The organism is Pseudomonas sp. LBUM1649 (genome assembly GCF_059716155.1).
This window is the reverse complement of the sequence record NZ_CP166807.1, coordinates 172672-228488: the sequence shown is the minus strand read 5'-3', so window position 1 is coordinate 228488 and position 55817 is coordinate 172672. Positions and strand designations below refer to the sequence as shown.

Genomic DNA, 55817 nt, shown 5'->3' with positions numbered 1-55817 from the left:
TGATCGCCGCAGCGAAACCCGAAACCTTTATGCCCAAGGCCGGCAAGGCGAAATAGACGAAGAACAGTTGAATCAGCAAGGGTGTGTTGCGCGCCAGTTCGACATACAGGCCAACCAGGCGCTGCAAGTAAGGCGTGCGAAACACCAGAATCATCGCGTTGATCAGCGCTACCAGCAACGAGGTGCCGATGGCAATAAATCCGACCTGCAGCGTCACGCCCACAGCCTTTAGAAACGCCGGCAGGGTGCTGAGGATAAATGTGTAATCGAAGTTCATGGAACATCCTGGACGCCGCTCGGTAAGCGACGGTGGTGCAGTCCGCGGGCCATGGATAACAGCCCGGCAAGCACCAACTTTAAAGGTATTAAAATTAGAATTTAAATACCGTTAAAGCATATAGATATCACGCAAAAAACTATTCGTGGGCACGATCACGCAAAAACGCCGACGCTGTATCAGCCGTCGGCGTTGGCAACCTTGAAGGGGTTTAGCTTGCGAATCAGAACGCTGGCAGAACCGCGCCGCTGTACTTCTTCTCGATGAATGCTTTCACTTCCGGGCTGGTCAATGCCTTGGCCAGTTTCTGGATCGCGACGCTGTCCTTGTTATCAGGACGGGCAACCAGGAAGTTTACGTAAGGCGAATCGGCACCTTCGATCACCAGTGCGTCTTTAGCCGGGTTCAGACCCGCTTCCAGCGCGTAGTTGGTGTTGATCATGTCCAGGTCAACCTGATCCAGCACACGCGGCAACATCGCGGACTCAAGCTCCTTGAACTTGAAATTGTGCGGGTTCTTGGCGATGTCCTTCGGGGTGGCCAGGGCGTTTTTCGGGTCTTTCAACTCGATCAGGCCAGCCTTCTGCAGCAGGATCAGGGCACGGCCGCTGTTGCTGCCTTCGTTAGGAATGGCAATGGTAGCGCCATCTTTCAGCTCGGCCAGAGTTTTGACTTTCTTCGAGTAGCCGCCGAACGGTTCGACGTGAACGCCAATCACGGTTTCCAGGTGAGTGCCTTTGCCTTCGTTGAAGCTTTTCAGGTACGGCAGGGTCTGGAAGTAGTTGGCGTCCAGACGCTTCTGGTCGACCTGCACGTTCGGCTGAACGTAGTCGGTGAAGACTTTGATTTCCAGGTCCACGCCTTCTTTGGCGAGGGTTGGCTTGATCAGTTCAAGAATCTCGGCGTGTGGAATCGGGGTTGCCGCAACCACCAGTTTCTCGCCAGCCTGGGCCAGGCCCGCAGTCAGGGCAGCCGCCAGTGCGGTGAACAACAGAACCTTTTTCATGCAGTGTCCTTATCGAAAATCACGGTCGCTAGTGGCGACGGCTAGATATTTAAGTGCAAGCGAAGTGCTATCGCTGGCGTGACGCGGACAATACCGGGATTTTTTATTCCCGAACAATATCTTTTATTCACTTTCATATTCCATTTTGTTCATAAAGCTGTAGGAGCGAGCATGCTCGCGATGGTCGTGAACGATAACGCGTGTAACCAGATGGCAAGCGGCTACCTCGGGTTTTTCGCGAGCAGGCTCGCTCCTACAGGAGGCCCGCATCCTTAAGTATCTGTTTCAACGCGTCTTTTTCGGCATCGGAAGCGTTGCCCAAAATCCGCTTGAGCTGCTGCCCGATTTGCCCCAGACCCACTTCAGGCAAATTCAAATGCTCCGGCAAAATCTCATCACCGGTACTCACCAACAGCGCAAAGTGAATGACGTTTTCCAGCTCCCGGGTATTGCCCGGCCAGCGGTGTCGCTCCAGCACCGCTTGCGCGGCCTCGCTGATCAGCGGCACTGGCAAATCGAGGCGCTGGCTGTAGATACCGAGGAAGTATTCGGCCAGCGACAGGATGTCGCCCACCCGCTCGCGCAGTGCCGGCAGTTCGAGCTGGCCCTCACTGAGGTAGTGGTAGAGCCGCTCATGGAATTTACCGGCGGCCACGGCTTGGGCCAGGTCGATGCTGGTGGCGGCCACCAGACGCACGTCCACCGGGCTCGGTTGATGCGCACCGACGCGGGTCACTTCGTGGTTTTCCAGGGCGGCGAGCAGTTTGATCTGGATCGGCAGCGGCAGATCGCCGATTTCATCCAGGTACAGCGTGCCGCCGTTGGCCGAACCGAACCAACCGGCGCGACTGCTGGCAGAACCGCTGTAACTGCCGGCGGCATAGCCGAACAATTCAGCGTCGGCGTAGGTTGGGCTGATCGCCCCGCAATTGACCGAGACGAACAATCCGCCGCGATCACTGGCGCGATGGATGTGCCGGGCCAGCAGCTCCTTGCCACTGCCGGTTTCACCACGGATCAGCACCGAGATCGAGCGCGGCGCCAGCTGTTCCAGCTCCTGGCGCAATTGCCGCGAGCGCGGGTCGACGAATACCAGCGCCTTGGCGCGGATGCTCAGGGGACTTTTTTCAGCGTCGGGAAAGGTCAGCAGCGGCTGACCGAAGGTTTCAAAGCTCATGGCAGACTCCCGCCCAAAACCGCCAAAGGACGGGGGCGTTGAAAAAAACAAAAGGTTCAGGCTCGGCGCAGGGCGTGATGTTCCATGCGGTTTTGCAGACGATAGAGATAGGCAAAACCCTGCTCCCAACGCTGATGACCCGACTTCACATTGATGTGCCCGGCACCCGCCAGGATCCCCGCTTCCGCGCCCCAGTTACGCGCCAGCTCCAGAGCCCGCGGCGCGCTGACGGCGGCGTCGTTGTCGGAGCTGACGACCTGGCTGGGAAACGGCAACAGATCGGTTGGAATCGGTGCGAAATTGCGCAGGGCCGGCACGCAGGCCGGGCGCTCGACGTCCGCCGGCGCGACCAGCAAGGCGCCACGTACCTGACGCAGAAACTGTACAGGCGCGGAAGCCGCCCAATGCGCGACGGTGATGCAGCCAAGGCTATGGGCGATCAGGATGACGGGGGTACTGTCGGCGGCAATGGCCTCGGCCAGTGCCGCCACCCAGTCTTCACGACGCGGCGTCAGCCAGTCGGCCTGCTCCACCCGTGCGCTGTTCGGCAAGCTGTTCTGCCAATGGCTTTGCCAATGATCGTCTGGCGATCCTTGCCAGCCCGGCACAATCAGATAGCGAATTGATTCGTTGCGCATGGGGGGAGCTCTCCTGCTGCGTGTCTGTTCCTGATCGAGTATAGGGACGGGATATATATTCGTTAAGGAATAAGAAGCTATTTATTAATACTCATATCGAATATACAACACAGGTTTGCCTGATCGTTCCCACGCTCTGCGTGGGAATGCAGCCCGGGACGCTCCGCGTCCCTGCCGAAGCGGACGCGGAGCGTCCATAGAGGCATTCCTTTGCTGCGCGTGGGAACGATCTTTGTGTGAAGCAGAGGAATAAAAAAAGGGCCGCACCCTGCCAAGGAGACGGCCCCGGAAAATCGAAAAACTGTCAGCGCGCGGTGATCACCGACAATTTGGTAATCCCTGCCCGCTCGATCGACGCCATGGCCCGTGCCACTTCGCCATAATTCACCCCGTCGTCCGCCTGCAATTGCACCCGCACTTCGGGGTCCTTGGCCTTGGCCGCCTGGAGCTTGAACTCCAGCAAACCGGGCTGGATTTCATCCTTGTTGATAAACAGCTTGCCCGCCCCGTCGATGCTCACCACCAGCGGGTCCTTCTGCTCCACCGGCGCCACGGCTTCGGTCTTGGGCAGGTTGATCGGGATCGCGTTGGTCAGCAGCGGTGCGGTGACAATGAACACCACCAGCAGCACCAGCATCACGTCCACCAACGGTGTCACGTTGATCTCGCTCAGCACCTCATCGCTGTCTTGCGTGGAGAAGGCCATATCAGGATGCCTCCTTCACTTTTTGTGCATTACCCGAGGTCGCAACTTTATGCGCCGTCGGGTGGATCAACACGCGGAACGAACTCTTCTGCGCCAGGCTGTAGAAGTCGTGGGCGAAGTCGTCCAGGTCCGCCGCCGTCAGCTTCAAGCGACGCAAAAAGTAGTTGTAAACCAGTACCGCCGGCACCGCGACGGCGATCCCCACACCGGTGGCAACCAACGCGGCACCGATGGGTCCGGCGACTGTTTCCAGGCTCGCCGAGCCCGCTGCGCTAATGCCCTTCAACGCCTCCATGATTCCCCACACCGTGCCGAACAAACCAATGAACGGCGACGTGCTACCAATACTCGCGACCACTGCCAGCCCGGTTTCCAGCGAACGGCGTTCGCGCACGATCTGCTGACGCAATGCCCGTTCAAGACAATCCTGATGATTGATCGCCTGGCTTAAATCCGCCGCCTGTGGCGCCTCGCCCACCTGAATCGCCGCATAACCAGCCTGGGCCACCCGCGCCGCAGCGCCGGGTTGGGTTTCGGCCAACTCTGCCGCCGAATCCAGACTCGAAGCGGCCCAAAACCGCTTATGAAATTTTCGGTCCTGGGCTTTCAGGCGACCGAACTGCACGCCCTTGAGCAACGCCAGCCCCCAAGTGGCAACAGAAAAAACCACCAGCAGCCAGATCACCGCGCTTTCAATGGATTGGAGTGGAGAGGCCAATAACGTCATGGTGAATTCCTCGTGTAAAGGTTTCGCGCTAAATAGGTGTCGGTTTAATGAATCTTGAAATCAATGGGCACGCTGACCCAGCCGTCCTGAGCCACATCACCCTGCTTGGCGGGCACGAAACTCCAGCGTTTCACGGCGCTTAATGCCGCCTCGTCGAGGGCCTCGCGGCCGCTGCTTTTCTGAATCTGGATCTCGCCGGGCTTGCCGTTAGCGAGAACATGTACACGTAACAACACCGTGCCTTCCCAACCGCGACGCTGGGCCAGCGACGGGTATTCCGGCGCCGGGTTATTCAGGTACGCGGCGTTGGCCGAGGCTGGCGTAACCGGCGCAGGCGCGGGCGGAGCAGGTGGCGCCGGAGCCGCGACCGGAGCAGCCGGTTGTGGTGGCGCGGGCGGTTGCTCGACTGCTTTGGGCGCAGGTTTGGGCACCGGTTTAGCGATCGGCTTTGGCTTGGGAATCGGTTTTGGCGGCGCCGGTTTTGCGGCCAATTCGTCCACCACGGGCGGGGGAGGCTCGACCACAGGTGGTGGTGGCGGAGGTGGCGGTGTTTCGACCACTGGCGGCGCCGGGCGCGAAAACTCGATTGTCATCGGCGGAATTTCCGGCGGCACGATCGGCAACTCTTTGGTCGGCTGCTGATTGACCCAGTAGATCACCGCGCCATGCACCAGCAACGCCAGCACACCGAGCAGGATCGCTTCGCGTCGGCTCAGGATGCCCTTGGGCGCACGCTGCAAACGCAGCTGGCCCAAGGGCACGCGGTGTACCCGCCCGAGGTCGACCAACTCGCCACCTGGCGCCTGGCGCCAAAGCACCTCGTGTGCGCCGGCGGCGGTCTGGACATTGCCCATTGATTTACTCCCTGCGGTCTCTTTGCGAATTACCCGATACGCCGAACCCGTCATCCCCCGAACGACGTATCGATGGGTTAATCATTGAGTTAGACGCTTATCTCTGAAAGTAATCTTTAACGTTAAACCTAGATCTAAAACGAATATCAAAAACGTTCGATTCGCTGCAGGCCTTGTCCCGTAAGGGCTCCGGCCTGGTAACCGAAAACACATGCTTTTGAGGCATCGAAAATATTCCCCCAAGGCATGGTTTTCGGCGCAATCGCCGCGCTATCAGAAGTCGTATCGACCGGTCACACCCAGGGTCCGTGGTGTCCCGAGCAAGCCTTCGTAACCGCCATTGGCGCCGGTCCAGAGGGTGGTGTAATAGGTTTTGTCGAAGGCGTTCTTCAGCCACAGCGAGACGTCCCACTGCCCCTGCTTGAAGTCGCCGCGCAGGCCGGTGGACAGGTTGACCACGGCGTAGCTCGGGATCTGGCCGAAGTCGGAATCCTCCACCGTGCCCACCGCTTTGGAGCGGAACGCGTAGCTGGCGGTGACGTACTCTTCGAAGCCGTTACTCAGGTTCCATTTGTATTCACCGTTGGCGTTGCCGATCCATTTCGAAGCACCGACCACCTGATGGCCGCTGAGATCGCAAGAGGCAGGAGCGCCCGGCGCCAGGCTGACTTCCGGTGGGCACGGCGCATCTTTGTAGGAGAGGTAGCTGACGTCGTTGTAGGAGCCGTTGATGTTCAGCGTCAGGCCTCGCAACGGGACCAGCGTACTGTCGAATTCCACGCCACGGGAGCGCACGGAACCTGCGTTGGTCAGGTATTGCACGCGGTTGACGTCGTCGTAGGCGTTGGTTTGATAGCCGTTGACCTGGGTCCAGAACACGTTGGCGTTGAGCTGCAGGCGACGGTCCCAGAGTGTGCTCTTGAAACCGAGTTCGGCGTTGTTGGCGCGTTCGGTGCCGATCAGCAGCGAGTCGGCGCCGGCAACTGGGGCCGTGCCGACGGCCAGGTTGACCCCACCGGATTTCTCGCCGTGGGACAGCGTGGCGTAGCCGAGCAGGTTCTCAGTGAAGTGATAGCTGAGGTTCAGCAGACCCGAAGGGCTGGAGCTGTATTGATTCAAATCACCGGAGTCGTAAGCCCCGGCGCGACCTTGTCTTACCGCCGCTGCCGCCCCGGCCACCGCCGCACCACCCACTGGCGCGTTGCGGTTGACCCAGGCGCTTTTCTCTTCATAAGTGCCACGCACACCGGCGGTGAAGTCCAGCCGTTCGGTGAGGTGCCAGGTGCCTTGGGCAAACAGGGCGAAGCTGTCGGTTTCGATGTGGCCTTTGCCGATGCTGGTAACGTTGGCCAGTGCGCCCGCGGGAGTACCGTTCCAGATGTCCGCTTGCGGGCCGTAAAAGGAGAACGATTTGTTGTCCAGGTCGGAGCCGAAGTAATAGGCGCCGAGCACGTAATCGAAGAATCCGCCGGTGGGCGACGCCAGTCGAAACTCCTGGGAGTACTGCTTATCCTCGACCGAAACGCCAGCGTTGTAGAAGGCGGATACGTTCAGGCCGTCATCATTGCGCGGGGTGAAATTCCACCAGCGGTAGGAACTGATCGACGTCAGAGTGAAGTCACTCGGCAGCGTCCAATTGGCCTCGACCGACGTACCGCCCTGGTGCACGGTGACGTGCTGTTCATTGTTCAGGTTGACCTTGCGATGCGTGCCATCGACCAGTGTGGCGCCCGCCGCATTGGCCCGGGCCTGGTAGAGATTGACGCCATTGATGGTCGGCCCGGTGTTGTACAACACGCGGGTGCCGGCGCTGGAATCCTCTTCGTTGTAATCGCCTATCCAGCGCAGGTTGAACGACTCGTTCGGCTTGAACAGCAACTGGCCACGGAAGCCATCGCGTGAGCCACCGTTCAAGTCATGGCCATCGTATTCGTTTTTTATGTCGCCATCGCTGCGGGTGCGATAAGCGGAAAATCGTCCCGCGAGTTCGTCATTCAACGGGCCGGAAATGGTGCCCTTGGTCTGGAAGTAACCGTCCTCGCCCACCGAGGTTTCGATGCTGCGTTCCGGGGTAAATGACGGCGCCCGCGTGCTGATGTTGATCACGCCAGCCGTAGTGTTCTTGCCGAACAACGTGCCTTGCGGGCCGCGCAGCACTTCGAGTTGCTCGATGTCCATCAAGTCGAACACCGCCATGCCCGGTCGGCCGAGATATACGTTGTCGATGTACAGCCCTACGCTGCCTTCCAGGCCATCGCTGGCCGGGTTGTTGCCCAGGCCACGGATCGACACGCTGGACTGGCGCGCATGCATGTAGGCGACGTTGACGCTGGGCACCAGTTGCTGCAGATCCTGAATGCGATAGACCCGCTGGGTTTCCAGCACCTGGCCGCTGACCACGCTCATGGGGGTCGGCACATCCTGCGAACTTTCCTCGCGACGGCGGGTGGTCACGGTCACGGTTTCCAGCTGAGCGCCATCGGCCTTGGCTTGGCCCGATACGGTTTTCGCCGGGACCTCATCCGGAGTTGTTGTCTCGGCCGCGTAGCCTTGGGTCCAACTGGCGCTCCCCGCCAGCAGCAGGGCCAGGGGCAGGCGTTTGAGCCGTCGGGGTGTGATGGGTGACGCAAGGTTCAACGGACTCATTAAGCGGCTCCTGGTCAAAAAACACACAGCGACTTTTCAGCAGTGCATATTCTTTAAAGTTATTTATTTATGTTTTTACAAGTATTTACTGCATAAGAGATTGCCTTTATAAGGAGTCGACCTAATGCATATCCAATGCATTTCCCCGATATTTTTAATGTGAAAAATGCATATCGACTTGCGCCAGCTTCGCCACTTCATCGCCCTCGCCGACCAGCGCAGCTTCGTCGCGGGCGCCATGGCCGTGAACCTGTCGCAGTCGGCGTTCAGCCGCAGCATCCAGGCGCTGGAACACAGCGTCGGTTGTCTGTTGGTGGATCGCGGGCGCAAGGACCTGGCGCCGACCAAACAGGGCCAGGTGTTGCTCGAACATGCGCGACGGCTGGTTAGCGGCGCGCAGCAGATGGCCAACGAGATCAGCCAGTTCAATGGCCTGGAGGCCGGCGAGTTGCGCTTCGGTTGCGGCCCGGCGCCAGCGGCGGGATTGATCCCACGGGCGATCGGCAGTTTCATCGGTCGCTATCCCAAGGCGCGGGTGCAATTTCAGGTGGATGACTGGCAAAGCCTGAGCAAGCGCCTGCTGAGCGAAGAGTTCGAATTTTTCGTCGCCGACACTCGGCAGTTCGAGGCCGACCCGGACTTCCTGACCCAACGTCTGCGCCCGCGCAAATGGCATTTCTGCTGCCGCGCCGGGCATCCACTAGCCGCTCGCGAAAGCGTCGGCGCCGCAGAGTTGATGAGCTATCCAATGGCGGTGACCATCCGCCCGCCGAACCTGCGAAAAGTCATTGTCGACCTGAGCGGCCGGCCAGATTTCACGCCCAATGTGGAATGCGAAAACAGCTACAGCCTGCTCGGTGTGGTGCTGCGTTCGGATGCGATTGGCATCATCGGCGACTATTCGGATGCGCTGCATAACGCCAAGGGTGAGTTGGTCCGCTTGAAAATCGATGGCCTGGCCGATGACCTGGAAGAGCTCTACACCCGCTACGGGATTGTCAGTCGCGCGGGGTATCGGCTGTCGCCGTTGGCCGAGGCGATGATTGAGCAGATCAAGGAGGTTGATGCGCAGGATGACGAGGTGTGTTCGCTGGAAAATCTCGCCGTCTGATCGACCGCTTTCGCGAGCAGGCTCGCTCCCACAGAGGCTGGTGTGCACCGATCCATTGTGGGAGCGAGCCTGCTCGCGAAGGCGTCGGCCCAGCCAATGATGCACCCACTGCATAAAAACCATTCCCCAAACGCACTTGCCTCAACCCCACCCCAGCAGCGAAAAACCTCGCCTGTCTTATTGATCGGTGAACCCATGCCCAACACTCCAAACCCCGTGCGCAACGTGCTGTACATCATGTGCGATCAACTGCGCCGCGATTACCTGTCGTGCTACGGCCACCCGCACTTGCACACCCCTAACATCGATCGCCTGGCCGCCGCCGGCGTGCGTTTCAGCCGTGCCTACACCCAGGGCACGATCTGCGGCCCGTCGCGGATGTCGGCCTACACCGGGCGCTATGTCAGCAGTCATCAAGTCGCCTGGAACGCCGTACCCTTGCCGCTGGAAGAACTGACTATCGGTGACTACCTGCGACCCCACGGTATTCGCACCGCACTGGTGGGCAAGACCCACGCCACACCTAATCTCGATGCTTTGCAGCGGCTGGCCATCGACCCTGGCAGCGAGCAGGCCGAGCGCCTGAACGAAGTCGGATTCGAGGCGTACTTTCGCCATGACGGCATCTTTCCCGACGACCCGTTGTTCGATGACAAACGCGAATCCGCGCCCTACACCCACTACCTGCGCGACCTCGGTTATGCCGGGCGCAACCCGTGGCACGACTGGGCCAACGCTGCCGAAGGCGAGCAGGGTGAAATCCTCAGCGGTTGGAAAATGCGCAACGCCCATTTGCCGGCACGCGTTCCGGAGCAGCATTCGGAAACCGTCTTCACCACCGACCGCGCCCTCGACTTCATCGCCGAGCAGGGCGAGCAGCCGTGGTGCCTGCATCTGTCGTACATCAAACCCCACTGGCCCTATATCGCCCCGGCGCCGTATCACGCGCTGTATGGCGCAGACCAGGTGATCGAGCCGGTGCGTGCAGCCGAGGGCAAGGCCAGTGATCACCCGGTGTACAACGCGTTTCGCCAGCACGAGGAGAGCCTGAATTTTTCCCGGGATGAAGTACGGCTGAACGTGATCCCGACGTACATGGGCCTGATCAAACAGGTCGATGACCAGCTAGGGCGGTTGTTCGACTTCCTGCAGAGCAGCGGTCGTTGGGATGACACCCTGATCGTGTTCACCAGCGACCACGGCGATTTCCTCGGCGACCACTACCTGGGGGAAAAAGAGTTCCTGCTGGAGCCGGCGGTGGGCCTTCCGCTGATCGTTCGCGACCCGCGCCCCGCGGCGGATACGACGCGCGGTTCGGTGGATGAGCGATTGGTAGAAACCATCGACGCACTGCCGACGTTCATTGAGGCGCTGGGGTTGCCAGGTGCCGAGCATCGCCTTGAAGGACGCTCGCTGATTCCCCTGCTGCACGACGTGGAAACCGACTGGCGCCGCTTCGCGATCAGCGAATACGACTACGCCTTTCAGGCGCCGGCGCGGGAGCGGTTGCAACAGCCGATTGACCGCTGCCGCATGACCATGGTGCGCAGCGAGCGCTGGAAATACTTGGCGTATGACGGCTTTCGGCCTCAGCTGTTCGATCTGCTGAATGATCCGCAGGAGCTACGGGACCTGGGTACTGACCCGGCGTATGCCTCGGTTCGAGAAGAGCATGCGGGGTATTTGTTTGAGTGGGTGCGGGGGTTGAAGCGACGGACCACTATCAGTCATCAGGAGATTGATTTGCGTGGGCAGCGGTTTCGCTATGGCGAGCCGGAAACCGAGAAAATGGTGCAGATCGGAGTGTGGTAGAAAAAGCATCGCGAGCAAGCTCGCTCCCACATTGGATTTGCGTCGATCACAATCCCTGTGACCGGACACAAACCCTGTGGGAGTGAGCCTGCTCGCGATGACGTCAGATCAAACGCCACCGATATCCGGCCCCTTCACGGTCTGACTGCGCTGCCCCGAAACCCCGATCGCCACTTCACCCTTGAGCGTTACGCGCCGTACCACACGGTCCTGGGTGCCATAGTCATCCACCGCGTAATGCTGGGTGGAGCGGTTGTCCCAGATCGCCACATCACCGGCCTGCCAGCGCCAGCGCACAGTGTTTTCCTGGCGGATGACGTGGCTTTGCAACAGGCCGAACAGGTGCGCCGAATCCCCTTGGGAGTAACCCTTGATGCGCTTGACGAAATGCCCCAGCAGCAAGCTTTTCTCGCCGCTGATCGGGTGCACGCGCACCACCGGATGCTCCGTCTCGTAGACGGTCGAGGTGAAGATCTTGCGGTAGCGCTCCAGCTTCTCCTCCGACACGTCTGGCTTGGCGCCTGCGTAGTCGTATTCGTTGCTGTGTACCGCCACCAGTTTGTCCGCCAGTTCGCGCAGCTCCGGTGCCAGTTCGTTATAGGCCGTAGCGGTATTTGCCCATAGGGTGTCGCCACCGAAGGCCGGCACAACCACCGAGCGCAGGATCGAGGCTTTCGGGTAGGCGTCGACGAAGGTCACGTCGGTGTGCCAGGAGTTGGCGCGCTGGCCTTGGGCACCGTCCAGCTCCAGCAGAAAACGGGTGCCGTCACGGACCGGTACGGTCGGGTGCGCCACGGGTTCGCCGAGTAGATGGGCGAAGGCTTCCTGACTCTGATCGTCGAGGTGGGCCTGCTCGCGGAAGAAGATCACTTTGTATTGCACCAGCGCCTGCTGGATCGCTTCGACGGTGTTGGCGTCCAGTTCACCAGAGAGCTTCACGCCACGGATTTCGGCACCAATCCGACCGGCCACCGGATGTATTTCAAGCGCGTGCACAGCGGGTTTTACAGCTAAAGCGGCATTGCTCATGGGTAGACCCTCGATCGGACTGCTGACGGTTGAACGGCAGCGAAACAACGCTCTATCTATATTCTATTTAGGTCTAATAGATATTCATATGCTTCGTTGACGGAATAAGAGCTTGCATTTAAAACCTCAACCAACCCTCGTCGCAAATGCCTTCGAGCTATTTTTAGGATGCCGGGAAAGCATATGGATCTTCGCCAGTTGCGTTACTTCATCGCCCTCAACGAACACCGCAGTTTCGTCCGCGCAGCGGATGCCATGGGCATTACTCAACCGGCGTTCAGCCGCAGTATCCAAGGGCTTGAGCAAGAGTTCGGCTGCGTACTGGTGGACCGTGGCAACAAGGATTTGCGCCCTACGCCCGAAGGCTTGGTGGTGTTGCAACATGCGCGCAGCCTGGTACAAGGCGCGGCCCTGCTCAGCGCCGAAGTGACGCAGATGACCAAACTCGATGCCGGTGAATTGCGCTTCGGTTGCGGACCCGCCCCGGCGGTGAAACTGGTGCCGGATGCGGTAGCGCAATTCATCAACGCGCACCCGAAAGTTCGCACCTGTTTCGAAGTGGATAACTGGGAAAAACTCAGCCGTGCCCTGAGCCGCGAAGAGATCGAATTCTTCATCGCCGATATCCGCCACTTCGAAGCCGACCCGAACTTCCAGACCCAGGCCCTGACACCCAAGCGCGGGGTGTTTTTCTGCCGTCCCGGGCATCCGCTGCTGGCCAAGGAAAGCCTGTCGACCAACGACATGTTCGACTACCCGCTGGCCACCACGCTGATTCCGCCGGGCATCCGCAAACTGCTGGCGAACCTCAGTGGGCGCATGGACTTTTCCCCGACCATCGAGACCGAGCATTTCCCGGCGCTGGTGAAAATCGTGCTGCAATCGAATGCCATTGGCGTGGGCACAGAGGAAGCGTTCGTCGAGGACATTGCCCAGGGTTCGCTGGTGCTGCTGCACTGGCGCAATCTGCCGCAGAACATCGAAAGCATGAATGCCCGGTGCGGGATTGTCAGTCGCACAGGGTTCAGGTTGTCGCCGGCGGCGCGGGCGATGATTGAGTTGTTGGTGGCGGTGGACAAACAGGAGATCGCTGTCGCGGTTTAGGGCCTCTTCGCGAGCAAGCCCGCTCCCACAGTTGATCTTCGGTGTGACGAAAATCCAATGTGGGAGCGGGCTTGCTCGCGAAGGCGCCAGTAGAGGCACCAATAATCTTAAAGTTTCGCCGCCGCCAACTCAGGCGCCACCCAGTCGCTCACCTTGAACGACTTGCGAATCAACTTCTGCTGCGAAGCCAGGTCCACCGCATCCTGCAATTTACCCAGGAACACCGGGTCCAGTGTCGACGGGAAAACCTCGCTCAATTTCTGATCCTTCAGATCCTGGGTCAGAATCACCGGTGGATAACTCGCCAGCCCCGACACCAACTGAATGTACGCTTCCTTGTTGCTGTCCTGGGTCAGCCATTGCACCGCCTGCTGCTGGGCCTTGAGCAATTTCGCCACCACCTCCGGGTGCTCGTCGACGAACTTTCCATTACCCACCAAAACAGCCTGGACACTGCCTGCGCCCCCCAGGTCCTTGGTGGTCAACGGCAACTCGGCCAGGCCTTTGGCTTGCAACGCTGTCAAATTGGAACCGCCCCACGATGCATCGATCTGCTTGGCGGCGAGCGCTGCCACTGCACCGTTGAAATCCAGGTTGATGACCTTCAGATCCTTCTCGCTCAAACCCTGGCTGGCCAGCGCTGCATCGAACGACAACTGGCTGGCAGTGCCGCGAAAGATCGCCACGCGTTTGCCCTTGAGGTCCTGCAGGGTCTTGATCCCCGAGCCCGGCACTACGCCGAGGTAATGCTTCACCCCGCGCGCAGAGGCACTCAGCACCCGCGTATCCAGGCCATTGGACTTGCCGATGATCGCAGCAAGGTCGCCGAGGTACGCCAGATCGACCTGATCGTTGGCAAAGGCTTCGTTGATCACCGGGCCTGCGCCTTTGAAGAAATTCCACTGAATCTTGATGCCCTGATCGGCAAAGGCCTTTTCGTAGATCTGCTGATCGCGCAACACATCCACCACGCCGCCTGCGCTGTGTTGAGTGCCGGCGCTGAGGTCGGGTACGGCGATGCGGATTTCCTTGAGTTCGGCGGCCTGGGCGGTGAACGCCAGCAAGCCCGCCAGAGCCGGTACGGCGAACAGGCTGATGACACGTTTGAAGGGGATGCTCATAGGTGCGGCTCCTGGGGACGACGGCGTTGAGGAGCAGAAAGTAGGCTGAATCGTGACCAGCACTTAAATACTATAAATTCACATTTTTATATCTTTTAGAACTAAGCGAGCAAGTACGAGGCCCGTGGAGCGTTATGCATAACCAGCATCGAAAATATTCTTCGAATGCATTGGATGCGTATTGGCTGGAGGCCTTAAATGGTCTCGCTTATCTCTCAATAGCATTGATGTAAGTTTTTATAGATCAATTTCGCATACACCCTAAACCCTGTGGGAGCGAGCTTGCTCGCGATGGCGATTGTTCAGTCGCCATTCTTATTCGCCTGTGACGCCGCCATCGCGAGCAAGCTCGCTCCCACAAAAGGCAGGCCTGTATTGCAACCCGACAACGGAGAACGTATGGCCCGTGTTTCCCTGCTCAGCCTGCCGCTGGACGCGCCACCGCTCGACATTCGGCGGCTTTTGCCAACACTGAGCCAGCGGCTTTTGCCCTGGCTGCTGCCACTCAGCCTGTTTGCGCTGTGGTGGCTGGCCAGCCGCAATCAGTGGATGAGTGAACAAATCCTGCCGGCGCCATCGCTGGTCTGGAACAGTGCGCTAGAGCTGGCACAGGGCGAGTTGTGGAGCCATTTGTGGATCAGCCTGCAACGCCTGTTCTGGGGGCTGCTTGCCGGGATCACCGCGGGTGCGGTATTGGGCCCCGCGCTGGGTTTCAGCCGCACGCTTGAACGACTGGTGTTCCCGACATTCGCCGGTTTGGCGCAAGTCCCGACGCTGGCGTGGATTCCACTGTTCATGGTGTTTTTCGGTATCGGCGAAGTGTTGAAGCTGGTGGTGCTGATCAAGGCCATCGTGGTGCCGGTAACCCTGCACACGTTGGTGGGCGTGCGTGATGCACAACCCAAGCTGCGTGAAGCCGCTGCGGTGCTGCGCCTGCCGCCACGATTGCTGATCCGCCGACTGGTGCTGCCCGCTGCATTGCCGGCCTTCATGGCCGGCGTTCGCCTGGCACTGGCCGCTGGCTGGACCTCACTGCTCGCCGTCGAACTGCTCGCCTCCAGCGAAGGCATCGGTTACTTGATGGTCTGGGCGCGACAGTTGTTCATGCTCGACATTGTGTTCGTCTGCATCGTCGTGATTGGCTTGATCGGTGTGGTCATGGATCGCAGCATCGGCCTGCTGGACAAAAAACTGGTGCACTGGCCGCATCCGGCCACGGCCGAAATCCGCCGTGGCCCGAGATATCAGGGCTGGCAGCGCCTGCAACCCTGGTTGCTGCCATTGGCGTTGCTGTTGTTGTGGCAACTGGCGACGAATCAGCAATGGGTCGACGCCAACATTCTGGTCAGCCCGCTGGCGGTGCTGGAAACCACCTGGAACGGTTTGCTCGACGGCACGCTGATCAGCGGCATGGCCCTGAGCCTGGGCCGCACCCTCGGCGGTCTGTTGCTCGGAGGCGGCCTCGGCTTTGCCGTGGGCTTGTTGCTGGGACTGTCGCGCACCAGCGAACGAGTACTCGGCCCGAGCCTCGCCGCACTGCGTCAGATCGCGATTTTCGCCTGGGTGCCGCTGCTCACCGCATGGTTCGGCCTGGGGGAATTGGCCAAATGGGTATTCGTCGCCCTCGCCGCGTTTTTTCCGCTGTTCATCGCCACCCAACGCAGCGTCGCCAACCTCTCGCCGCAACTGAACGAGGCCGCCCGAGTGCTGCGCCTGAATCTGCGGCAACGCCTCGGCCGACTGGTGCTGCCGGGGGCCGCGCCAGGAATTTTCGCCGGGCTCAGGTTGAGCCTGATCTACGCCTGGTTGGGCACCATCGGCGCCGAATATTTCATGCCGTCCAACGGCGGCATCGGCAGCCAGATGATCGGCGCCCAACAACTGCTGCGCATGGACCTGATCATGGCCGGCATGTTGCTGGTCGGCCTGACCGGCGCCCTGCTCAACCTCATCGGCCAACGCCTCGAAACTCGCGCCACCCGCTGGAGACACGCATGAACGCACCCATAGTCAGCTTCAACCACGTGGGCAAAACCTTCGACGTCGGCGGTTTTGAACTGGAGGCCATTCGCGAATTCAACCTGGACATTGCCGAGGGTGAATTCGTCGCGATTGTCGGCTCCAGCGGCTGTGGAAAATCCACTTTGCTGCGCCTGCTGGTGGGCTTGGATACGCAGTTTCGCGGGCAGATCAGTGTCGATGGCAAAGCCGTCACCGGCATCGGCGGCGAGCGCGGCATCGTCTTTCAGGAACACCGTTTGTTTCCCTGGCTGACGGTGACTGAGAACATCGGCCTGGGCTTGGTCAACGAGCCATTGAGCACTGATGAAAAGCAAAAGCGCATCAGTGATTTCATTGATCTGGTGGGCCTGCGCGACTTCAGCCGCGCCTATCCACATCAGCTCTCCGGTGGCATGGCGCAACGGGTGGCGATCGCTCGCGGCCTGGTGGCCAGCCCACGGATCTTGCTGCTGGACGAACCCTTCGGCGCCCTCGATGCCCTGACCCGTCAACAGATGCAGGACGAACTGCTGGCGATCCGCGCGCGGGCAAAAATCACCACGATTCTGGTCACCCACGATGTCGAGGAAGCGATCTTCCTCGCCGACCGCGTCGTGGTGATGGAGCCGCGTCCCGGACGCATCAAGCAAGTGGTCGACATCGCCCTGCCCCATCCTCGCCTGCGCAGCAGTTTCGACTTCCACCAACTGCGCGAAGAACTGCTGCACGAACTCACCAGCGACGACCACTACCAACCACCGGTACCGGTGCAGGTGCGCGATCTGCCGCTGTCCTTCATTGCCTGCTGAACAGGAGATTCTTGATGCCGCAACGTCCCAACTTTCTGGTGATCCTGGCCGATGACCTGGGCTTTTCCGATATCGGCGCATTCGGCGGCGAGATCGCCACGCCGAACCTCGATGCCCTGGCCAACAACGGCCTGCGCCTGACCGATTTCCACACCGCGCCCACCTGCTCGCCGACCCGCTCGATGCTGCTGACCGGCACCGATCACCATATCGCCGGCATCGGCACCATGGCAGAAGCATTGACGCCGGACCTGATCGGCAAACCCGGTTACGAGGGGTATCTGAACGACCGCGTCGTCGCCTTGCCCGAGTTGCTGCGCGAGGCGGGTTACCAGACGTTGATGAGCGGCAAATGGCATCTGGGCCTGACCGCTGAACTGGCGCCCCATGCCCGGGGTTTCGAGCGTTCGTTCTCGCTGCTGCCGGGCGCCGCCAACCATTACGGGTTCGAGCCGACCTACGACGAACACACGCCGGGCCTGCTGAAATCCACCCCGGCGCTGTACATCGAAGACGATCAATTCATCGATGAATTGCCGAAGGATTTCTATTCCTCCGATGCCTTCGGCGACAAGCTGCTGCAATACCTCAAGGAGCGCGATCAGACCCGGCCGTTCTTCGCTTATCTGCCGTTTTCCGCGCCGCACTGGCCGTTGCAAGCACCTGCCGATGTGGTCGAGAAATATCACGGCCGCTATGACGCAGGTCCAGAAGTGCTGCGCCTGGAACGCCTGGAAAAACTCAAGACCCTGGGGCTGATCGACGCCGATGTAGAACCGCATCCGCTGATCCAGCTCAGCGCCCAATGGGACGCCTTGAGCGACGAACAACGACAGATTTCCGCACGGGCCATGGAGGTGTATGCGGCGATGGTCGAGCGCATGGACTGGAACATCGGTCGCGTCGTCGACTACCTGCGCAACCAGGGGCAACTGGACAACACGTTCATCCTGTTCATGTCCGATAACGGCGCCGAAGGTGCGCTGCTGGAGGCGTTCCCGAAATTCGGCCCGGAGCTGCTGACCTACCTCAACCAGCATTACGACAACAGCCTGGACAACATTGGCCGCGCCAACTCGTACGTCTGGTACGGGCCGAACTGGGCGCAAGTGGCGACCGCGCCTTCGCGGCTGTTCAAGGCGTTCACTACCGAAGGTGGCATTCGGGTGCCGGCGCTGGTGCATTACCCGCAACTGCTGCTCAAGGGGCAGATCAGCCATGGGTTCGGCACGGTGATGGACATCACGCCGACCATTCTCGACCTCGCCGGGGTGCGTCATCCGGGCAAACAATGGCGCGGCAAGCCAGTGGCGCAGTTGCGTGGAAAGTCGTGGCTGGGGTTTCTGTCGGGCGAAACGGCGCAGGTGCATGACGAGCACACCGTGACAGGTTGGGAGTTGTTTGGGCGGCGGGCGATTCGCCAGGGGCAATGGAAAGCGGTTTACATCCCGGGGCCGGTGGGGCCGGCGACTTGGCAGCTATATGATTTGGGCAGCGATCCGGGGGAGATTCATGATCTGGCGCTGAGCCAGCCCGAGAAGCTCGACTTGCTGATTGAGCATTGGCAGAAATATGTGGAGGAGACTGGGGTGATTTTGAGTGAGTCGCCGTTTCAGCCGGATTAGTAGTGACTGAACTACAGCTATCGCGAGCAGGCTCGCTCCCACAGTAGATCTTGGTTGTTCACAGATTTGTGTTCACTGAAGATCAAATTGTGGGAGCGAGCCTGCTCGCGATGAGGCCATCAGACGCGCACACCCTCTACGGTTTCACCCTGAACTTCCTCCCCGCGCACAAACCGGTTCGCCCGCGCAAACGTCCCGAAATCATTGAACCGCACCCCCATCTCACGCATCACCTTATGCGCCACCGGCACGGTCATCTGGCGGATGTAGAACGGTTCCTTCACCACAAAGTGATGAATGCCATGGCTGCTACCGAAGTTGAAGCAGAACGCCTGCAACGGCCACAGCCACCAAGCGTTCAGCACCTGGCACTGCTGCATCACGTTCCCCTGCTCGATGTCACCGTAGTAGTGCATGTTCGAGCTGATGAAGTGCAGGCAAAAGGTGCGCAGCACGTTCGGGCCGATGATCACCACCGCGGCGATATCGATCACGCTCATCACCGATAACGTGGTCGCCGACCACTCAATCGGCGCACCCAGCAAGTGGGCGATGCCGTTGGCGGCATGAAAGCCGAGAAACACATACCAAGCGCCCCAATGCACCAGCGCCAGCGGTGCGTAGACCTTCAGGGTGCGCTGGATGATGCTGAACTTCATCGCCCAGGTCTTGGCCCGCAGCATGCGGATGAACGACGACATGATGTTGTCGCCAATCATCAACAACCGCGCGAAACCCCAAGGCTCGCCGTTGGTGATGGCGCGCTCTTCCATGTCGGTCTCGGAGCCGGAGACCTTGTGGTGATTGAGGTGCAGGTGACGACGAATCCATGGATTGATCGTGCTCGGACGCGCCAGCCAGACCAGGCCCATCATCAGGTTGTGCGGAACCCGCTGCTTGCGGAAGTACATGCTGTGAATCAGGTCGTGCTCAAGTTCGTGGGTCAAGGAAGCGAAAAAAGCATTGAGCAGCAAGCACACCCACCAGGCCATGTGGCCCTCGATGTAGAGCGCCGCCGAACCGATCATCCCGGCCAGCGCGAAGGCCAGAATGCCCGCGCCCAAGGCGTCCTGATGCTTGAGAACCGGGTAACGCTGGCGCAGTTCGACGCCCTTGGCCAGCACCACTTCGCGAATATGCGCTGATCGCGCAGCTGCATTCAGTCGCTGGGGACTTGCAGAAGTACCTTGCATGCTTCCATCCTCTGGTTATTGATGTTCGCATCCTGCCCGCTTCACACGCCTGGAGCGGTAGCCGAGAACGCCAACCTGTTGACCGGAAGCGCCAATCAGCATGACTGAACCGACCTCCCTCGCCAGCTGGACCCGCGCCCTGCGCAAGCAACTTGACGCCCTGGGCCTCGACAGCACAGCCCTGTGCCAGCAAGCTGGGCTCGACCCGCAACTGATGGACGACCCGAACGCCCGTTATCCGTTGTCCGGCACCACGCGCCTGTGGGAAATCGCGGTGCAGGTCAGCGGCGACCCGGCGATTGGCCTGCGCGTCTCGCGCTTCGTCAGCCCTACTACCTTCCACGCGCTCGGTTATGCACTGGTGGCCAGCGGCAGCTTGCGGGAAGTCTTCGAGCGCATCGTGCGCTATCACCAGGTGGTCAGTGACGCCCTGGAACTGGAACTGACCCGCTGCGATGACCGCTACTGTTTCCATCTGAAAATTCCGCCAGGCAATCCGGCCCCGGCCTTCGAAGCCATCGATGCCTTCGTGGCGATTTATGTGCGCACTTGTCGCAATCGCCTCGGCCGCGACTATGCACCGCTGGCGGTGTACTTGCGTCGCCCTGAGCCGGCGGACCCGCACCAATGGCACAAGGTATTTCGCTCACCGGTGTATTTCGCCACCGGGGAGGATCGGCTGGAATTCGCGCTGTCTGATTTCGACAGTCACCTGGACGACGCCAATCCGGAACTGGCCGAACACAACGAAACCGTGCTCAACCGCACCCTGGCGCAACTTAAACCACTGACGTGGGAGCGCAAGGTCCGCGATGCCATTGAAGAGCAATTGCCGGAAGGCGAACCCAGCGCCGAACACATCGCCAAGGCTCTGCACCTGAGCCTGCGCAGCCTGCAACGGCACCTGGCGGATGAGGGTTGTCGGTTCGATACGCTGCTCAACGAAAGCCGCGAAAACCTGGCGTTGCTGCACCTGCGTGATCCGCAATGCTCATTGAGTGAGATCAGCTATTTGCTGGGGTTTGCCGATACCAGCAGTTTCAGCCGCGCGTTCAAGCGCTGGACCGGGATGACGCCGGGGCAGTTTCGGGATGGGTTGCGGTGATTGATCCGGGAGGTGGGTTGTCTTGTCTGGCCTCTTCGCGAGCAGGCTCGCTCCCACAGTTGACCGAGTTGTTCAGGCTGACACGGTCTAATGTGGGAGCGAGCCTGCTCGCGAAGAGGCCCGGACAGGCACCAGAGAAACCGCTCAGCGCCCCTGACCCCGCCGCAGCAATTTGCGCACCCGCGCCACCAGCTCACTCACGGCAAACGGCTTGAGCAGGTAATCCTCCTCATGCAACTCCAACCCACGCAGGCGATCCTCGATGCCGTCCGTGGTGGTGAGGAACAGCACAGGGGTTTCGCCGAGCTTGCGGATCTGTTGCAGCAACTGCCAACCATTGAGCCCCGGCAGCATGACGTCGAGAATGATCAGCTCATATTGGCCATCCTCGATAAAGCGCCGGCCGTCCATACCGTTGACCGCCACATCCACCGCAAAGCTCGCCTCACTCAAGCCATTGGCCAGGAGTTTGGCGGTCTCGGGTTCATCTTCCACTAGCAGTACACGCATGGCACACCTCGATTGTCGTTCGGACAGGCTAGGCGTGTTCGCGGGTAAAGCCCACCATTAAACGACAACCAACGCTCGCAACCGTTGCGCATCGAGGATTTCGATCTCGCCATAACCGAGACTCAATATCCCCTGCCCCTGCAAATCCTTGAGGATCTGGTTGGTGGTCTGCCGTGACAGCGACAACATTGAAGCAAGCTGCTCTTGCGGCAGTTGCAGGACGCGGCGCGGCTCGTCGATTTCGCCATAACCTTCGGCGATCATCAGCAAGCGATGCGCCAGCCGCGTCGGGGCCGGCATCAGGCTCATCTGTTCGAGATTGATGAAGGTCAGGCGCAGTTTCTGGCTCATCAGCAACGCCAGTTGCCGCCAGTGCACCGGCTGTTCGTCCAGCATCGCCAGCAGCGCGGTTTGCGGGATGTGCAACAGCGTACACGGGCCCAGGCCGAACGCATCGTGGGTACGTGGCTGGCCATCGAACAGGCAGATTTCGCCGAACCAGTGTGGCGCCTCCACCAGGCTCAGCAACGCCTCTTTGCCCTGCTCGTTCACAGCGCCGATACGCACCGCGCCTTCGAGTACCGCGTACAGGCCACAGGGCTGATCGCCGCGCTGGAACAAGCGCTGACCGGCTGATAACCGCCGCAACTTGGCGGCTGCCAGCAGACTATCCTGTAGGGAAACAGGCAAATGACTGAACCACTGACCGCGCAACAGGCGTGGACGCCAGTCCTGGATATCCATGAAAACTCCTAGAGATTGTCGCCTGGCTGACAGAGCGAGAAACGGCCCCGAGGCATGATCGTTCACCCTACAGGAGGAACAACAATGAAAAAAAGCCTCGTTGACCATCTCAGTCAATACGCCGCCTACCACCGTGATCCGCGCAACATCGCCACCCATTTCGTTGGGATCCCGCTGATTGTGGTTGCGGTGGCGGTGTTGCTGTCTCGTCCGCAATGGGCCGGGGGCTGGCTTTCACCGGCGGTGCTGGTAGCGCTGGCATCGGCGTGGTTCTACCTGCGCCTGGAGTTGCGCCTGGGGGTGCTGATGACGGTGTTGCTCGGTCTGTGTGTCTGGGCGGGTCATGTATTGGCGCAGCAAAGCACAATCGTCTGGCTGGCCAGCGGCATCGGTATGTTTGTGGTGGGCTGGGCGATTCAGTTTGTCGGCCATCACTATGAAGGGCGCAAACCGGCGTTTGTCGATGATGTGACGGGGTTGATTGTCGGGCCGTTGTTTGTGGTGGTTGAGCTGGCGTTTTTGCTGGGATTGCGGCATGCGCTGAAAGAGCAGATCGAGGCGCGGGCGGGGGGTGTGCGGGTCAATCCGAAGCGTGCCGCTATATAGATCGCAATCGCGAGCAAGCTCGCTCCCACAGGGATCTGCGTCATTCACAAATCCAATGTGGGAGTGAGCTTGCTCCGGGCGGCGCTCCGACGATGCTTTTGATTTAAATATTCGCGACTTTCTGCCAGACCTTCGGCTTGAAGAACAACGTCTCGCCCTTGGCCAATCCGATCAGGCTGTCGTGATCCTTCACCACTTCGGCCTCGATCAAATCAGTCTGTCCTTCAACCTTCAGCGTCACCCGCGTCGTCGCGCCCAACGGACGGATATCCCGCACCTCAGCCGCGTGGTGATCCTCAAGCTCATGCCGCGACAGCGACACCTCGTGCGGACGGAACAGCACGTGATTGTCTTCGCCCAGATGCAGACGATTCGAGTCCCCCAAGAAGTGATAAACGAAATCGCTCGCCGGGTTTTCGTAGACGTCGCCCGGTGAGCCGATCTGCTCGATCACGCCCTTGTTCATCACCACGATACGGTCGGCGACTTCCATCGCCTCTTCCTGGTCGTGGGTCACGAACACCGACGTCAGGTTGATGTCTTCATGCAGGCGCGCCAGCCAGCGACGCAGCTCTTTACGGACCTTGGCATCGAGAGCGCCGAAGGGTTCATCGAGCAGCAGCACTTTCGGTTCCACCGCCAGTGCACGGGCCAAGGCAATACGCTGACGCTGGCCACCGGAGAGTTGTTCCGGATAGCGATCCGACAACCAATCCAGCTGCACCATGTTTAGTAGTTCGTGCACCTTGGTCGCGATCTGGCTTTCGCTCGGGCGCTGGTTTTTCGGCTTCATGCGCAGGCCGAACGCGACGTTGTCGAACACCGTCATGTGGCGGAACAAGGCGTAGTGCTGGAACACGAAACCGACGTTGCGATCACGCACGTCGTGACCGGAAACGTCTTCGCCGTGGAACACGATGTTGCCCTTATCAGGGGTTTCCAGGCCGGCGATGATCCGCAGCAGCGTGGTCTTGCCGCAACCGGACGGGCCGAGCAGCGCCACCAGCTCACCGCTATGAATGTCCAGGCTGATGTCATTCAGCGCCTTGAACGCATTGAAATTCTTGCTGACGTTACGCACTTCGATCGACATGAATTCATTCCTCCGCGGCGCTGGCGCGCAGGCGGTTAATACGGTTTTCGCTCCACTGCTTGGCCAGCAGGATGAAGAGCGCCAGGATCAGCAACAGGCTCGCCACAGCGAACGCGGCCACGTGGTTGTATTCGTTGTAGAGGATCTCGACGTGCAGCGGCAAGGTGTTGGTCACCCCGCGAATGTGCCCGGAAACCACCGACACCGCACCGAATTCACCCATGGCCCGGGCGGTACAGAGCACCATGCCGTAGATCAGGCCCCATTTGATGTTGGGTACGGTGACGTGCCAGAACATCTGCCAGCCATTGGCCCCGAGCAAACGCGCGGCCTCCTCTTCCTGAGTGCCCTGTTCCTGCATCAGTGGGATCAGTTCACGGGCCACGAACGGCACGGTGACGAAAATCGTCGCCAGCACGATGCCCGGCAAGGCGAAGACGATCTGGATGTCGTGATCCTGCAGCCATGGCCCGAAGATCCCTTGGGCGCCGAACATCAGCACGTAGACCAGGCCGGCGATGACTGGCGACACCGAGAACGGCAGGTCGATCAGGGTCACCAGCATACTCTTGCCGCGGAACGAATATTTGCTCACGCACCAGGCGGCGCTGACACCGAACACCAGGTTCAGCGGCACCGAAATCGCCACGGCGATCACCGTGAGCTTCAGTGCCGACAGCGCGTCCGGTTCAAAGATCGCAGTGAAGAATGCGCCGAGGCCATTTTTCAAACCCTGGGACACCACGATAAACAGCGGCAGCAACAGGAACAGCGCAAAAATCAGCCAGCCAAGGCCGATCAGGATTCGCCGCGAAGTTGCACTGCCACGGCGGGCAGCGTTGGCCGAAGAGGCGGCAGCAATAGACGATTGGGACATTGTTCGCGCCTCCTTAAGGGGTTTCGATGCGCCGCTGCAGCAAGTTGATCAGCAGCAACAGAATGAAGGAAACCACCAGCATCAGTACACCAATGGAGGTAGCGCCGGTGTAATCGTATTGGTCGAGCTTGACCATGATCAGCAGCGGCAGGATCTCGGTTTTCATCGGCATGTTGCCGGCGATGAAAATCACTGAACCGTACTCGCCGACCCCGCGGGCAAAGGCCAGGGCGAAACCGGTCAACCAGGCTGGCAGCAGCGCCGGCACCAGGATATGACGGAAAACCTGCAAAGGTTTTGCACCCAGACACGCCGCCGCTTCTTCCACTTCACGGGGAATATCGGCCAGTACCGGCTGTACCGTACGTACCACGAATGGAAGTGTCACAAAAGTGAGGGCGAGGGTGATGCCCAGGGGGGTGTAGGCGATCTTGAAACCCAGATCCGCTGCAAACTGACCCACCAGACCGGTGGGGGTGTACAACGCGGTCAGCGCAATACCGGCCACGGCGGTGGGTAATGCGAAAGGCAAGTCGATCATTGCATCGATGACTTTGCGTCCAGGGAAGGTATAGCGCACCAGCACCCAGGCCAGCAGCGTGCCGATGATGCCGTTGATGATCGCGGCGTACAGGGCGGTGCCGAAGCTCAGCTTCAACGCCGCCAGCACCCGTGGCGCCGAGATGATTGCCCAGAACTGATCCCAGGTGAGTTGAGCGGCATGCACGAACATCGCCGCCAGTGGTATGAGCACAATCAGGCTGAGGTACACCAAGGTGTAGCCCAGCGTCAGCCCGAAGCCGGGTATGACGGGGGAGATACGACGCGACATAAAAGTCCTTGGTTGAGAATGCACAAAGCCTCGAATCGCGATCCGAGGCTCCTTGATGGCTATTTAAGATTACTGCGCCTGGTAGATCTGGTCGAATACGCCGCCGTCGTTGAAGAATTTCGGCTGCGCGGTTTTCCAGCCGCCGAAGTCTTTGTCGATGGTTACCAGGTCCAGTTTCGGGAACTGCTGGGCGTATTTGGAAGCGATATCCTTGTCACGTGGACGATAGAAGTTTTTCGCCGCGATTTCCTGGCCGGCCGGGCTGTACAGGTGCTTGAGGTAGGCTTCGGCGATCTGCTCGTTGCCCTTTTTCTCGGCGTTCTTGTCGACCACGGCCACTGGAGGCTCGGCAAGGATCGACAGCGAAGGCACGACGATCTCGAACTTGTCGGCGCCGCCATCTTCTTTCAGGGCCAGGAACGCTTCATTTTCCCAGGCCAGCAACACGTCACCCTGACCGTTGTTGACGAAGGTAATGGTCGAACCACGAGCACCGGTGTCCAGCACAGGCACGTGCTTGAACAGGGTTTGCACGTATTCCTTGGCCTTGGCTTCGTCACCACCGTTGGCTTTCAGGCCATAAGCCCAGGCGGCGAGGAAGTTCCAGCGCGCACCGCCGGAGGTTTTCGGGTTCGGGGTGATCACCGATACGTCATTCTTGACCAGGTCGCCCCAGTCCTTGATGCCTTTAGGGTTGCCCTTGCGCACCAGGAACACGATGGTCGAGGTGTATGGCGTGCTGGCTTCCGGCAGACGCTTCTGCCAGTCGGCCGGCAAGGTCTTGCCGAGCTTGGCGATTTCATCGATGTCGCCGGCCAGAGCCAAGGTCACCACGTCGGCGCGCAGGCCATCGATCACCGCCCGACCCTGTTTGCCCGAGCCACCGTGAGACTGCTGGATTTTCACGCTGTCGCCGGCGTGGTCCTTCTGCCAGAACTTGATGAACTCGGCGTTGTAGTCCTGGTACAGCTCGCGGGTCGGATCGTACGACACGTTGAGCAATTCGTAATCCTTGGCAACGGCGGAACCGGCAAACAGGGCACTGGCCAGGGCGGCCAAAGCGAAATGGCGAATCGACGACATGGTGAAAGCTCCTGGAATTCTATTTGTGTTGGCTAGTTCTTATGGATTTCTGGAATCGGGGTGTCGGTTCAAGGATCTTTCGCTTCAGCCCGGTTTATTGCCCGGTTGCTGCAAGCGGAATTTTTCCTTGCGTTCGATCTGGACCACCTGGGCGTTGTGCACGGTGATTTCCACCGCGCCAAACCGCAGATCGCGCAGGGCGCTCTGGATTTCGCGCAGGATGGTCGCTTCGTCCTGGCCGTCAACGCTACGTAGAGATGCGCTCATGGTGCTGCTCCTTCGACTGAGAGGTCGCCTGGCAGTGGCGGCACTGCTTGCGGCGTGAGACCAATAGTAGAGAGGCGCGGATATTCTTAAAAAGACTATTTAAGAATGTTTATATAACTAGAAGACTGATCGTTCCCATGCTCCGCGTGGGAATGCCGCCCGGGACGCTCTGCGTCCCTGATCGCAGGGTGCCGGGGAGCGTCACTGGATGCATTCCACGCGGAGCGTGAGAACGATCAGCGCGGGAAAATAACTGGCGCCCGAGCCCAATCCAATGAAGCCGCCGGCACCGGCCGCCCAAACCAATACCCCTGCCCCAGGTGACTGCCGTGTTCGAGCAGGAACGCCGCCTGCTCGACCTGCTCGATGCCTTCGGCTTGCACCTGCATGCCCATGCTCTGCGCCAAGGCGATGATGATCCGCACAATGGCCGCGTCGTCCTCGTCCCACGGCAACCCGGCGACAAAGCCCTGATCGATCTTGAGTTTCTGTACCGGTAAGCGCTTGAGCCGCAACAGCGACGAATAACCGGTGCCGAAATCATCGATGGCCAGTTGCACACCCAATTCACGTAGTCGGTGCATTTGCTCAAGCGCGACCTCTGGATCTTCCATCACCGCGCTCTCGGTGACTTCCAGCTCCAGGCAGGCCGGGTCCAAGCCGGTTTCGCGCAGTACCTGCGCAACCTGTTGGTACAACTCGCGGCCGGCGAACAGACGCGATGAAACATTCACCGCGACAAACGACAACTCCACGCCAGCCTGCTGCCACTGGCACATCTGCTCGCAGGCCTGGCGCATCACCCAGGCGTCGATCCGGGCGATCAGCCCGGTGCGCTCGGCAACAGGAATAAATTGCGCAGGCGACACCAGGCCGCGCTGCGGATGCTCCCAGCGCACCAACGCCTCGACGCCGACCAGGCGACAGGTCTTGAGATCGTGAACAGGCTGGTAAAACACGCGCAGTTCGTTTTGCTCAAGGGCCCGGCGCAGTTCAGAGGCGGTCTCGACCCGCTGCCGGGCATGGGCCGTCAACTCTTCGGTGTACAGGGCATAGCCATTGCGCCCGCCGCTCTTGGCCTTGAACAGCGCCGAGTCGGCGTTGCGCAACAACTGCTCGGCAGTCAATGCATCACTGGGGAACAGGCTGATACCGATACTGGCGTTGATGAACAGCCGATGCCCGTGAATGTCGAAAGCCTCCTTGAGGCCCTCCATGATCCGCTGGGCCAGCGGCGCGGCCTGCATCAGTTGCGGACAGCTTTCGGCCAGCACGGCGAACTCATCGCCACCCAGGCGCGCCAAGGTGACTCCAGGGTCGAACATGGCACGCAAGCGTTCGGCCACCGCCTTGAGCAACTGGTCACCCATCGTATGCCCGAGGCTGTCGTTGATCATCACGAAGTGATCCAGATCGATCATCAGCAATGCGCACCCACGCTTGTGGATCTGCGCCGATGCCAGGGCTTGCGTGGCGCGGTCGGTGAACAGCAGGCGATTGGGCAGGCCGGTGAGCGGATCGTGATGAGCCAGGTGCCTCAACTCATGTTCCGAGTCCTTGATCGCGCTGATATCTGAAAACACCGCCACGAAATGACTACGACGACCCTGGTCGTCGTGAATGATGCGGATGGTCTGCCATTGCGGGTAGATTTCGCCGCTTTTGCGGCGGTTCCAGATTTCCCCACTCCATTCACCGACGCTGTCGAGCGTGGCGAACATCGCTTGATAGAAAGCGGGTGGATGATGCCCTGACTTGAACAGACTGGGTTGGCGCCCCAGCACTTCTTCACGCAGATAGCCGGTGATCGACATGAAGGCGCGGTTCACATGCACGATCAGCCCTTGAGGATCGGTGACCAACACGCCTTCACGGGTGCAATCGAACACGGCGGCCGCCTGGCGCAGACGCTCGCGGTCTTCGTTTCGCTCACGCAATTTCGCGCCGCCACCCAGGCAACGCAACAGTCGCGTCCGGGCAACGAAGATCAAGCCGGCGCTAAACACCATCCATGCATAACCGTTGATCAGTTGCCAGCGTAAGCGCTCGGCCGAGTTATCGAATAAACTGCTCAATAAATGGTCACTGAGCTGCGTCCAGGCCACGGAAATCAGCAGGTAGAGCAGCGCTGTACGCACAGCATCGAGATAGCTAGCAGACATAAGGCTGTCCATATCCCTACGAAAAGGTCGGGATTATAGTTGAAAGACACATCCAGCCACTCTTATCTGAAAGGGCGACTGGTTTTATCTGTGGGCTTAGTGATAATGCTACGGCTGTTTTTTCCTTTATCGAGGGCCCTATAGTCTATGTGGTACGAAGGTTTTCTCGGCTTGTCGCCCTGGTCACTGGTGGCAGTCACCCTGCTGATGACCCATGTCACGATCATCGGCGTCACGGTCTATCTGCACCGTTACTCAGCCCATCGCTCGCTTGAGTTGAATGCTGGCCTGAAACATTTCTTCCGCTTCTGGCTGTGGTTGACCACGGCGCAGAACACCCGCGAGTGGACCGCCATCCACCGCAAGCATCACGCCAAATGCGAAACCGTCGATGACCCGCACAGCCCGGTGATCAAGGGTTTGTCGACCGTTTTGCGCAAAGGCGCCGAGCTGTACCGCGCTGAAGCGGAAAACCCCGAGACCTTGCGCATCTACGGCAAGAACTGCCCCGATGACTGGATCGAACGCAACGTCTACACCCGTTTTCCACTGCTGGGTGTGGCGATCATGGGCGTTATCGACCTGCTGCTGTTCGGCACCATCGGCATCACCATCTGGGCCATCCAGATGATGTGGATCCCGGTGTGGGCCGCCGGTGTGGTCAATGGCCTGGGCCATGCCGTCGGCTACCGCAACTTCGAGTGCCGCGATGCGGCGACCAACCTGGTGCCCTGGGGCATCCTGATCGGTGGTGAAGAGCTGCATAACAACCATCACACCTACCCTAACTCGGCAAAACTGTCGGTGAAGAAGTGGGAGTTCGATCTGGGCTGGGCCTGGATTCAAGTGTTCAGCTTCCTGCGCCTGGCCAAGGTCCAGCGGGTCGCGCCGATTGCCCACCGTGTCGAAGGCAAGGGCAACCTGGACATGGACACCGCCATGGCGATCCTCAACAACCGCTTCCAGATCATGGCCCAGTACCGCAAGCTGGTGATCGGGCCGCTGGTCAAGCAAGAGCTGGAAAAGGTCGATCACTCGGTCCGCCACCAGTTCCACCGCGCCAAGCGTTTGCTCTCGCGGGAAACCAGCCTGCTGGACGACAAGCACCATGTACGCATCCAGACCATGCTCGAGCACAGCCACGCGCTGAAGGTAATCTACGAGAAACGCCTGGCCTTGCAGCAGATCTGGGTCAAGACCAGCTCAAATGGCCACGACATGCTGGCCGCTATCAAGGATTGGATACACGAAGCCGAAGCCAGCGGGATTCAATCGCTGCGTGACTTCGCCGATCAGTTGAAAACCTATTCCCTGCGTCCAAGCGCTGCCTGATACCGTTGATCGGTGCGCCCTTTGCCCGGGCGCACCCTTCGGAACTTCGCTGCAAATCCCTTATCTCAAAGACACTTCGCCATCCAGGCGGGCTTCGCTGTGGCCGCTTCGAACCTTGAGCGGTGCACGCCCTTTGAGATTTGTGCCGATGGTCAATAACCAACAAGACTCATCCCCTGTGCAGTGGCCCGAGGCCGCGCAAACCCTGATGGCGCTGATGCACGCCCAAGGCGAGGTGGCGCGCCTGAGCGAGCGCGAACAGCTGTTCAGTACCTTGCTGGTGAGCGTCAACGCGGTGCTGTGGGCATTCAATTGGGAAACCCGCCAGGTGCTGTATGTCAGCCCCGCCTATGTACGGATTTTCGGCCGCAGTGCCGACCTGCTGTTGTCCGACTACAACCAATGGCGCGACAGCATTTACCCCGACGATCTCGAGTACGCCGAGCGCAGCCTGGCGGACGTGCTGGTCAAAGGTGCCGTTGAAGACCGCGAATATCGAATCATTACCGCCGACGGCCAACTGCGCTGGCTCAGTGACAAGTGCTTCATCAACCGTCAGGCCGAGCCTGGGCAGCCGGTGATCATTGTCGGCATCGCTGAAGACATCACCGACAAGAAACAGCTGGAGTCCGAACTGCAACGGCTGGCGACCACCGACGCCCTGACCCAGAGCAGCAACCGCCGGCATTTTTTCGAAGGCGCTCACCACGAATTCGAACAGGCGCGACAACAGGGCACGCCGCTATCGTTTCTCATGCTGGATATCGATGACTTCAAGGTCATCAACGACACCTACGGCCACCAGCAAGGCGATAACGTGCTGCAGCACATTGCCGACAGCGGTCGCGCGGCGCTGCGGCGCGGCGATCTGTTCGGGCGCATTGGCGGCGAGGAGTTCGCCGCGGTGTTCCCCGGTTGCACGCCACAGATGGCCCTGCAAGTGGCTGAGCGTGTGCAACGGGAGATTCAGAGCTTGAGCTTCAGCCACGACGGCCAGACATTTGGCATCACCGTCAGTCAGGGGCTTACCAGCCTCACGGCCGAGGATGAAAGTGTGGAAAGCCTGTTTGCTCGCGCGGATGCCGCGATGTATGAGGCCAAGCGCCAGGGCAAGAACCGGATTGTGACCGGTTGAGTTGAATTGTAGGGGTTTTGCGCGTTGTTTATTTCTTGCGCATCCGCAACAGCTCCGGCAAGCCGATCTTCAGCAGCCGCGCCGTCCGGCTATTGGCCAACGCCTCCACGCCCTCATGCTCGGTCAGGCGCGCCAGTTGCGCCGCCATGTTCATCACCAGGGCCTCACGGGAGTAAACCCCGCCACCGAGCTGGTAAGCCGCCGCAATCAGCTGCCGCAGCTCCAGCGGCAGGCGCCAGCGGGTGCGCAACGCCGAACCGTAGGCGGCACCGAACTCGGCCAACGCCTCGCCCACTTGCTCCTGCTCGTCCAGTTCGCCACCGGCCTGTTTCCATTCCTGCAAACAGCGCAACAACGCCAGGTCGCCCAGTCGATGCAGCATACCGGCGCAGTAGCAACGTGCCTGATCCAGATCCAGCAAGCGCGCCAGCGTTCGCGCGTACTCAGCCGTGTGCAACGACAAATCCCAGTAACGCTCGGCATAGTCCGCCAGCTGCGGATCGCTGAGCCGCGCACTGCGCTTGAGTGTCAGGCCCAGAATCAAGTTCATGCTCTGCCCGGTGCCCAAACGGTGCAGCGCCTGGGACAGCGTCTGCACGGCGGTGCCATGGTGCTTGGCGGCGCTGTTGGCGGCGGCGATCAGCACGGCGATGACCTGTGGATCGGTGCGGATCTCATCTTCCAGCACCGTCAAATCCAGACCATTTGGATTGAGGCCTCGCTTGACCGCCACTTGCACGTCGGTCATCAGCGGCGCGCCTTCCGCCAGTTCGCGACGGCGCTCAAGGAACACGGACAAAGTCATGCCCGGCGCCAGCGCCGGCACCTCGCACGATACCTCTTCCCCGGCGTTCAGCAGCAAAACCTGCAGGCGCTGGGTCAGGCTTGCCATGTTCAGGGGTCTGGTCAGGTACGCGGCGGGGGCCAGCGGCAAGGCCTCACGCACGCTCGCACTGTCGTTGCGGCTGCTCATCAGAATGAAGGGCAACGGTGAATTGCGCTTGCGCTGACGCACACTGCGCAACACATTCAAGCCATCGACGCCTGGCAACTCCCCGTCGGCGATGACCAGGTCGTAAGGGTTTGACGCCAGCAACTCCAGCGCCTGCTGACCATCGGCACACAAATCCAGCCGCGCATCGCAGCGAACGTTCAACAACACTTCCTTGAGCAGATCGCGGGACCATGGGTCGGCCTCGGCAATCAACACTCTCGGAATCGCGGGTAAAATGACAACTGTCATACAGCTCTCCCTGGCAAGGGGCGAACCTTAGCCAAAGCCGGCCATTGGATACAGCGCTAATACGCGGGTCGTGTTTTAGAGGACATGAAAAAACCCGCCGAAGCGGGTTTTTTGTGAAGCAGGTCACACTCGGTGATCAGAGCTCGGAGAAGCACTCTTCGATGATCGCCAGGCCTTTGTCCAGTTGCTCGTCCGGCGAAGTCAGCGGTACCAGGACGCGCAGAACGTTGCCGTAGGTGCCGCAGGACAGCAGGATCAGACCCTTGTCGCGAGCCTTGGCAACCACGGTCGCTACTGCTGCAGCGTTCGGCTTGTGGCTGTCGCCGTTTTCGAACAGCTCGACCGCGATCATCGCGCCCAGGGCACGGACTTCGCCGATCACCGGGTACTTGGCCTGGATAGCTTTCAGGCCAGTCACCAGACGCTCGCCGACAGCCTTGCAGCGGTCCAGCAGGTGCTCTTCTTCGAAGACTTCCATCACGGCCAGGGCCGCGGCGCAAGCGATCGGGCTACCGGCGTAGGTGCCGCCCAGGCCGCCTGGAGCGATGGCGTCCATGTATTCGGCCTTACCGCACACACCGGCCAACGGGAAGCCGCCAGCGATGGATTTGGCGAAGGTGGTCAGGTCGGCAGCAACGCCCATCTGCTCCATGGCGAAGAAGGTGCCGGTACGGCCAGCGCCGGTCTGTACTTCGTCAGCGATCAGCAGAATGCCGTGCTGGTCGCACAGGGCACGCAGACGCTTCATGAATTCTTTAGGAGCGACGTAGAAACCACCTTCGCCCTGAACCGGCTCGATGATGATGGCAGCGATGTCACGCGGCTCGGCGTCGTTCTTGAAGATGCGCTCGATGCTGGCGATCGAATCGTCGATGCTCACACCGTGCAGTTCGTTCGGGTACAGCGCGCGGAACACGCCACCTGGCATCAGGCCCATACCGGCCGAGTAAGGCACGACTTTACCGGTCAGGCCCAGGGTCATCATGGTGCGACCGTGGTAAGCGCCGGTGAACGCGATCACGCCGGCACGGCCAGTGGCGGCACGGGCGATTTTCACGGCGTTTTCTACGGCTTCGGAACCGGTGGTGACCAGCAGGGTTTTCTTCTCGAAATCACCTGGCACCTTGGCGTTGATTTTTTCGCACACTTCAACGTACGGCTCGTAAGCCAGTACCTGGAAGCAGGTGTGAGTCAGCTTGTTCAGTTGCTCGGTCACGGCGGCGATGATTTTCGGGTGCACGTGGCCGGTGTTCAGCACGGCGATACCGCCGGCGAAGTCGATGAACTCGCGACCTTCAACGTCGGTCACGGTAGCGTTCTTCGCGGACTCGGCGAAAATCGGGTGAATCTGGCCAACACCACGTGGAACTGCAGCGGTACGGCGGGCCATCAAAGAAGCGTTAGTCTTGCTCATTACATTCCTCATTCGCCGCTCATCGGTCGGCGTGGTTCAAGGATTAAGCGGCGGGGAGGTAACGACGGCAGCATGCGATGATCGACTGCCGCAGCGTTCCCGGCCACAGAGAAAATTCCGTTTGTTGCACGCAAAGGGTCAGCGCTCTCGTGCCCTTTGCGTTTGAAGCCATGCCCTGCGAGCTTAGATGCCCAGGCAGAGGTATTTGATTTCCAGGTAATCTTCGATGCCGTACTTGGAGCCTTCACGGCCCAGGCCCGAGGCCTTGATGCCACCGAATGGCGCGACTTCGTTGGAGATCAGCCCGGTGTTGACGCCGACCATGCCGTATTCAAGGGCTTCTGCCACACGGAACACGCGACCCAGGTCGCGAGCATAGAAGTACGAGGCCAGACCGAACTCGGTGTCGTTGGACATCGCGATCACATCGGCTTCGTCTTTGAAGCGGAACAGCGGCGCCAATGGACCGAAGGTTTCTTCCTTGGCCACGGCAGCGTTGTTTGGCACGTTGGTCAGGATGGTCGGCTCGAAGAAGTTGCCTTCCATCGATTTGCCACCAGACAGTACGGTGGCGCCTTTGGATACGGCGTCAGCAATGTGCTCTTGCACCTTGGCCACGGCTTTTTCGTCGATCAGCGGGCCAGTGGTGGTGCCGTCTTCCAGACCGTTGCCGATCTTGAGTTTGGCCACGGCCACCTTGAGCTTCTCGGCGAACGCGTCGTAGACCGAATCCTGAATGTACAGACGGTTGGCGCAGACGCAGGTCTGGCCATTGTTGCGGTACTTGGAAATGATCGCGCCTTCGACGGCCTTATCCAGGTCCGCGTCGTCGAACACGATGAACGGCGCGTTGCCGCCCAGTTCCAGGGACACTTTCTTGATGTCCTTGGCGCATTCCGACATCAGCTGACGACCGATTTCGGTCGAACCGGTGAAGGACAGCTTGCGCACGATCGGGTTGCTGGTCAGCTCGCTGCCGATGTCGCCGGCGCTGCCGGACACAACGCTGAACACGCCAGCCGGGATGCCGGCACGCTGGGCCAGTTCAGCCAGGGCGAACGCCGAGAACGGGGTTTGCGAAGCAGGCTTGAGCACCATGGTGCAACCGGCGGCGAGGGCCGGGCCGGCTTTACGGGTGATCATGGCAGCCGGGAAGTTCCACGGGGTGATTGCCGCGGTCACGCCGATTGGCTGCTTGATCACAATCAGGCGCTTGTCTGGCTGGTGGCCCGGAATCACGTCACCGTAGATGCGTTTGGCTTCTTCGGCGAACCACTCGATGAAGGAAGCGGCGTAAACGATTTCGCCCTTGGCTTCGGCCAATGGCTTGCCTTGTTCCAGGGTCATCAGGCGAGCCAGGTCGTCCTGGTTCTCGATGATCAGTTCGTACCAGCGACGCAGTTTGTTCGCACGTTCTTTGGCGGTCAGTGCACGCCAGGCCGGCAGCGCTTTGTCAGCGGCTTCGATCGCACGGCGGGTTTCGGCAGCGCCCATTTTTGGCACGGTGCCCAGAATTTCGCCGGTTGCCGGGTTGTTGACCTTGATCGTCTGACCATTGTCCGCGTCTACCCAAGCGCCATCGATGAAGGCTTGCTGGCGGAACAACTGGCTGTCTTTAAGCTGCATGTCGGCTTTCCTTAACAGCACCGCGACAGGCGCGGAGCAAATTATGATTGTAGAAAGGCGCCTCAGTAGGCTGCCGTCAGGAAATCATTCACCGGGCTGAAGCACATAAATAGCGCACTGATTCAAATCGTGCGGTTCAGCACCCAGACAAGAGCGTTTGAAATCTCAAACGAATCCTAGGATCAAAGGGGGTAAAGGACAATAGGCTGTTCGAAAAAAAGAACGAAAACGCCGCATTTGCTGCTTTTTTCTGATCAACGTAGCAAACACCTGTTACAGCTTCAAAAAACACAGACGATTCAGCAGCATGGACGCCCGCAATGCATATGAGTATCATGGCGCCCGCTGCACCAGTAGCTCAGCTGGATAGAGTACTGCCCTCCGAAGGCAGGGGTCGTGGGTTCGAATCCCGCCTGGTGCACCACACAGTAGAAACGAGAAAGCCTCAGACCCGTTGGGTCTGGGGCTTTTTTGTATCTTTCAAAATGCTCCTGCACACTCTTGGAGCAGCTGGAATCACCAGTTCGCACCACCAGATTGCGTTGCTTGCTTCTCGAATTTGGCGCAGGCGTTGTAGGTGGTCACGTCATCAACCACATTGGAGACGCATCGGCCATAAGCGATCAACTCGTATACCTGCAGGCCATGGCGCTTGGTCAGGTAGTACTCCACAGGTAATAGCTGTGCCATGTAACCCACCTCCAGGTGCGAGTCTTCGATGGCCTTCGATACCTGCTTGCGATCACCACTGCGGTCGACCTGCTTGAATAGCATGTTGAATGTCCAAGCAGTGCGCCCAGTACTCTGAAGGCTTGTGCGCAAATAGGATGCCGCACGCGCTGAGTCGCCGGCGATGGAGTAAGCCATGGCCAGTTTGTTGGTGACTGCGACATTGCCTTGCAGGGTCGCAGGCAAGGGTTGTGCCTCAATGCGAGCCAAATTCGCCTTGAGCTGCTCGCGATTACTGGAAACCAAATCGTTTAGCCGGAACAGGTAGTCAACCGAAGAGAAGTCCGGCATCGGCCCAGCCGGCCGACGACGGCGCTGCTCTGGCGGCAGGCTGGCGGCGAACTTCACGATCGGTTCCAGTCGCTGTTCGGACGATTGGTAAATACTGTCGTCCACATGGCTTAACTCCTTGCTACAACCCTTCAGATTGAGCTGGTAGTTACCGCCCTTGCCCGTCAAGCAACGGGCCGTTTGTGGAGCGTGCGCTAACAGCGCGCCTTCACCGTACTTGCCGAGACGGCGAACAGCCATTTTAAGGCCATCAAGCGAATATCCAGCTTTCACCAGCAACTGCGCGGCGAAGCGATCTGCCGCTATTTCCTGTTCCTGGTTCCAGTGCCGGTAGACGAGGCCTATAGTCATATCATCGACAGCCTCGCCAAAGAGTAGGCTGTAACCGCCGGCTCCAGCCGCCCAAGCACCAAGCTTGGTCATATCCAATGCAGTCTGTTGTAAGCCGCCCTTGGTGGTATCGCCCTGATAGACATGTCCTAGTTCGTGGGCGATGACTGCTGCAACCTCATCTTCGGAACTAGTCTGAGCTATCAAGCCAGCCGACACCACGATGGTTGTATTAGAGAGCGAATAGGCTTCATACCCGCTGAACGAGTCCACAACCACTACGCAGTTGCACGGCGCTCCCCAGGCACCTTCAAGGCGCTGGCGGACACGCTGCACATATTCAATCAGCGCCGGGTCCAGGACCGGGGTGCGATCCATCTGCCGCAATTGCCTCACGTCGTCGATATTGACCTTGCGATCGGCTCCCTCCAACGGCTTGAACGCGCTGTACTTCGGGTCGACAGCGCAACCGGACAGCGCCGCAAGTGCGAGTGCAAACACGCTCAGCCTGATCATTTGCATCCCTCGCCCGCTCCTTTGACGCTTGCAGATTTAGCATCGCCAGCCAGGGTCACAGGTATGGTGCTACAGGCGTCGACCACCAGTTTTTCGTTCACCAACTCCACATCGGCACGCGAAACCCTCCAGGCAGCGGCGCCCTGGCGGAACTCCAAGCGGCTGCCTTCCACAGCCTTGGCCGGTAGCGGGAAGGACAATTTGCCCAGCTGCGATATCGTCCGATATTCACCACCATTCGTGGCCTGAGCCTCGACTTCCTCGGGATGGGGAATTCTCTGGATCTGTAGCGTATCGGCCGAAACCGGAACAATGTTCAAACTAGCAAGCAGGAGCAAGGGGATCGGGAAACGCTTTTTCATTGGGTAGATCCTTGTGATAGTTCGGCTCACTCGCCGCGATCGCCTCCCACAGAAATGGGACGAAGGCAGATAACGACATCCAACCTTCGGGAGCCACGCTCAGGCGGTAGCACAGGTAGAAACTTGACGTGACCAGCAGCATGGAGAGCACGGTTAAACCCAATGCTTTGATCACCTTTACGACAATCAAATCGTTCTTGGCATCAGCAGCGATCCTCTTCTGAACCTTCCAACCAAGAGTGCCGTGTCGCCACATCCAGAACAGAATCGCCAGAAACAAACAGAGAAAGATGAATATTTCAGAGTCGCTTTGGCGTATGTAGTCCTGGCCCTTTTCGCTTAAGTTCACCAACGCATTGGCATGCAGGTATACGCCCGCCACCTGCCCATAAAGTGGCGATGCAACGTAGTCATTCAGGCTGGGCATAACGTTCCCCACCAACACCACGAATGGTTCGTCGGGCTTGAGGTGGGGCGGCCTGAGGCTGACCGGATGGTCTCCATACAACTGTGACAGCCGCACCTGATGGACGGGCATGCATTCAGCTGGCGGGTTTTTGGCCGCTGTAGCGAGACCAGCAAGGCGGTAGAAAATTGCTACGACATCTCGCCACGCGCTCTGCGAGCTGGCCGGGCAATCGTCCCTGGCTGTGATACTCCACTGAATGGCTAGATCTGGCTGGTTTGGGGAGTCGATCCAGTGACAATCATCACCGCGTGCTTTGCACAGCTCCTGGTAGAGTGCACTTGCTGCCGTCGCTACAGGTTTATCTCCCTCCGCATCTCCCAGCGGTGCCTGCAACGGGTAAAGGTCGCCAGCACCCTCCCAGGCCGAGACAGCCAGCGAAGCGGGCTGCAACTGCTCAAGGGACTGTGGAGACATCGGCACAAACCTTCCCCCACCAGCCAGATGAATCCTCGATGCAGCTGGATTAGCGTCCAGTCGCTTCAAATTACGACCGAGTTGCCCCAAGTGTTCGCTCGTCGCACGTGGGCGCTCAAAGAAGATGTCGTAGAAAATAGCTGCGGGCGCAGCCTCACCGCCTCTAGGTAGAGCGAGGTCTCGCAAAATTCGGCCATGATCTGCGTATGTCAGAGGCCAGTCATTGGCCTCCATCCAGCCCTTTCCTTCATTGTTCAACCCAGCGATGCTGGGGTAATCGATGGCTACTACCGTTACTGGTGCAGGGGCGACGGGAAAAGCGAATGCTCGAAATCGTCCGATCTGATCCGACAATGCCTTGTCAGCAGCAGAAGACAGGCCAAACGGGTCACTGAACAAGACCCAGGATGCAAAGCCTAGATAAAGCAATACACGAACCAGCGGGCACCGACGCAACCGCTCAATTGCGCAGTCCATCGCCTTGGTGACGCGCTCAAACCCTGAGCAAATAAACGACCAGAAAGATAACAAGGTACACAAAATCTTCACGCCATCACTCCGTGATGTCACTTGGCCATTCCCAGGCGAAGAATATCCAAAGGTTTCATGCTGTGTAAATTCAAATAAAAAATATGCCGCCAATACGCCAGCGCAATGCCACGAAAGGTTTTCAGGACGACCCCGGGATCAAATTCGACTTCGCTAGTTTCTTTTTTGTCGTCGCTGGCTGTCGTCCTGGATCTTTGTGCGCGTCGGATCGTGGGTTGGGCGCTGTCGGAAAAGCCAGACGCTGAACTGGTGATCAAGGCGCTGGATATGGCCTACGAACAACGTGGTAGACCTTCGGGCCTCCTGTTCCACTCGGATCAAGGGTCACAATATGCAAGCCGATTATTTCGCCAGCGGTTGTGGCGATACCGCATGCGCCAGAGCATGAGTCGACGAGGAAACTGCTGGGATAACGCGCCGATGGAGCGTGTATTCCGCAGCTTGAAAACAGAATGGATACCGACCTTGGGCTATCGAACTGCGCAGGAAGCACAGCGCGATATCAGCCATTTTTTGATGCATCGGTACAACTGGATTCGGCCTCACCAATTCAACGATGGGTTGGCGCCAGCTCGGGCTGAGGAAAAACTTAAGGTCGTGTCCGGGATTAGTTGACCACTACAGCTTCAAGCAACTCAAATTGAGTTCACAGCGCTTTAGTTGTTCGGTTTATCCGAACAACTGCCACTAATAAAAACCCGCCTAAGCGGTTTTTTCACTCCGTCGTCCAGTCAAACTCATCGTATTCATCATCTTCATCGTCCTCAAATTCTTCCTCTTCAAGAACGTCTTCTTCCTCAGCGTCACCCTCTTCCTGCTGATTCAGCAGAAAATCCTTACGACTCTCGATAATTGCCCGCCGTAATTCCTCGCCCTTTTCCGGGCAGTTGAGCATTTGGGCGATGCGGTCGATTTTTTTTGTCACGGCATCCTCCAACGCATCGACTATGGCCCGATAGTGCGCGCTTTCGGGCCTTGATGCCAAATCGTCGAGCGTTAGGCCGGTCAGTTTTTCTGCAGGTCCTTGAGTCGGGCGCTGAAGTTTTCGTCGGGAAAGCGTTTGTGCAGGTCAGCCAGTAGTTTATCGGCGGCTTGCTTGTGCCCGGTTTTTTTCAGGCGAATCACTTCGCGCAATTGCTCATCCACGGATTTCACCGGGGCCGCGACACGCTTGCTGGCTTTGGCTTCGTCCGCCATGTCGGCACTGAAGGACTCTTCTTGCGCCGGGGCTGCCGATTCCGCCGTGGGTGCGGCGGGTGCAGGTGCGGAGAGCGCGCCAGCTGGGGCCTTCAGGGAACGGGTTAGTGCTGGCGGCGCTGCTTCGGCTTCCTGTTTGGCGACCGGTGCCGAGGTTTTGGGCGCTGGCGCGAAGTCGTAGCTTGGCACTTGCTCAGGTGTGCGCTGCACCAGCGAGAGCATCAGCGCGACGCCGACAAGGCTGGCGAATGCCACTTGCCAGCGGGGTTGCTGGCAGGCGCGAATCCAGCGTTGCCACAGGCCTGGCTTCGGCGCGGGCACTGCGCTGCGTGCCGCGGCCAGGATCAAGGTGTCGAGATGCGCCGGTGGTTCGCCGGTTGACTGCTCGCGGTAATGTTCGAGTGCTTGGTGATCCGTTGTGTGCTTGGCGTCAGTCATGTCAGTACCTCCTCGGCCAGCAGCCGACGCAGTTTTTGCTGGGCGTAACGCAAGCGGCTCTTGACGGTTTCCAGCGGCGTTTCGGTGAGGGTGGCGATCTGCGGCAAATCGAGATCGCTGTAGGCGCGCAGAAGGAACACTTCGCGCTGGTCGGCGGGCAAGGCTTGCAGGGCGGCTTCAAGGCGCTGGCTGTCGCGGCTCAGGCTCAGCAGCTGCTCAGGATCGGCCGCCTCGTCCGCCATGCCATGGGCCTGTTCGTCGTAGCTGTCGTGCAGCGGTTGGTGAATACCGTGCTTGCGCCAGTGATCGATCAAGCGGTTGCGGGCAATCTGGTAGAGCCAGGTACGAAAAGTCGCCCGGCCTTGTGGCTGACTGGCGCTGCGGATCAGGCTCAGCCAGGTTTCCTGATAGACCTCCTCGGCGAGTTCAGCCCTGCCGCTCAACCCTAGCAGGAATCGGTACAAGCCTTGACGATGGCGCGCGTACAGAATCTCGAACGCCGCACCGTCGCCCTCGCGATAACGGGCCAGCAGCGCTTCGTCGCTGCTGGCCTCGGTGCTGTTTGCGGGTGCAAACAGCTGGCTGATGAACCCCTTCAATCGGCTCACTATTCAATCCGTCGTTCAGTGGCAGTTGGATTCGACGCCGTGGTGGTGCGCAAGCTCTGCGCCAGTTCTACCAATTGTATGAACTCGCTGCGCAGGCCGAAGCGGTCATCGCCCCGAGCGCCACGGGCCAGCGCTTCGGTGTCTTTAAGGCTGAACTCGCCGGTGTAGCGTCCGTCCTTGAGTTGTTGGGAAAACGCCGCCACGGCCGCTGCAAAGCGTAGGTCATCGCTGGCTTTGCCAGTCAGGGAGTCAACGATCGGGCGCTCGATCAAGCGACTGTTGCCACCTTCCGGCAATTGATAACGCACACGCAGCATCGCCAATTCGCCATGCTTTTCGGAAACAGCGGCGCCCGGTTGAGCGTAGCGCAGGGGCTCCAGCCAGCCCTTCTCACCCTTGGAGACAATTTCGTACAACGCAGTCACAGTGTGTCCTGCACCGATTTCACCGGCATCGACCTTGTCATTGCTGAAATCCTCACGTTTCAACGCACGGTTTTCATAACCCAGCAGGCGATATTCACTGACTTGCGCGGGGTTGAATTCCACTTGCAACTTGACGTTTTTCGCCACGACGGCAAGGGTCGAGCCGAGTTGATCCACCAGCACCTTGCGCGCCTCACGCAGGTTGTCGATGTAGGCGTAATTGCCATCGCCGGCATCGGCCAGTTGTTCCATCAGGTGTTCATTGTAGTTATCCACACCGAAACCCAGGGTGGTCAGGGATATGCCCGTCTTGCGTTTATCCACAGCCATTTGCTTGAGGCTGTCGAAGTCGCTGACGCCGACATTGAAGTCACCGTCAGTGGCCAGCAGAACGCGATTGATGCCCTTGGGGATAAATGCCTGTTGCGCCTGTTGATAAGCCAGTTCGATGCCCGACGCTCCGGCGGTGGACCCGCCCGCGGTCAATTGGTCGATGGCTGTACGAATCTTCGTCTTTTCCCCTCCGGAAGTGGGCTCCAGTACCACGCGCGATTCCCCGGCGTAGACCACCAACGAAACCCGATCCTGTTCACGCAGTTGATCGACCAGCAACTTCAGCGTGCTCTTGACCAGCGGCAGGCCCTCGCGGCGATCCATCGAGCCGGACACGTCCACCAGGAACACCAGGTTCGCCGGGGCCAGTTCCGCGACCGCGCGGTCCGACGCCTTGATGCCGATGCGCAACAAGCGCGTGTGCGGGTTCCAGGGCGACGCTGCCAGTTCCGTGGTCACGCCGAAGGGCGAGCCATCGGTGGGCAAGGCGTAGTCGTATGGGAAGTAATTGACCATCTCTTCCAGCCGCACCGCCCCTTCCGGTGGCAGTCGCCCTTGGTTGAGCAATCGGCGGACATTGGCGTAAGCGCCGGTGTCGACGTCGGCGCTGAAGGTCGAGACCGGCACTTGGGCGACGCTTTGGATCGGGTTGTCTGCCAGGGCCTGATATTGCTCGCGTTGTTCATCGCGATAGCCCTGTGGATAAGCCTCTCCGGCTGGCATAGGCGCGAAATTGGTCATGGGTGCCGCGCGTACGCTGCGTTTGGCCACCGCAGCATCAGCCATGACAGTTTCATGTTGCACCAAGGCTTCGGTTTTCAGCTCAGCCTGGGCCGGTGGCGGTACCGCTGCGGACTCAGGTTTCGAAGAAACGCCGCAACCGGCAATCGCCAGCAACAGCCCGGCGGCAAAACCCTGGGCGGCCGGGCGGAGAAAATGCAGAGGGAAGGGTTGCAGAGGAAGGAGCATGGGGCTGACCTCAGGAGGAAATTGATCCATTCATCCTGTGAGACGGACAACCCGAACGGTTCGGGTTAACCCCCGTGAAAAAATCTTCAGCGGTGGTAGCGCCGTACCACGCTGCTGTTTCTCAGCACATGACCTTTGATTTTTTCCAGCAGCTGGGTGCGACTCAGGCCGGCTGGCAGGGCATCCGGGGCCAGGTCCAAGGCGTAGAGCTGGATGATGTAATGATGCGCGCTGTCGCCAACGGGTGGGCAAGGTCCGACGTACCCCGCCGTGCCTTTGCTGTTGGTGCCACCGACACCCTCGAGCGCGGATTTTGCGCCGACACCCGCCGGGATCTGGTGAGTGCCGGCCTTGATACCGTAATGCACCCAATGATCGACGCCCTGCCCTTTCTGGCCATCCGGGTCGTGCATGACGATGGCGTAGCTGAGCGTGCCTGCAGGGCCGGCGTTCCAGTTCAGCGCCGGCGACACATTGTGCCCGCCGCAACCTTGGGCATCGCTGGCGGCGGCCGAGGTGAACAGTCGGTCATCCGATACGCCTGGGATGTTCAGGGTGAAACGCTCCTGGGCCGCCTGTGCCGGAAATTGCACGCAAAGGGCGACTGCTACGGCCGCTAGCCAAGGGGTCAGAGAGGTCAATCGGGTCATACCGGGAGCACCTTGTGCGGGTGGGGCCGAGGTCGGCGAGCAAACTATAGCCGGACCGTTCGCGCGGTGGCAGTGGCAATTGGATGAACCTCGAGATAAGGGCCAGACTCTTAATTGAAACGCCTGCCTGGAGAGCGATCATGATCCTGCATCGCGTTGCCCGTCTCGCCGATATACCCGAAGACCGCGGCCTGGAAGTCAGCGTCCAGGACAGCAAGATCCTCCTGCTGAAAGTCGGCGATCAAGTGCGCGCCTATCAAGGTGAATGCCCACATGCCGGGGCGCCTTTGGCCGAAGGCGCGCTCTGCAATGGGCGGCTGACGTGTCCGTGGCACAAGGCGCAGTTTCGGATCGAGGATGGTGGGTTGTGTGAACCTCCTGCCCTGGACAGCCTCAAGCGCTACCCCCTCGAAGTGCGTGGGGACGAAGTCTGGGTTGGCGATCAGCCGCTGCAAGACGCCCACACCCCACCGGCCGATGACGAGCGCACCTTTGTGATTGTCGGTGCGGGTGCCGCGGGCACGGCGGCGGCATCGGCCCTGCGCGAAAAAGGCTTTGGTGGGCGGGTGCTGCTGATCGACCGCGAAGCCGGCGCCGGGTACGACCGCACGGTGCTGAGCAAATTTGTTATTGCCGGAGAGATGCCGCCGGAAGAAGTCCCGCCCCTGCGCGACGAGGACTTTTACCGCGAGCAAAGAATCGAGCGAATGAACGCTGAAGTGGCGAGCCTGGATGTCGCCAACAAAACGCTGCAACTGGTCGACGGCCAAGCGCTGAAGTACGACGCCGCATTGCTGGCGACAGGCGGCACCCCCGATCAACTGGAATTGCCCGGTGCGGACCTGCCGCAGGTGTTCGTCTTGCGCTCCAAAACGGATGCGCAACAGATTCTGCAAGCCGCCAAGGCTGGTCAGCGGGCGGTGATCATCGGCGACAGTTTTATCGCCATGGAATCCGCTTCGTCCCTGCGCCAATACGGCCTGGAGGTCACCGTTCTGGCCCGCCATCCGGTACCTTTTGCCAAACAGTTCGGCGATAGCGTCGGTAAGGCGATTCTGGCCCTGCACGAGGCCAACGGCGTGGTGTACCGAACGGAGGGTCAGGCAGCGCAGATCGAAGGAACGACGCGAGTCGAAGCGGTGCGCCTGGATAATGATCAGCGTCTACCGGCGGACCTGGTGCTGGTCGGGATTGGCGTCACGCCGGCAACCGCACCCTTTGCCGATCTGCCGAAGGAAAAGGACCAGTCGCTGCTGGTCGACGGCGGGATGCGCGTAGCCGATGGACTCTGGGCGGCTGGCGATATCGCGACGTTTGCACTTAACGGCCAGCCGCAGCGCATCGAACACTGGCGCCTGGCGCAACAACAGGCGCGGATCGCGGCGGCAAACATGCTCGGTGGTGATGAACATTATCTCGACGTGCCGTATTTCTGGACCTGGCACTTTGGCAAAAACTACGACTACCTTGGCCACGCGCAAGCCTGGGACGAAGTCGAGTTCAAGGGTGACCCTTGCAACCCGCCTTTTATCGGTCTGTTCGGCAAAAATGGTGTGGTAACGGCGGCAGTGGCCTGCGATGAAGAGCGCACGATGGCGATGCTCGCCGAACGAATGAAGCAGCCGTTGTCCGTGGACGAGGCGTGGCGGTTGATCCGCGATTAAAGGACTTGTAGGAGCTGGCTTGCCGGCGAACAAGGCGACGCGGTGTGTCAGGCACGCCGCCTTCGCTGGCAAGCCAGCTCCTACAAGGTTTAGGGCTCCTGGACTACGCCAGGACCACTGAACTTGCTCATCACGAAGCCGACAAACTCCTCGACGGTCATTTTCTGGCCGTTGAATTCCACCTGGTTATTGGCGTAGTGCAGTTGGGTGACGACGTTGTTGCTGTCCAGTTTCGCCAATTGCGAGCCGACCGCCATGCTGCTGAACATATCGGCGGTAGCGGTGGCCTGATCGGCGATGAGCTTCGCGTCGGTCTGGCCGTCGATTTGCGACTGCACGCTGAGTATGTCGACGAGCATCGGCTTGGACACTTTCAGGTTGACGTCCAGCAGCGCGATCATCTGGCGGACCAACTGGTCGGCCGGCAGGTCGATCGATTGTGGCTTGGTCAGGTCAAGCACCAGGTTGGCACGGCTTTCGCCATTGGCGGTGTTGAACGACAGGTTCTCCAAGGCCACCTGCGGGCCGGCCGCCAGCAATTGTTCCAGGCCGGTTTTAAGCTGCGCTTCTTCTGCTTCGGTCAATTTCAGCTCGGGGGCCGGTTGACCGGCCTCGGCAGCCTCGGCGGCGGCCTGCTCATAGGGCTGCAATTTAGTCTGGTAGATCTGAATCAGCGACAACGTCGCCGGGATGTCGAGGTTCTTCAGGCTCATGGCCAGCTGGGCAGAACCCACGGCCTTGCCGTTCAGGGACACTTCAGCAATCTTGTAATCGGCGCGCCCGGAAGCACTGGTGCCTGATTCCTCGGTGTGGTTCTTCATTTCGAAATTCTTCAAGCCCAGGACCGACTGCTTGGGGCCAAAGGTGGTTTTACTGTTGCTCAGCTCGACGGTGTTATCGCCGGTGTAATAACCGTAGGTGCTTTTTGTCAGGTTGCTGGCCAGGGTAAGACCACTCAACTCGACCTGCACCGGTGCCTGGTCTTCGGAAACAGTGGTCAGCTTCAGGCTGTCCATGTAGCCGTCGGCCTTGACATTCTGCGCCTGGGCGCTGGCCGCGACATCAACCTTCAGACCGGAAAATTTCAGGCTGGACTTGTCATCCAGTGCAGTTTCCAGCGGCAGCAATTCAAGCGTGCCGTTGGTGGAATTGTCGTAGCCAATATTGACCACGCCCTTGAGCGGCGAAGCGTCCTTGGTGGCGGCGAACCATTTTTCCGTGAGCGGGGTCTTTTCCAGTTCATAGTGACTGGTGGCCATGACCGGCAACCACTTCAGCGACACCAGGCGCGAGAACGGCAGTGGACCGTGTTCGATGTGGTCGGCAAACAGCAACTCGACCGGTGCCTCGCCGAACATTTCACCTTCACCCTTGAGGCGGTAATGCGCAGTGCTGCTGAATACATGGCGTTCCAGGGACACCAGCTCCAGCGAGGCCGTGCCTTTGTAACCGACCATTGCAGCCTGCAATTGCTTGTTGGCATCCGCCAGGGAGGTGTTGAGCACACCTTCGATTTTGGTGCCGGTGAACCAGGCTCCGCCGGCGCTGATTGCACCAATGGCGACAACAATTCCCAGGAGCACGCCTGCTGATTTATTCATGAATGACCCGTTCAATGTCCGTTGTTGAGTGTGGTCGTCTTCCCTGAACCCCTGACGGGTTGCGGTCACGACTGCGCTGAAAGTAGGGGGCAGATTAGCATCAGGCGCGACGGGAGGCCCAATCGTTAACGGTGAAAAAGTGTCTATGGGAATTCAGGGGTGGGAGTTTTAGCGCTCAATCGATCGCCTTCGCGAGCAGGCTCGCTCCCACAGGACAAATGCATTCCAATGTGGGAGCGAGCCTGCTCGCGAAGGCGTCAGTCCTGCCAGACAAAATCAGGAATACTGAACCTCAATCTCATCGAGCTGGTGATCAAAGGTTTTCAGCCGCGCCGTCCAGGTGTAGATCAGCACTTCGAAATCCCGGTTGATCACCGCCCCACCCGTCACTTCCTCGCGCGGGTCGCAGAAGTCCAGTTGATAGCGCTCGCGGGCCATGGCGTTGGCCACGTCAGCCAGCTCGCGGGCATTGTTGAGCCAGTGCCGACCGTCGTCGGCCACTTGTTTGTCCAGCTCAAGGCATTGTTTTTTCAAGGTTTCGAGGCTTTTTTCCAGCGGCGTGCCCGTGAGTTCCCCCATGACTTCCTGGAAGGTCCTGCCCGGTTGCCAGTAGCTGCCCCAGAAATACCGGTCGAAGACCGATTCGACACGCCGTAGCGCCACCTTGGTGTCCCAGATCATCACCAGGGTCTTGCCTTGTTCAAGCTGTCTTTTTTTGATTCGCTGCCCCTGGACCGAAGCCCAGGCCACCACCGCGATGGACATCACGGCAATCAACAGTGCGGCGCTGTCGAGGAACGTCAGCGCCGTGTCGATCTGGTGAGCCAGCATGATGCCGTAGAAATAGGTCGCCGTGAGCAGCACCAACGCCACAACGGCGCACCAGAAGCCGAGAGCATAAGGGTTTTTCATTATTGGTTTCCCCATGACCTGCGCATGCCTTGTGCGAATCCAGGGCGCTTTTGCGCGAACGCCCTTTCAACACTTCAAAGCATAGCAACGGCCTCAGGGTTTGCCGGAGTTCGACGCTTGCGTTCGTCCGCTTTCCCAACCGCCGCCCAAGGCGAGGAACAAATCGATCTGGCTGATGGCAACCTGAGTGTTGGCAGCGGCCAGTTGCGCGGTGACGTCGATGTAGGTGCGGGTAGCCTGCAGGTCCGCCAGGAACGATGCGCGACCGGCCTGGAAGAAGCGATGGGTCTGGTCGGCGGCCAGCTTCGCCGACTGTTCGGCGTCCGCCAGGGCCTCACGGCGTTGCAGCAAGGCGGAGTACTGGGCCAGGCCGGTCTGGGTTTCACGAATAGCGTTAAGTACCACGCCATCGAAATGCGCCAGCGTGGCCTGGGACACTGCTTGAGCCTCGCGAATTCGTGCCCGGGCGCCGTTGGTCGGCACGTTCCAGGTCAGCGACGGGCCGAAGCCCCAACGGTTGGTAGAGGGTTCGCCCAGGTTTTCCAGGATACCGACCGTGCCGATGGTCGCACCGATGCGGATGTCCGGGTACAGCTCACCGGTGGCGATGCCGATACCCGCGGTCGAGGCTGCGAGTCGACGTTCGGCCTGGCGGATGTCGGGGCGGCGCTTGAGCAGCGATGCACCGTCACCCACCGGCACCAGTTGCGTGATTTTTGGCAGTTCGGCGCAGCTGTCGGTACCGACCGGTAGTTGATCCAGCGGTTTGGCCAGCAGCATCGACAAGCGGAACAGCCCGGCCTGACGCGCCGCCTCATAGCGCGGCATGTCGGCGCGCAAGGATTTGAATTGGGTTTGCGAGCGGGTGACCTGGGTTTCGTCGCCACGCCCGGCATCGCGCAAACGCTGGATGAGCGTGGTGCTCTGGGCTTGCAGGTCGAGGGAATGCTGGGCGATTTCCCGCTCCTCGTTGGCCGCGCACACCTGGGTGTAGGCCCGGACCACATCGGCCACCAAGGTGATGCGCGCCGTATCGGCGGCCGCCTGGGTCGCATCGGCATTGGCCTTGGCCGCTTCGATGCCACGCTGCAAGGTGCCGAACAGGTCGAATTGGTAGGACGCGCTGATGCCGATATCGCCGATGTTGGCGACCGGCACCTTTTCCGGCAGCAAGAACGCTTCACCGGATTCCTGCAAGCGTTGGGCGCCCATCTTCACCCCACCGCTCCAGCCGCCCGCTGCCTCGGCCGCGTCAACCTGAGCGCGAGCCCGCAGCAGGCTGGCGGCCGCTACACGCAAATCCGTGTTGGATGCCATGGCCTGCTGCACCAACTGGTCGAGCTGCGGGTCCTGATACAGGCGCCACCAATCGGCAGGCATCGGCGCCGAGACCACCGGCTTGCCGCTCACCGCCAGTTCGCCCTGCAAGTCTTCACGGTGGATGGCGGCTTCGTCCGGCAAGTGATAATCCGGACCGACCACCTGACACGCCGACAACAGCAAGCCTAATCCGGCGATCGCCAAACCCGAAGCCTTGCTCATTGCACGGGCTCCCGGTTCTGGTCGTCGATGATCGATACCGTGGCGGTGCGCCCGGCGATCATGCGGAAATCCTCAGGAACCTCATCGAACGCGATACGCACCGGAATCCGCTGGGCCAACCGCACCCAACTAAAGGCAGGATTCACGTTGGGCAACAGGTTGTTGCCACTGGTGCGGTCGCGATCTTCGATACCGGCAACGATGCTTTCCACATGGCCGCGCAGGCGCGCGTTGTCGCCGATCACCCGGATGTCGACGCTTTGGCCGATATGGATGCCGTTGAGTTTGGTTTCTTCGAAATAGCCGTCGATATGGAAAGAATTGCTGTCCACGACGGACAACACCGGCCGCCCGGCGCTGACGAATTCCTGGGTTCGCGGCGCGCGGTCGTTGACGTAACCGTCCACCGGACTGCGGATCACCGAGCGGTCGAGGTTCAGTTGCGCGCTGTCTACCGCGACCTGGGCTTCCATCAACGCCACTTGTGCGCGGGCCACCCGTGACTGGCTTTCTTCCAGTTGCTCGCCCGGCACCAGATTGCCAAGGCCCTTGTTGCGCTTGGCTTCACGCTGGGCCTGGGCCAGGGTTTCCTCGCGATCTGCGACCGCCGCTTTCGCCTGGCGCAGGGCCAGTTTGAAACGGCCCTGGTCGATGCTGAACAGCACCTGGCCGCGCTTGACCAATTGGTTGTCGCGCACTTGCACTTGCTGGATCAGCCCGGACACGTCCGGCGCGATCTGCACGATGTCGGCTCGGATGTGCCCGTCACGGGTCCAGGGCGCGAACATGTAATACATCACCATGCGCCAGACCACGACAACGGCGAAGGTCACGATCAACAGAGTCAGGACCACGCGACCGAGGGTTAAAAAAGGTTTTTTCATGTCATCAGGTATCGACTGAGTGAGTCCACGGCGCCAAGCAGCAAGGCGTAGAGAGCCACGTTAAACAATGCCCGGTGCCAGACCAGACGGTAAAAGTGCAGGCGCGTCAGCACCCCGTGCACCAACAGGTACAACACATAGGTAATGCCCATCAGCACCAGCAACGTGGGCAGGAACACCCCGCTGATATCCAGATCACCGATCATAAAGGCGCTCCATCGATGCCATGGGGAAGCGGTTCTTCGGGCTCGGCACAACCGACGAATTCGACGCAGGGCAACAACGCCAGGCGCAAACCGCTCAAGGCGTGCAGCAGGTGCAGGCGGGTTTCTTCATCACCCGCGCCGCCCAACGCTCGGCGCGTGCGATCGAGGGTCATCAGCAACGGGCTTGGTGCCGGCAGGCGTTCGCCAGCCTTGAGGCAGGCCTTGAAGTATTCGCCGACCTCGGCCACCACCTGACGCAGCAACGCCTGCGGCGCGCCGTGAACCCGCGGCGTATAGGCCAGCAGGTCGAGCAGGTTCAGCGCCACACGAACTTCGCGCAAGGCGATGCCGGTGTCCTGGCCGGTCACGGCCAGGCGCGGCAAATGCTGCATCAGTCGATCCAGTACCTGCACGCCCAGGCGCCGGTGATCGGCCAGCGTGGCCGGCTCGGTGAGGCTGACAATGTCGCGCCAGGCGAAACGGGTCAGGCGCTTGGCCGCCAGTTCGGCACCGAACGGCCGGGCGATCAGGGTCCAGACGAACGCGAACAGCAAACCGATCGGACCGGCCAGGTTGGAGTTGGCGAAGCTGAGGAAATCCGCGTCGTAGGCGCCCTGAATACTGATGAACGACGAGGTGTTGACCAGAGTCAGCAACATGCCCAGGTAAAACTGCGGCTTGACCGTCAGGGTGCCGATGCAGATGAACGGCACGGCGAAGGCCAGCACCAGCATCGGGAAGTCATGCAGATTGGGCAGGACGAGAAACAGGTAAAGGCTGGCGAACACCACCGACATCGCCGTCCAGAAAAAGAACCGGTAGATCTGCGGTGCCGGGTCGTCCATCGAAGCGAAGAAGCTGCACGCCACTGCCGCCAGAATCACTGCACTACCGCCATCGGTCCAGCCCAGCAGAATCCACAGCACCGAGGCGACAATGGTCGCTGCGACAGTGGAGGCGGCGGAATAGAGCATCAAGCCACGATCCAGAAAAGGGGTCAGGCGCCCCAGGCGCCAATGCCGATAGACCGCGCGCCAACTGTCCTGGCTTTCGCACTGGATCGCGTGTTGCAGGCTGCGGCAGTCCTGCCACAAATCGACCCATTCGCCGAGGCGATAAATAGCGTTGGAGAACAGCAGTTGCTTGCGATCATCCAGCACTTCGGCGCTGGGTTGCAGCGCTTCGAGTTGGTCTTTGAGCGCCTGCCAGCGCTCGAGGTCAGCGTTCTTGTGATCGAGCCATTCAGTGGCGGCGGCCAGCAGGGGTGCGAACTTGTCCACAAGCTCGGGGGTGCGCCTTTCCAAAGCGTAGAGCGCATCCTCCAGGGCATCGATCACCGGCAACAGGTGAATCATCCGCCCGCGCAACTCTTTGGTGTTGCGCACCGTTTGTGGGCGCGCGCCTTCGTGGGGCAACTGACCGATCATCAGTTCCAGGGTGTTGAACGTGGCAACCATCGAGGCGCGCAAGGCGCTGACTTCCTCGGGCTGCACATTGCGGCCGAGAAAGCGCGCGCTGTAAGTCGAGGCGTCGGCAAACCATTTGCTCACCGAATCGTTGAACACCGGGGCCAGCCGTCGCGGCCAGAACATTGCACCCACCACCGCAGCGACGGCGATGCCGAGGAAAATTTCTTCGGTGCGCGCTTCGGCCACGTCCCACACAGCCAACGGGTTATTCACCACCGGCAGGGCAATCAACGGCAAGGTGTAGCCGGCCAGCATCAAGGCGTAATTGTTGGCGGTGCGCAAATGCATGGACAGAAACAACAGGATCCCCGTCCACAGCGCGACGACCACCACCAGCACATAGGGACTCTGGACAAACATCGGCACGAACAGGACAGCAGCAGCGGCACCAAGAAAAGTGCCGACCGCACGGTACAACGCCTTGGAACTGGTCGGCCCGACAAACGGGCTGGAAACGATATACACCGTGGCCATCGCCCAATAAGGACGCGGCATTTGCATGAGCAGGGCGATGTACAGCGCGATCATCGAGGCCGCGAAGGTGCGTACACCGTAGAACCAGTCCCGTGCCGGGGGCATGCCGGAAAAGAATCCGTTCAAGGGTTGGCTACCGGCAAATGACTGGCTGACTCGAAGGCTTTCAACACGCGCAGCGTCGCTTCAAGATCTTCCTGATCGATTCCTTCGAGTACTTCATGACGCAAACGCACCAACTCGACCTCAACGGCTTGCACCAGGGTCCGACCGGTATCGGTCAGGCTCAGGCATTTGGCGCGACGGTCCTGGGCGTCTTCGGTGCGGCAGACGTAGCCGCCATGGCACAACTGATCGAGCAATCGCACCAGAGACGGACTTTCCATCCCTGCCGCCTGCGCCACCGTCACCTGCCGAACCCCCTCGCCCAAGCGCCCGATCATCAGCAGCGGGACGGCACAGGCTTCGGAGATTCCATAGTTGGCCAGCGTGGCCTGGCAGATTTTGCGCCAATGCCGAGCGGCTACCACCATGGTGCTGCTGATGTTCATCTGGAGAGCGTCGAGGGAATTCGGCACGAGGGAAAATACACATTGTTAGTTTGCTAACTATCAATATGACATTGGAAGGGATTTTCAGTCAAGTTTTGAAACAAATTGACTGCCATCCGTCGTAGGTCTGTCCCTGGTTGGTCAGACAAAGTACTGATGAAGTATGTACCGTTTCATTACCCTGACCGAGGAGATAGACCATGTCAAAACAAGCCGTTTTTACAATGAAACTTGAATCGGATTTGCCTCAACGAGAATCCCGTGAGTACGAAGAATTCCTGCAACGCAAAGTGGACATCGCTCGTGTATCGATGAACAGCGGCGACGGTCTGACGAACGATGAAGTGGAAGCAGAATTCGCCTCCAGGCCTGGGCGGGCAGCCATCCAAGAATGAAGATAGTGTGGCCGCGAGAAGAGCGCAGGCCTTCTATACCCCCCGCCCCTTCCTCAACATCACATCCAACTGATCCACCACCTCCGCCCAATCGGCATCTTCCAGAATTTCATTGCGCAACAGATCCGCCTGGCTCGGGCTCCAGAAAAAAGCATCCGCCAGGTGCAAGTCCGGTTTGAGCGGTGAGTGGGTGGCGATGAATTTGTCGATGTTCTCGGCGTCGTCAGGGAGGCCGAGTTGTTTGAACAGGGAGGGAAGGCTGTGGGTTGGGTTTTCCATGTCTGGCTCCTGCAAACCTGATAAAGGGACCGCTGCGCGGTCAATCGCGAGCAGGCTCGCTCCTACAGGGGAATGCATTCACCTGTGGGAGTGAGCCTGCTCGCGAAGACGGCAGCATTGACGAAACGATCCTCAATTACTCAACTCCCGCACCTCCGCATGCGGCACCATTTTCAGAAACTGCGGCATGTCCATGTGCACCAGGTTGATGTGGTTGCCGGCTTCCAGATAGATGTCTTTCTGCCGGGTCAGCAGCGGGTCGATGACCACGTCCAGTCCATAGGCTTCACCCAGGGCAGGCACGGCGCCGCGTTCGCAGTCGTCAAACAGATGCGCCAGATTGCTTTCCCGGGAGACCTGCCATTCACCGGTGCTGCGCACTTTGCTCAAGTCCAGGTGACGGCTGGCGGGTAGCACGGCCATCAGGTAATGCCCGTGGTGATCGTCGAGGATGACCGATTTGGCCACCCGTTCCGCGGGAATACCCGCAACCCGCGCGGTTTCGAGGCTGCTGGCCGAGTGGGGATGGGTGACGATGTCATATTCGCATTGAGCCTTGTCCAGGCTTGTCTGCACGGTTCTTGCCATACGCATGATGCACCTCGGTGTCCGCAAAAACGCCCGGCGGACGATGGTTAACACTTTTGTACGTAGTAAAAGTCTAGGCCCGCCGGGGCAATCCAGCGGGAAATCCGCCCATCGGACAGGTCGACAATTGAGCAAAATTCATACAACCAGCGCCTCAACTAGACTGTATACAGAACCAGCTGCGACTCTCCCGGAGGGTCACGTGAACACTCGCTGTTGTGCAGTTGCACTGCTGTTGGCATTGAGCGGATCCGCCCTCGCTGCGGACACCGCCGGCCTGCCGGTTTCCAACTCCGCGGGGATCTGGCTGATCACCTTCGGTATCGCGTTTCTGATTGCCGAGGCTGCCCTGCCCAACTACGGCGTGATCGGTTTGGGCGGGATCGTGATGTTCGTGATCGGCGCGGTGATCCTGACCAATGCCGAATTGCCCGTGCCGTTGATGATCGGCCTGGGACTGATCAGCGCGCTGCTGCTGATATTCCTGCTGATACACGCCCTGAAGACCCGGCCGCGCCAGACTGTCAGCGGTGATGCCGGCCTGCTGGGCAGCGTGACCCCGGTGCTGGCATTGCAGGTCGGCGATGCGTCTCTGGGCTGGGTGCATTTGCAGGGCGAACGCTGGCAGGTATCGAGCACCAAGCCATTACAGATCGGGCAACAGGTCCGGGTGGTGGCGCGCAAGGGATTGTTGCTGGAAGTGGCCGCGGCTGACGCGGTAACGGTTGGAGATTAGTCATGGGTCTGCAAATCGGTTTTGTCGCACTGCTGCTACTGCTGATCGCACTGGCAGGGGCGACGTTCCGCATCCTGCGCGAGTACGAGCGTGGGGTGGTGTTCCAGCTCGGACGCTTCTGGCAGGTCAAGGGCCCCGGCCTGATCCTGCTGATTCCGGTGGTCCAGCAAATGGTCCGCGTCGACTTGCGCACCATCGTCCTCGACGTCCCGCCGCAAGATGTGATCACCCGCGACAACGTCTCGGTCAAGGTCAACGCAGTGCTGTACTTCCGCGTGCTCGATCCGCAGAAGGCAATCATTCAGGTCGAAGATTTTCTCATGGCCACCAGCCAACTGGCGCAAACCACCTTGCGCGCGGTGCTCGGTAAA

At 59.8% G+C, this 55817-nt stretch carries 53 protein-coding genes, 1 tRNA gene and 1 pseudogene (2 of these 55 only partly in view); 16 read left to right on the top strand and 39 right to left on the bottom strand.

Annotated elements, in window-relative coordinates:
* The 8 genes from ACA058_RS00970 to ACA058_RS00935 all read right to left on the bottom strand — a co-directional run.
* Positions 1-277 carry the start of an amino acid ABC transporter permease gene (locus ACA058_RS00970; protein ID WP_497637440.1) on the bottom strand. It extends 389 nt beyond the left edge of the window, so the window shows 277 of its 666 coding nt (coding positions 1-277); its start codon is at positions 275-277; its stop codon lies beyond the left edge, outside the window.
* Positions 278-500: 223 nt separating this feature from the next.
* Entirely contained in the window at positions 501-1283 is a 783-nt protein-coding gene (locus ACA058_RS00965; RefSeq protein WP_007983099.1) for a MetQ/NlpA family ABC transporter substrate-binding protein, read from the bottom strand.
* A 253-nt stretch (positions 1284-1536) separates the two neighbouring features.
* Positions 1537-2460, bottom strand: coding sequence for a sigma 54-interacting transcriptional regulator (locus ACA058_RS00960; protein WP_497637439.1), 924 nt, complete (start codon positions 2458-2460; stop codon positions 1537-1539).
* A gap of 56 nt (positions 2461-2516) precedes the next feature.
* A complete protein-coding gene (locus ACA058_RS00955; protein WP_497637438.1) occupies positions 2517-3098 on the bottom strand; it encodes an alpha/beta hydrolase in 582 nt (193 codons plus the stop codon).
* Between the two features lie 304 nt (positions 3099-3402).
* Positions 3403-3804, bottom strand: a complete 402-nt coding sequence (locus tag ACA058_RS00950) for an ExbD/TolR family protein (protein WP_497637437.1) — start codon at positions 3802-3804, stop codon at positions 3403-3405.
* 1 nt (position 3805) lies between these two features.
* A complete protein-coding gene (locus ACA058_RS00945; protein ID WP_497637436.1) occupies positions 3806-4531 on the bottom strand; it encodes a MotA/TolQ/ExbB proton channel family protein in 726 nt (241 codons plus the stop codon).
* Positions 4532-4575: 44 nt separating this feature from the next.
* Positions 4576-5385 (bottom strand): energy transducer TonB, encoded by an 810-nt coding sequence (locus tag ACA058_RS00940; protein WP_497637435.1) that lies wholly within the window; start codon positions 5383-5385, stop codon positions 4576-4578.
* A 273-nt stretch (positions 5386-5658) separates the two neighbouring features.
* A complete protein-coding gene (locus tag ACA058_RS00935; protein ID WP_497637434.1) occupies positions 5659-8031 on the bottom strand; it encodes a TonB-dependent receptor in 2373 nt (790 codons plus the stop codon).
* 166 nt (positions 8032-8197) lie between these two features.
* On the opposite strand from ACA058_RS00935, the gene ACA058_RS00930 reads away from it, so the two are divergent.
* Entirely contained in the window at positions 8198-9142 is a 945-nt protein-coding gene (locus ACA058_RS00930; RefSeq protein WP_497637433.1) for a LysR family transcriptional regulator, read from the top strand.
* A 195-nt stretch (positions 9143-9337) separates the two neighbouring features.
* The gene (locus tag ACA058_RS00925) at positions 9338-10954 is read left to right on the top strand and encodes an alkaline phosphatase family protein (protein WP_497637432.1); all 1617 of its coding nucleotides are present in this window, start codon (positions 9338-9340) and stop codon (positions 10952-10954) included.
* A gap of 108 nt (positions 10955-11062) precedes the next feature.
* Here the strand turns inward: ACA058_RS00925 and ACA058_RS00920 are convergent, their stop codons facing one another.
* Positions 11063-11983, bottom strand: a complete 921-nt coding sequence (locus ACA058_RS00920; protein WP_497637431.1) for a TauD/TfdA dioxygenase family protein — start codon at positions 11981-11983, stop codon at positions 11063-11065.
* 183 nt (positions 11984-12166) lie between these two features.
* Between ACA058_RS00920 and ACA058_RS00915 the strand changes: the two genes are divergently transcribed.
* Positions 12167-13087 (top strand): LysR family transcriptional regulator, encoded by a 921-nt coding sequence (locus ACA058_RS00915; protein WP_497637430.1) that lies wholly within the window; start codon positions 12167-12169, stop codon positions 13085-13087.
* A gap of 107 nt (positions 13088-13194) precedes the next feature.
* Here ACA058_RS00915 and ACA058_RS00910 read toward each other — a convergent pair whose 3' ends face one another.
* Positions 13195-14208 (bottom strand): ABC transporter substrate-binding protein, encoded by a 1014-nt coding sequence (locus ACA058_RS00910; RefSeq protein ID WP_497637429.1) that lies wholly within the window; start codon positions 14206-14208, stop codon positions 13195-13197.
* Positions 14209-14607: 399 nt separating this feature from the next.
* Here ACA058_RS00910 and ACA058_RS00905 point away from each other — a divergent pair, with 399 nt between their 5' ends.
* The 3 genes from ACA058_RS00905 to ACA058_RS00895 are packed head-to-tail and all read left to right on the top strand — an operon-like array spanning position 14608 to position 18643.
* Positions 14608-16206, top strand: coding sequence for an ABC transporter permease (locus ACA058_RS00905; RefSeq protein ID WP_497637428.1), 1599 nt, complete (start codon positions 14608-14610; stop codon positions 16204-16206).
* The gene (locus ACA058_RS00900) at positions 16203-17018 is read left to right on the top strand and encodes an ABC transporter ATP-binding protein (protein WP_497637427.1); all 816 of its coding nucleotides are present in this window, start codon (positions 16203-16205) and stop codon (positions 17016-17018) included. The genes ACA058_RS00905 and ACA058_RS00900 overlap by 4 nt, the downstream gene beginning before the upstream one ends.
* A 14-nt stretch (positions 17019-17032) precedes the next feature.
* Positions 17033-18643 (top strand): arylsulfatase, encoded by a 1611-nt coding sequence (locus ACA058_RS00895; protein WP_497637426.1) that lies wholly within the window; start codon positions 17033-17035, stop codon positions 18641-18643.
* 119 nt (positions 18644-18762) lie between these two features.
* On the opposite strand, the gene ACA058_RS00890 is transcribed toward ACA058_RS00895, so the two are convergent.
* Complete coding sequence (locus ACA058_RS00890; protein ID WP_497637425.1) at positions 18763-19836, bottom strand: fatty acid desaturase; 1074 nt, start codon at positions 19834-19836, stop codon at positions 18763-18765.
* Positions 19837-19936: 100 nt separating this feature from the next.
* On the opposite strand from ACA058_RS00890, the gene ACA058_RS00885 reads away from it, so the two are divergent.
* Complete coding sequence (locus tag ACA058_RS00885) at positions 19937-20941, top strand: AraC family transcriptional regulator (RefSeq protein ID WP_020795829.1); 1005 nt, start codon at positions 19937-19939, stop codon at positions 20939-20941.
* Positions 20942-21085: 144 nt separating this feature from the next.
* Here the strand turns inward: ACA058_RS00885 and ACA058_RS00880 are convergent, their stop codons facing one another.
* Positions 21086-21451, bottom strand: coding sequence for a response regulator (locus ACA058_RS00880; protein ID WP_497637424.1), 366 nt, complete (start codon positions 21449-21451; stop codon positions 21086-21088).
* A gap of 57 nt (positions 21452-21508) precedes the next feature.
* A complete protein-coding gene (locus tag ACA058_RS00875) occupies positions 21509-22195 on the bottom strand; it encodes a Crp/Fnr family transcriptional regulator (RefSeq protein WP_497637423.1) in 687 nt (228 codons plus the stop codon).
* Positions 22196-22279: 84 nt separating this feature from the next.
* Between ACA058_RS00875 and ACA058_RS00870 the strand changes: the two genes are divergently transcribed.
* Positions 22280-22801, top strand: a complete 522-nt coding sequence (locus tag ACA058_RS00870; protein ID WP_497637422.1) for an Mpo1 family 2-hydroxy fatty acid dioxygenase — start codon at positions 22280-22282, stop codon at positions 22799-22801.
* A gap of 103 nt (positions 22802-22904) precedes the next feature.
* Here ACA058_RS00870 and ACA058_RS00865 read toward each other — a convergent pair whose 3' ends face one another.
* From ACA058_RS00865 to dibA, 6 genes are all read right to left on the bottom strand, one after another.
* Complete coding sequence (locus ACA058_RS00865) at positions 22905-23894, bottom strand: sulfate/molybdate ABC transporter ATP-binding protein (RefSeq protein WP_497637421.1); 990 nt, start codon at positions 23892-23894, stop codon at positions 22905-22907.
* 4 nt (positions 23895-23898) lie between these two features.
* Positions 23899-24771, bottom strand: a complete 873-nt coding sequence (cysW, locus tag ACA058_RS00860) for a sulfate ABC transporter permease subunit CysW (RefSeq protein WP_497637420.1) — start codon at positions 24769-24771, stop codon at positions 23899-23901.
* Between the two features lie 13 nt (positions 24772-24784).
* A complete protein-coding gene (gene cysT / locus ACA058_RS00855; protein WP_053160682.1) occupies positions 24785-25603 on the bottom strand; it encodes a sulfate ABC transporter permease subunit CysT in 819 nt (272 codons plus the stop codon).
* Positions 25604-25672: 69 nt separating this feature from the next.
* Entirely contained in the window at positions 25673-26686 is a 1014-nt protein-coding gene (locus ACA058_RS00850; RefSeq protein ID WP_497637419.1) for a sulfate ABC transporter substrate-binding protein, read from the bottom strand.
* An 84-nt stretch (positions 26687-26770) separates the two neighbouring features.
* Positions 26771-26953: a sulfur starvation response protein OscA gene (gene oscA, locus ACA058_RS00845; RefSeq protein WP_007975618.1), complete on the bottom strand. Its 183-nt coding sequence runs from the start codon at positions 26951-26953 to the stop codon at positions 26771-26773.
* A 236-nt stretch (positions 26954-27189) separates the two neighbouring features.
* A complete protein-coding gene (gene dibA, locus ACA058_RS00840) occupies positions 27190-29115 on the bottom strand; it encodes a phosphodiesterase DibA (RefSeq protein ID WP_497637418.1) in 1926 nt (641 codons plus the stop codon).
* A gap of 147 nt (positions 29116-29262) precedes the next feature.
* On the opposite strand from dibA, the gene desA reads away from it, so the two are divergent.
* Both desA and ACA058_RS00830 read left to right on the top strand, forming a co-directional pair.
* Positions 29263-30447, top strand: coding sequence for a delta-9 fatty acid desaturase DesA (gene desA, locus ACA058_RS00835; protein ID WP_497637417.1), 1185 nt, complete (start codon positions 29263-29265; stop codon positions 30445-30447).
* Between the two features lie 148 nt (positions 30448-30595).
* Positions 30596-31582, top strand: a complete 987-nt coding sequence (locus ACA058_RS00830; RefSeq protein ID WP_497637416.1) for a GGDEF domain-containing protein — start codon at positions 30596-30598, stop codon at positions 31580-31582.
* Between the two features lie 28 nt (positions 31583-31610).
* Here ACA058_RS00830 and ACA058_RS00825 read toward each other — a convergent pair whose 3' ends face one another.
* The 3 genes from ACA058_RS00825 to gabD all read right to left on the bottom strand — a co-directional run bounded on the left by ACA058_RS00825 (position 31611) and on the right by gabD (position 35865).
* Positions 31611-32825, bottom strand: coding sequence for an HDOD domain-containing protein (locus tag ACA058_RS00825; protein ID WP_497637415.1), 1215 nt, complete (start codon positions 32823-32825; stop codon positions 31611-31613).
* A gap of 136 nt (positions 32826-32961) precedes the next feature.
* Positions 32962-34239 carry a 4-aminobutyrate--2-oxoglutarate transaminase gene (gene gabT, locus ACA058_RS00820; protein WP_497637414.1) on the bottom strand — a complete coding sequence of 426 codons (1278 nt, stop codon included), beginning with the start codon at positions 34237-34239 and terminating at the stop codon, positions 32962-32964.
* Positions 34240-34422: 183 nt separating this feature from the next.
* On the bottom strand, positions 34423-35865 hold the full coding sequence (gene gabD, locus ACA058_RS00815) for an NADP-dependent succinate-semialdehyde dehydrogenase (protein WP_497637413.1): 1443 nt from the start codon (positions 35863-35865) through the stop codon (positions 34423-34425).
* Positions 35866-36212: 347 nt separating this feature from the next.
* Between gabD and ACA058_RS00810 the strand changes: the two genes are divergently transcribed.
* A tRNA-Arg gene (locus tag ACA058_RS00810) sits at positions 36213-36289 on the top strand.
* 92 nt (positions 36290-36381) lie between these two features.
* Here the strand turns inward: ACA058_RS00810 and ACA058_RS00805 are convergent.
* The 3 genes from ACA058_RS00805 to ACA058_RS00795 are packed head-to-tail and all read right to left on the bottom strand — an operon-like array spanning position 36382 to position 39525.
* A complete protein-coding gene (locus ACA058_RS00805) occupies positions 36382-37737 on the bottom strand; it encodes a M48 family metalloprotease (protein WP_497637412.1) in 1356 nt (451 codons plus the stop codon).
* Positions 37728-38093, bottom strand: coding sequence for a hypothetical protein (locus tag ACA058_RS00800; protein ID WP_497637411.1), 366 nt, complete (start codon positions 38091-38093; stop codon positions 37728-37730). Before ACA058_RS00800 ends, ACA058_RS00805 begins: the two co-directional genes overlap by 10 nt.
* Positions 38053-39525, bottom strand: a complete 1473-nt coding sequence (locus ACA058_RS00795) for a CHASE2 domain-containing protein (protein ID WP_497637410.1) — start codon at positions 39523-39525, stop codon at positions 38053-38055. The genes ACA058_RS00800 and ACA058_RS00795 overlap by 41 nt, the downstream gene beginning before the upstream one ends.
* 174 nt (positions 39526-39699) lie before the next feature.
* Between ACA058_RS00795 and ACA058_RS00790 the strand changes: the two are divergent.
* Positions 39700-40140: pseudogene (locus ACA058_RS00790) on the top strand (IS3 family transposase); the annotation flags it as partial.
* A 100-nt stretch (positions 40141-40240) separates the two neighbouring features.
* Here ACA058_RS00790 and ACA058_RS00785 read toward each other — a convergent pair.
* The 5 genes from ACA058_RS00785 to ACA058_RS00765 form a co-directional block, all read right to left on the bottom strand.
* On the bottom strand, positions 40241-40510 hold the full coding sequence (locus tag ACA058_RS00785; protein ID WP_497637409.1) for a hypothetical protein: 270 nt from the start codon (positions 40508-40510) through the stop codon (positions 40241-40243).
* Positions 40511-40530: 20 nt separating this feature from the next.
* Positions 40531-41160, bottom strand: a complete 630-nt coding sequence (locus ACA058_RS00780) for a hypothetical protein (RefSeq protein ID WP_497637408.1) — start codon at positions 41158-41160, stop codon at positions 40531-40533.
* Positions 41157-41738 (bottom strand): RNA polymerase sigma factor, encoded by a 582-nt coding sequence (locus ACA058_RS00775; RefSeq protein ID WP_497639839.1) that lies wholly within the window; start codon positions 41736-41738, stop codon positions 41157-41159. Before ACA058_RS00775 ends, ACA058_RS00780 begins: the two co-directional genes overlap by 4 nt.
* A gap of 29 nt (positions 41739-41767) precedes the next feature.
* A complete protein-coding gene (locus ACA058_RS00770; protein WP_497637407.1) occupies positions 41768-43495 on the bottom strand; it encodes a vWA domain-containing protein in 1728 nt (575 codons plus the stop codon).
* Between the two features lie 86 nt (positions 43496-43581).
* Positions 43582-44145, bottom strand: a complete 564-nt coding sequence (locus tag ACA058_RS00765) for a YbhB/YbcL family Raf kinase inhibitor-like protein (RefSeq protein WP_497637406.1) — start codon at positions 44143-44145, stop codon at positions 43582-43584.
* A 140-nt stretch (positions 44146-44285) separates the two neighbouring features.
* Here ACA058_RS00765 and ACA058_RS00760 point away from each other — a divergent pair, with 140 nt between their 5' ends.
* Positions 44286-45809, top strand: coding sequence for an FAD-dependent oxidoreductase (locus tag ACA058_RS00760; RefSeq protein ID WP_497637405.1), 1524 nt, complete (start codon positions 44286-44288; stop codon positions 45807-45809).
* 89 nt (positions 45810-45898) lie between these two features.
* Here ACA058_RS00760 and ACA058_RS00755 read toward each other — a convergent pair whose 3' ends face one another.
* From ACA058_RS00755 to ACA058_RS00725, 7 genes are all read right to left on the bottom strand, one after another.
* Positions 45899-47410 (bottom strand): YdgA family protein, encoded by a 1512-nt coding sequence (locus tag ACA058_RS00755; protein ID WP_497637404.1) that lies wholly within the window; start codon positions 47408-47410, stop codon positions 45899-45901.
* A gap of 276 nt (positions 47411-47686) precedes the next feature.
* Positions 47687-48322, bottom strand: a complete 636-nt coding sequence (locus ACA058_RS00750; RefSeq protein ID WP_497637403.1) for an NADH:ubiquinone oxidoreductase subunit N — start codon at positions 48320-48322, stop codon at positions 47687-47689.
* 93 nt (positions 48323-48415) lie between these two features.
* Entirely contained in the window at positions 48416-49864 is a 1449-nt protein-coding gene (locus tag ACA058_RS00745; RefSeq protein WP_497637402.1) for an efflux transporter outer membrane subunit, read from the bottom strand.
* Positions 49861-50748 (bottom strand): efflux RND transporter periplasmic adaptor subunit, encoded by an 888-nt coding sequence (locus ACA058_RS00740; RefSeq protein WP_497637401.1) that lies wholly within the window; start codon positions 50746-50748, stop codon positions 49861-49863. The genes ACA058_RS00745 and ACA058_RS00740 overlap by 4 nt, the downstream gene beginning before the upstream one ends.
* Positions 50745-50954 carry a DUF1656 domain-containing protein gene (locus tag ACA058_RS00735; protein WP_008059581.1) on the bottom strand — a complete coding sequence of 70 codons (210 nt, stop codon included), beginning with the start codon at positions 50952-50954 and terminating at the stop codon, positions 50745-50747. Before ACA058_RS00735 ends, ACA058_RS00740 begins: the two co-directional genes overlap by 4 nt.
* On the bottom strand, positions 50951-53023 hold the full coding sequence (locus tag ACA058_RS00730; RefSeq protein ID WP_497637400.1) for an FUSC family protein: 2073 nt from the start codon (positions 53021-53023) through the stop codon (positions 50951-50953). The genes ACA058_RS00735 and ACA058_RS00730 overlap by 4 nt, the downstream gene beginning before the upstream one ends.
* On the bottom strand, positions 53020-53448 hold the full coding sequence (locus ACA058_RS00725; RefSeq protein ID WP_497637399.1) for a MarR family winged helix-turn-helix transcriptional regulator: 429 nt from the start codon (positions 53446-53448) through the stop codon (positions 53020-53022). Before ACA058_RS00725 ends, ACA058_RS00730 begins: the two co-directional genes overlap by 4 nt.
* Positions 53449-53648: 200 nt before the next feature.
* Here ACA058_RS00725 and ACA058_RS00720 point away from each other — a divergent pair, with 200 nt between their 5' ends.
* Positions 53649-53843 (top strand): hypothetical protein, encoded by a 195-nt coding sequence (locus tag ACA058_RS00720; protein ID WP_497637398.1) that lies wholly within the window; start codon positions 53649-53651, stop codon positions 53841-53843.
* A 33-nt stretch (positions 53844-53876) separates the two neighbouring features.
* Here the strand turns inward: ACA058_RS00720 and ACA058_RS00715 are convergent, their stop codons facing one another.
* Positions 53877-54122 carry a DUF2789 domain-containing protein gene (locus ACA058_RS00715; protein ID WP_497637397.1) on the bottom strand — a complete coding sequence of 82 codons (246 nt, stop codon included), beginning with the start codon at positions 54120-54122 and terminating at the stop codon, positions 53877-53879.
* A gap of 132 nt (positions 54123-54254) precedes the next feature.
* A complete protein-coding gene (locus tag ACA058_RS00710) occupies positions 54255-54716 on the bottom strand; it encodes an aminoacyl-tRNA deacylase (RefSeq protein WP_497637396.1) in 462 nt (153 codons plus the stop codon).
* A 196-nt stretch (positions 54717-54912) separates the two neighbouring features.
* Between ACA058_RS00710 and ACA058_RS00705 the strand changes: the two genes are divergently transcribed.
* Both ACA058_RS00705 and ACA058_RS00700 read left to right on the top strand, forming a co-directional pair.
* Entirely contained in the window at positions 54913-55446 is a 534-nt protein-coding gene (locus ACA058_RS00705) for an NfeD family protein (protein WP_497637395.1), read from the top strand.
* Positions 55447-55448: 2 nt separating this feature from the next.
* Positions 55449-55817, top strand: the 5' portion of a protein-coding gene (locus tag ACA058_RS00700; RefSeq protein WP_497637394.1) for a slipin family protein. The gene runs 390 nt beyond the window's last position; 369 of the gene's 759 nt are visible here — the first part of the coding sequence; it begins with the start codon at positions 55449-55451; its stop codon lies beyond the right edge, outside the window.

Bases quoted from the DNA above. Each gene is read 5' to 3' on its own strand.
- ACA058_RS00755 (WP_497637404.1), bottom strand. From the start codon at position 47,410: ATGAATAAATCAGCAGGCGTGCTCCTGGGAATTGTTGTCGCCATTGGT.
- gabD (WP_497637413.1), bottom strand. From the start codon at position 35,865: ATGCAGCTTAAAGACAGCCAGTTGTTCCGCCAGCAAGCCTTCATCGAT.
- ACA058_RS00740 (WP_497637401.1), bottom strand. From the start codon at position 50,748: ATGAAAAAACCTTTTTTAACCCTCGGTCGCGTGGTCCTGACTCTGTTG.
- desA (WP_497637417.1), top strand. From the start codon at position 29,263: ATGTGGTACGAAGGTTTTCTCGGCTTGTCGCCCTGGTCACTGGTGGCA.
- ACA058_RS00760 (WP_497637405.1), top strand. From the start codon at position 44,286: ATGATCCTGCATCGCGTTGCCCGTCTCGCCGATATACCCGAAGACCGC.
- ACA058_RS00965 (WP_007983099.1), bottom strand. From the start codon at position 1,283: ATGAAAAAGGTTCTGTTGTTCACCGCACTGGCGGCTGCCCTGACTGCG.
- ACA058_RS00745 (WP_497637402.1), bottom strand. From the start codon at position 49,864: ATGAGCAAGGCTTCGGGTTTGGCGATCGCCGGATTAGGCTTGCTGTTG.
- ACA058_RS00830 (WP_497637416.1), top strand. From the start codon at position 30,596: ATGGTCAATAACCAACAAGACTCATCCCCTGTGCAGTGGCCCGAGGCC.
- oscA (WP_007975618.1), bottom strand. From the start codon at position 26,953: ATGAGCGCATCTCTACGTAGCGTTGACGGCCAGGACGAAGCGACCATC.
- ACA058_RS00825 (WP_497637415.1), bottom strand. From the start codon at position 32,825: ATGACAGTTGTCATTTTACCCGCGATTCCGAGAGTGTTGATTGCCGAG.
- ACA058_RS00935 (WP_497637434.1), bottom strand. From the start codon at position 8,031: ATGAGTCCGTTGAACCTTGCGTCACCCATCACACCCCGACGGCTCAAA.
- ACA058_RS00940 (WP_497637435.1), bottom strand. From the start codon at position 5,385: ATGGGCAATGTCCAGACCGCCGCCGGCGCACACGAGGTGCTTTGGCGC.
- ACA058_RS00895 (WP_497637426.1), top strand. From the start codon at position 17,033: ATGCCGCAACGTCCCAACTTTCTGGTGATCCTGGCCGATGACCTGGGC.
- ACA058_RS00920 (WP_497637431.1), bottom strand. From the start codon at position 11,983: ATGAGCAATGCCGCTTTAGCTGTAAAACCCGCTGTGCACGCGCTTGAA.
- ACA058_RS00930 (WP_497637433.1), top strand. From the start codon at position 8,198: ATGCATATCGACTTGCGCCAGCTTCGCCACTTCATCGCCCTCGCCGAC.
- ACA058_RS00725 (WP_497637399.1), bottom strand. From the start codon at position 53,448: ATGAACATCAGCAGCACCATGGTGGTAGCCGCTCGGCATTGGCGCAAA.
- ACA058_RS00850 (WP_497637419.1), bottom strand. From the start codon at position 26,686: ATGTCGTCGATTCGCCATTTCGCTTTGGCCGCCCTGGCCAGTGCCCTG.
- ACA058_RS00925 (WP_497637432.1), top strand. From the start codon at position 9,338: ATGCCCAACACTCCAAACCCCGTGCGCAACGTGCTGTACATCATGTGC.
- cysT (WP_053160682.1), bottom strand. From the start codon at position 25,603: ATGTCGCGTCGTATCTCCCCCGTCATACCCGGCTTCGGGCTGACGCTG.
- ACA058_RS00950 (WP_497637437.1), bottom strand. From the start codon at position 3,804: ATGGCCTTCTCCACGCAAGACAGCGATGAGGTGCTGAGCGAGATCAAC.
- ACA058_RS00890 (WP_497637425.1), bottom strand. From the start codon at position 19,836: ATGCAAGGTACTTCTGCAAGTCCCCAGCGACTGAATGCAGCTGCGCGA.
- ACA058_RS00880 (WP_497637424.1), bottom strand. From the start codon at position 21,451: ATGCGTGTACTGCTAGTGGAAGATGAACCCGAGACCGCCAAACTCCTG.
- ACA058_RS00945 (WP_497637436.1), bottom strand. From the start codon at position 4,531: ATGACGTTATTGGCCTCTCCACTCCAATCCATTGAAAGCGCGGTGATC.
- ACA058_RS00720 (WP_497637398.1), top strand. From the start codon at position 53,649: ATGTCAAAACAAGCCGTTTTTACAATGAAACTTGAATCGGATTTGCCT.
- ACA058_RS00885 (WP_020795829.1), top strand. From the start codon at position 19,937: ATGACTGAACCGACCTCCCTCGCCAGCTGGACCCGCGCCCTGCGCAAG.
- ACA058_RS00870 (WP_497637422.1), top strand. From the start codon at position 22,280: ATGAAAAAAAGCCTCGTTGACCATCTCAGTCAATACGCCGCCTACCAC.
- ACA058_RS00800 (WP_497637411.1), bottom strand. From the start codon at position 38,093: ATGAAAAAGCGTTTCCCGATCCCCTTGCTCCTGCTTGCTAGTTTGAAC.
- ACA058_RS00905 (WP_497637428.1), top strand. From the start codon at position 14,608: ATGGCCCGTGTTTCCCTGCTCAGCCTGCCGCTGGACGCGCCACCGCTC.
- gabT (WP_497637414.1), bottom strand. From the start codon at position 34,239: ATGAGCAAGACTAACGCTTCTTTGATGGCCCGCCGTACCGCTGCAGTT.
- ACA058_RS00910 (WP_497637429.1), bottom strand. From the start codon at position 14,208: ATGAGCATCCCCTTCAAACGTGTCATCAGCCTGTTCGCCGTACCGGCT.
- cysW (WP_497637420.1), bottom strand. From the start codon at position 24,771: ATGTCCCAATCGTCTATTGCTGCCGCCTCTTCGGCCAACGCTGCCCGC.
- ACA058_RS00915 (WP_497637430.1), top strand. From the start codon at position 12,167: ATGGATCTTCGCCAGTTGCGTTACTTCATCGCCCTCAACGAACACCGC.
- ACA058_RS00805 (WP_497637412.1), bottom strand. From the start codon at position 37,737: ATGCAAATGATCAGGCTGAGCGTGTTTGCACTCGCACTTGCGGCGCTG.
- ACA058_RS00865 (WP_497637421.1), bottom strand. From the start codon at position 23,894: ATGTCGATCGAAGTGCGTAACGTCAGCAAGAATTTCAATGCGTTCAAG.
- ACA058_RS00875 (WP_497637423.1), bottom strand. From the start codon at position 22,195: ATGGATATCCAGGACTGGCGTCCACGCCTGTTGCGCGGTCAGTGGTTC.
- ACA058_RS00750 (WP_497637403.1), bottom strand. From the start codon at position 48,322: ATGAAAAACCCTTATGCTCTCGGCTTCTGGTGCGCCGTTGTGGCGTTG.
- ACA058_RS00765 (WP_497637406.1), bottom strand. From the start codon at position 44,145: ATGACCCGATTGACCTCTCTGACCCCTTGGCTAGCGGCCGTAGCAGTC.
- ACA058_RS00735 (WP_008059581.1), bottom strand. From the start codon at position 50,954: ATGATCGGTGATCTGGATATCAGCGGGGTGTTCCTGCCCACGTTGCTG.
- ACA058_RS00710 (WP_497637396.1), bottom strand. From the start codon at position 54,716: ATGCGTATGGCAAGAACCGTGCAGACAAGCCTGGACAAGGCTCAATGC.
- dibA (WP_497637418.1), bottom strand. From the start codon at position 29,115: ATGTCTGCTAGCTATCTCGATGCTGTGCGTACAGCGCTGCTCTACCTG.
- ACA058_RS00900 (WP_497637427.1), top strand. From the start codon at position 16,203: ATGAACGCACCCATAGTCAGCTTCAACCACGTGGGCAAAACCTTCGAC.
- ACA058_RS00780 (WP_497637408.1), bottom strand. From the start codon at position 41,160: ATGACTGACGCCAAGCACACAACGGATCACCAAGCACTCGAACATTAC.
- ACA058_RS00770 (WP_497637407.1), bottom strand. From the start codon at position 43,495: ATGCTCCTTCCTCTGCAACCCTTCCCTCTGCATTTTCTCCGCCCGGCC.
- ACA058_RS00955 (WP_497637438.1), bottom strand. From the start codon at position 3,098: ATGCGCAACGAATCAATTCGCTATCTGATTGTGCCGGGCTGGCAAGGA.
- ACA058_RS00715 (WP_497637397.1), bottom strand. From the start codon at position 54,122: ATGGAAAACCCAACCCACAGCCTTCCCTCCCTGTTCAAACAACTCGGC.
- ACA058_RS00960 (WP_497637439.1), bottom strand. From the start codon at position 2,460: ATGAGCTTTGAAACCTTCGGTCAGCCGCTGCTGACCTTTCCCGACGCT.